The 55742-nt window shown below is 67.8% G+C and carries 51 protein-coding genes, 1 tRNA gene and 1 pseudogene (2 of these 53 only partly in view); 25 read left to right on the forward strand and 28 right to left on the reverse strand.

The features are described from left to right. Positions 1-504, reverse strand: the 5' end (the start) of a protein-coding gene (locus tag BM162_RS11540) for a PA0069 family radical SAM protein (protein WP_245759246.1). Its footprint begins 591 nt before the window's first position; only the first 504 of its 1095 coding nucleotides appear in the window; it begins with the start codon at positions 502-504; its stop codon lies beyond the left edge, outside the window. Between the two features lie 203 nt (positions 505-707). Here BM162_RS11540 and BM162_RS11545 point away from each other — a divergent pair, with 203 nt between their 5' ends. From BM162_RS11545 to BM162_RS11555, 3 genes are read left to right on the forward strand one after another with little or no spacing between them, the layout of a single operon-like run. Next, positions 708-1415, forward strand: a complete 708-nt coding sequence (locus BM162_RS11545) for a corrinoid protein (RefSeq protein WP_093421936.1) — start codon at positions 708-710, stop codon at positions 1413-1415. A gap of 22 nt (positions 1416-1437) precedes the next feature. Beyond that, the gene (locus BM162_RS11550) at positions 1438-1620 is read left to right on the forward strand and encodes a hypothetical protein (RefSeq protein ID WP_093421939.1); all 183 of its coding nucleotides are present in this window, start codon (positions 1438-1440) and stop codon (positions 1618-1620) included. After that, positions 1613-2245 (forward strand): DUF1638 domain-containing protein, encoded by a 633-nt coding sequence (locus tag BM162_RS11555; RefSeq protein ID WP_093421941.1) that lies wholly within the window; start codon positions 1613-1615, stop codon positions 2243-2245. The genes BM162_RS11550 and BM162_RS11555 overlap by 8 nt, the downstream gene beginning before the upstream one ends. On the opposite strand, the gene BM162_RS11560 is transcribed toward BM162_RS11555, so the two are convergent. After that, on the reverse strand, positions 2242-2685 hold the full coding sequence (locus tag BM162_RS11560) for a SufE family protein (RefSeq protein ID WP_093421944.1): 444 nt from the start codon (positions 2683-2685) through the stop codon (positions 2242-2244). The genes BM162_RS11555 and BM162_RS11560 overlap by 4 nt on opposite strands. Before the next feature lie 111 nt (positions 2686-2796). On the opposite strand from BM162_RS11560, the gene BM162_RS11565 reads away from it, so the two are divergent. Then, positions 2797-3255, forward strand: a complete 459-nt coding sequence (locus BM162_RS11565; protein ID WP_093421946.1) for a hypothetical protein — start codon at positions 2797-2799, stop codon at positions 3253-3255. A 20-nt stretch (positions 3256-3275) separates the two neighbouring features. On the opposite strand, the gene rnd is transcribed toward BM162_RS11565, so the two are convergent. The 3 genes from rnd to purM all read right to left on the reverse strand — a co-directional run bounded on the left by rnd (position 3276) and on the right by purM (position 6140). Continuing rightward, the gene (gene rnd / locus BM162_RS11570) at positions 3276-4436 is read right to left on the reverse strand and encodes a ribonuclease D (RefSeq protein WP_093421949.1); all 1161 of its coding nucleotides are present in this window, start codon (positions 4434-4436) and stop codon (positions 3276-3278) included. A 73-nt stretch (positions 4437-4509) separates the two neighbouring features. Continuing rightward, positions 4510-5100, reverse strand: a complete 591-nt coding sequence (gene purN, locus BM162_RS11575) for a phosphoribosylglycinamide formyltransferase (protein WP_093421951.1) — start codon at positions 5098-5100, stop codon at positions 4510-4512. After that, positions 5097-6140 (reverse strand): phosphoribosylformylglycinamidine cyclo-ligase, encoded by a 1044-nt coding sequence (gene purM, locus BM162_RS11580; protein ID WP_093421954.1) that lies wholly within the window; start codon positions 6138-6140, stop codon positions 5097-5099. Before purM ends, purN begins: the two co-directional genes overlap by 4 nt. A 127-nt stretch (positions 6141-6267) precedes the next feature. Here purM and BM162_RS11585 point away from each other — a divergent pair. Beyond that, positions 6268-6344 (forward strand) — tRNA-Ile (locus BM162_RS11585). Positions 6345-6462: 118 nt separating this feature from the next. Here BM162_RS11585 and BM162_RS23620 read toward each other — a convergent pair. The 3 genes and pseudogenes from BM162_RS23620 to BM162_RS11595 form a co-directional block, all read right to left on the reverse strand. Continuing rightward, a pseudogene (locus tag BM162_RS23620) lies at positions 6463-6567 on the reverse strand (transposase domain-containing protein); the annotation flags it as partial. Positions 6568-6661: 94 nt separating this feature from the next. Next, positions 6662-8551 carry a biosynthetic arginine decarboxylase gene (gene speA / locus BM162_RS11590; RefSeq protein WP_093421956.1) on the reverse strand — a complete coding sequence of 630 codons (1890 nt, stop codon included), beginning with the start codon at positions 8549-8551 and terminating at the stop codon, positions 6662-6664. A gap of 286 nt (positions 8552-8837) precedes the next feature. After that, positions 8838-9224, reverse strand: coding sequence for a SpoIIAA family protein (locus BM162_RS11595; RefSeq protein ID WP_177215136.1), 387 nt, complete (start codon positions 9222-9224; stop codon positions 8838-8840). A gap of 132 nt (positions 9225-9356) precedes the next feature. On the opposite strand from BM162_RS11595, the gene BM162_RS11600 reads away from it, so the two are divergent. Then, complete coding sequence (locus BM162_RS11600; RefSeq protein WP_093421962.1) at positions 9357-10583, forward strand: cytochrome P450; 1227 nt, start codon at positions 9357-9359, stop codon at positions 10581-10583. A 37-nt stretch (positions 10584-10620) separates the two neighbouring features. Here the strand turns inward: BM162_RS11600 and gap are convergent, their stop codons facing one another. Together gap and BM162_RS22780 are read right to left on the reverse strand one after the other, a co-directional pair. Then, the gene (gene gap / locus BM162_RS11605; protein ID WP_093421964.1) at positions 10621-11631 is read right to left on the reverse strand and encodes a type I glyceraldehyde-3-phosphate dehydrogenase; all 1011 of its coding nucleotides are present in this window, start codon (positions 11629-11631) and stop codon (positions 10621-10623) included. 102 nt (positions 11632-11733) lie between these two features. Beyond that, complete coding sequence (locus BM162_RS22780; protein ID WP_177215137.1) at positions 11734-11874, reverse strand: hypothetical protein; 141 nt, start codon at positions 11872-11874, stop codon at positions 11734-11736. Between the two features lie 219 nt (positions 11875-12093). On the opposite strand from BM162_RS22780, the gene BM162_RS22785 reads away from it, so the two are divergent. Further along, a complete protein-coding gene (locus BM162_RS22785) occupies positions 12094-12255 on the forward strand; it encodes a hypothetical protein (protein ID WP_177215138.1) in 162 nt (53 codons plus the stop codon). A 111-nt stretch (positions 12256-12366) separates the two neighbouring features. Beyond that, positions 12367-12531, forward strand: a complete 165-nt coding sequence (locus tag BM162_RS22790) for a hypothetical protein (RefSeq protein WP_177215139.1) — start codon at positions 12367-12369, stop codon at positions 12529-12531. A 66-nt stretch (positions 12532-12597) separates the two neighbouring features. Here the strand turns inward: BM162_RS22790 and coaD are convergent, their stop codons facing one another. From coaD to BM162_RS11625, 3 genes are all read right to left on the reverse strand, one after another. Continuing rightward, the gene (gene coaD, locus BM162_RS11615; RefSeq protein WP_093421969.1) at positions 12598-13086 is read right to left on the reverse strand and encodes a pantetheine-phosphate adenylyltransferase; all 489 of its coding nucleotides are present in this window, start codon (positions 13084-13086) and stop codon (positions 12598-12600) included. Positions 13087-13168: 82 nt separating this feature from the next. Beyond that, the gene (locus BM162_RS11620; protein ID WP_093421972.1) at positions 13169-13603 is read right to left on the reverse strand and encodes a CBS domain-containing protein; all 435 of its coding nucleotides are present in this window, start codon (positions 13601-13603) and stop codon (positions 13169-13171) included. A gap of 57 nt (positions 13604-13660) precedes the next feature. After that, positions 13661-14557 (reverse strand): LysR family transcriptional regulator, encoded by an 897-nt coding sequence (locus BM162_RS11625; protein WP_093422096.1) that lies wholly within the window; start codon positions 14555-14557, stop codon positions 13661-13663. Between the two features lie 104 nt (positions 14558-14661). Between BM162_RS11625 and BM162_RS11630 the strand changes: the two genes are divergently transcribed. From BM162_RS11630 to mmsB, 6 genes are all read left to right on the forward strand, one after another. Continuing rightward, a complete protein-coding gene (locus tag BM162_RS11630) occupies positions 14662-16161 on the forward strand; it encodes a CoA-acylating methylmalonate-semialdehyde dehydrogenase (RefSeq protein ID WP_093421974.1) in 1500 nt (499 codons plus the stop codon). Positions 16162-16374: 213 nt separating this feature from the next. Then, on the forward strand, positions 16375-16659 hold the full coding sequence (locus tag BM162_RS11635; RefSeq protein ID WP_093421977.1) for a glycine zipper 2TM domain-containing protein: 285 nt from the start codon (positions 16375-16377) through the stop codon (positions 16657-16659). A 75-nt stretch (positions 16660-16734) separates the two neighbouring features. Further along, the gene (locus BM162_RS11640; protein ID WP_093421980.1) at positions 16735-17862 is read left to right on the forward strand and encodes a carboxylate-amine ligase; all 1128 of its coding nucleotides are present in this window, start codon (positions 16735-16737) and stop codon (positions 17860-17862) included. A 97-nt stretch (positions 17863-17959) separates the two neighbouring features. Further along, positions 17960-18520, forward strand: a complete 561-nt coding sequence (locus tag BM162_RS11645; RefSeq protein WP_093421982.1) for a L,D-transpeptidase — start codon at positions 17960-17962, stop codon at positions 18518-18520. A 152-nt stretch (positions 18521-18672) separates the two neighbouring features. Continuing rightward, positions 18673-19716 (forward strand): enoyl-CoA hydratase/isomerase family protein, encoded by a 1044-nt coding sequence (locus BM162_RS11650; protein WP_093421985.1) that lies wholly within the window; start codon positions 18673-18675, stop codon positions 19714-19716. Beyond that, positions 19713-20585, forward strand: a complete 873-nt coding sequence (mmsB, locus tag BM162_RS11655; protein WP_093421987.1) for a 3-hydroxyisobutyrate dehydrogenase — start codon at positions 19713-19715, stop codon at positions 20583-20585. The genes BM162_RS11650 and mmsB overlap by 4 nt, the downstream gene beginning before the upstream one ends. A 217-nt stretch (positions 20586-20802) precedes the next feature. Here mmsB and BM162_RS11660 read toward each other — a convergent pair whose 3' ends face one another. Next, positions 20803-21264 carry an Lrp/AsnC family transcriptional regulator gene (locus BM162_RS11660; RefSeq protein ID WP_093421990.1) on the reverse strand — a complete coding sequence of 154 codons (462 nt, stop codon included), beginning with the start codon at positions 21262-21264 and terminating at the stop codon, positions 20803-20805. A gap of 136 nt (positions 21265-21400) precedes the next feature. Here BM162_RS11660 and cysG point away from each other — a divergent pair, with 136 nt between their 5' ends. From cysG to BM162_RS11695, 7 genes are all read left to right on the forward strand, one after another. After that, positions 21401-22798, forward strand: coding sequence for a siroheme synthase CysG (cysG, locus tag BM162_RS11665; RefSeq protein ID WP_093421992.1), 1398 nt, complete (start codon positions 21401-21403; stop codon positions 22796-22798). After that, a complete protein-coding gene (locus tag BM162_RS11670) occupies positions 22795-23106 on the forward strand; it encodes a DUF2849 domain-containing protein (protein ID WP_093421995.1) in 312 nt (103 codons plus the stop codon). Before cysG ends, BM162_RS11670 begins: the two co-directional genes overlap by 4 nt. After that, positions 23099-24766, forward strand: coding sequence for a nitrite/sulfite reductase (locus BM162_RS11675; protein WP_093421997.1), 1668 nt, complete (start codon positions 23099-23101; stop codon positions 24764-24766). The genes BM162_RS11670 and BM162_RS11675 overlap by 8 nt, the downstream gene beginning before the upstream one ends. After that, positions 24756-25502, forward strand: coding sequence for a phosphoadenylyl-sulfate reductase (locus BM162_RS11680; protein WP_093422000.1), 747 nt, complete (start codon positions 24756-24758; stop codon positions 25500-25502). Before BM162_RS11675 ends, BM162_RS11680 begins: the two co-directional genes overlap by 11 nt. 63 nt (positions 25503-25565) lie before the next feature. Then, positions 25566-25985, forward strand: coding sequence for a DUF934 domain-containing protein (locus BM162_RS11685; RefSeq protein WP_093422002.1), 420 nt, complete (start codon positions 25566-25568; stop codon positions 25983-25985). A gap of 70 nt (positions 25986-26055) precedes the next feature. Then, a complete protein-coding gene (locus BM162_RS11690; protein WP_093422005.1) occupies positions 26056-26883 on the forward strand; it encodes a ferredoxin--NADP reductase in 828 nt (275 codons plus the stop codon). 205 nt (positions 26884-27088) lie between these two features. After that, complete coding sequence (locus tag BM162_RS11695; protein WP_093422007.1) at positions 27089-27583, forward strand: ferritin-like domain-containing protein; 495 nt, start codon at positions 27089-27091, stop codon at positions 27581-27583. Positions 27584-27625: 42 nt separating this feature from the next. On the opposite strand, the gene guaB is transcribed toward BM162_RS11695, so the two are convergent. Beyond that, on the reverse strand, positions 27626-29074 hold the full coding sequence (guaB, locus tag BM162_RS11700; RefSeq protein ID WP_093422010.1) for an IMP dehydrogenase: 1449 nt from the start codon (positions 29072-29074) through the stop codon (positions 27626-27628). Positions 29075-29223: 149 nt separating this feature from the next. Here guaB and BM162_RS11705 point away from each other — a divergent pair, with 149 nt between their 5' ends. Further along, positions 29224-30576, forward strand: coding sequence for a YihY family inner membrane protein (locus BM162_RS11705; RefSeq protein WP_177215140.1), 1353 nt, complete (start codon positions 29224-29226; stop codon positions 30574-30576). Positions 30577-30666: 90 nt separating this feature from the next. Here the strand turns inward: BM162_RS11705 and BM162_RS11710 are convergent, their stop codons facing one another. The 5 genes from BM162_RS11710 to BM162_RS11730 form a co-directional block, all read right to left on the reverse strand. After that, entirely contained in the window at positions 30667-31758 is a 1092-nt protein-coding gene (locus BM162_RS11710; protein ID WP_093422015.1) for an ABC transporter ATP-binding protein, read from the reverse strand. A 22-nt stretch (positions 31759-31780) separates the two neighbouring features. Beyond that, complete coding sequence (locus BM162_RS11715; RefSeq protein WP_439332833.1) at positions 31781-33448, reverse strand: alpha-glucosidase family protein; 1668 nt, start codon at positions 33446-33448, stop codon at positions 31781-31783. 16 nt (positions 33449-33464) lie between these two features. After that, on the reverse strand, positions 33465-34613 hold the full coding sequence (locus tag BM162_RS11720; RefSeq protein WP_093422018.1) for a carbohydrate ABC transporter permease: 1149 nt from the start codon (positions 34611-34613) through the stop codon (positions 33465-33467). Between the two features lie 13 nt (positions 34614-34626). Beyond that, positions 34627-35604 (reverse strand): carbohydrate ABC transporter permease, encoded by a 978-nt coding sequence (locus BM162_RS11725; RefSeq protein ID WP_093422020.1) that lies wholly within the window; start codon positions 35602-35604, stop codon positions 34627-34629. 92 nt (positions 35605-35696) lie between these two features. Further along, positions 35697-37049: an ABC transporter substrate-binding protein gene (locus tag BM162_RS11730; RefSeq protein WP_093422022.1), complete on the reverse strand. Its 1353-nt coding sequence runs from the start codon at positions 37047-37049 to the stop codon at positions 35697-35699. Between the two features lie 259 nt (positions 37050-37308). Between BM162_RS11730 and BM162_RS11735 the strand changes: the two genes are divergently transcribed. The 3 genes from BM162_RS11735 to BM162_RS11745 are packed head-to-tail and all read left to right on the forward strand — an operon-like array spanning position 37309 to position 40691. Next, positions 37309-38373: a LacI family DNA-binding transcriptional regulator gene (locus tag BM162_RS11735; protein WP_093422024.1), complete on the forward strand. Its 1065-nt coding sequence runs from the start codon at positions 37309-37311 to the stop codon at positions 38371-38373. A 3-nt stretch (positions 38374-38376) separates the two neighbouring features. Further along, the gene (locus BM162_RS11740; protein WP_093422027.1) at positions 38377-39699 is read left to right on the forward strand and encodes a GH1 family beta-glucosidase; all 1323 of its coding nucleotides are present in this window, start codon (positions 38377-38379) and stop codon (positions 39697-39699) included. Between the two features lie 17 nt (positions 39700-39716). After that, a complete protein-coding gene (locus BM162_RS11745; protein WP_093422029.1) occupies positions 39717-40691 on the forward strand; it encodes a glucokinase in 975 nt (324 codons plus the stop codon). A 63-nt stretch (positions 40692-40754) separates the two neighbouring features. Here BM162_RS11745 and gghA read toward each other — a convergent pair whose 3' ends face one another. The 8 genes from gghA to BM162_RS11785 form a co-directional block, all read right to left on the reverse strand. Then, positions 40755-43124 (reverse strand): glucosylglycerol hydrolase, encoded by a 2370-nt coding sequence (gene gghA / locus BM162_RS11750; protein ID WP_093422032.1) that lies wholly within the window; start codon positions 43122-43124, stop codon positions 40755-40757. Positions 43125-43170: 46 nt separating this feature from the next. Beyond that, the gene (locus BM162_RS11755) at positions 43171-44802 is read right to left on the reverse strand and encodes an alpha-D-glucose phosphate-specific phosphoglucomutase (RefSeq protein WP_093422035.1); all 1632 of its coding nucleotides are present in this window, start codon (positions 44800-44802) and stop codon (positions 43171-43173) included. 18 nt (positions 44803-44820) lie between these two features. Then, positions 44821-46707 (reverse strand): 4-alpha-glucanotransferase, encoded by a 1887-nt coding sequence (gene malQ, locus BM162_RS11760; RefSeq protein WP_093422037.1) that lies wholly within the window; start codon positions 46705-46707, stop codon positions 44821-44823. Next, positions 46704-48797, reverse strand: a complete 2094-nt coding sequence (gene glgX, locus BM162_RS11765; RefSeq protein WP_093422039.1) for a glycogen debranching protein GlgX — start codon at positions 48795-48797, stop codon at positions 46704-46706. The genes malQ and glgX overlap by 4 nt, the downstream gene beginning before the upstream one ends. Then, positions 48794-50227, reverse strand: a complete 1434-nt coding sequence (gene glgA, locus BM162_RS11770; RefSeq protein ID WP_093422101.1) for a glycogen synthase GlgA — start codon at positions 50225-50227, stop codon at positions 48794-48796. The genes glgX and glgA overlap by 4 nt, the downstream gene beginning before the upstream one ends. Next, entirely contained in the window at positions 50224-51489 is a 1266-nt protein-coding gene (gene glgC, locus BM162_RS11775; protein WP_093422041.1) for a glucose-1-phosphate adenylyltransferase, read from the reverse strand. Before glgC ends, glgA begins: the two co-directional genes overlap by 4 nt. Before the next feature lie 110 nt (positions 51490-51599). Beyond that, a complete protein-coding gene (gene glgB, locus BM162_RS11780) occupies positions 51600-53810 on the reverse strand; it encodes a 1,4-alpha-glucan branching protein GlgB (RefSeq protein WP_093422044.1) in 2211 nt (736 codons plus the stop codon). A gap of 63 nt (positions 53811-53873) precedes the next feature. Next, positions 53874-55742 carry the 3' portion of a glycogen/starch/alpha-glucan phosphorylase gene (locus BM162_RS11785; protein WP_093422045.1) on the reverse strand. 507 nt of this gene lie beyond the right edge of the window, so only the last 1869 of its 2376 coding nucleotides appear in the window; its start codon lies beyond the right edge, outside the window; its stop codon occupies positions 53874-53876.

Consider the following 55742-nt stretch of genomic DNA (forward strand, 5'->3'; position numbering starts at 1 on the left):
GACGGGGTGGCGGAAGTCGCGCAGCACCTCGAGCACGCTACGCATGATGCGCCGCTCGCGCTCGATGGGTTGATAAGGGTCGGTGTTGGTACCGATGGCGATGGGCCTGGGGACATAGCGCCGCGCCGACAGCTCCTTCGCCAGGCGTTCCGGCGCGCCGGGCCGCGCGATCAGCTTCGTCTCGAAATCCAGCCCCGGCGACAGACCGAGATAGGCGTGCGTGGGCCGCGCGAAGCAATAGATGCAGCCGTGCTCGCACCCCCGGTAGGGGTTCACCGACCGGTCGAAGCCGATGTCGGGCGAGGTGTTTCGCGTCAGGACCTTCTTCGCCGTCTCCTCGCGCACCTCGGTGCGCAGTGGTGGCAGGGGTTCGCCGTCACCGGGCCAGCCGTCGTCCTCCGCCGCGCCGGACAGCCGGTCGTAGCGCACCGCCGGGTTGCTTGCGGCGCCACGGCCCAGGGCGCGGGAACGGGTGGAGGGATGCGGATCCATAGGGTACAACATGGAACATTATAAGAACATCGTCCAGCCCCGCCGCGGGCCATAATCATCATGAAGACTTTTCAGTGTTCCGCGCGTTCCTGCGTGAGGCCGCGACGGATATATGTCGCGTGTGCTCGGGCGCGTGTCGGAAACCGGAAGGTGGGCGCGCCGAAAACAGCTAATCGTCGCCGCAAGGGCCACGGCGCGCGCAGGAGACTGGCAGGATGTCCGACGAAGAAGACGATATCGTTCTGAGCGAACTGGACGACGACGAGCTCGTACAGCAGATGCAGGACGACCTTTACGACGGTCTCCGGGAAGAGATCGAGGAAGGCGTGAACATCCTGCTCGAACGCGGATGGGAGCCCTACCGCGTGCTGACCGAGGCGCTGGTCGGCGGCATGACCATCGTCGGCAACGACTTCCGGGACGGCATCCTTTTCGTGCCCGAGGTGCTGCTGGCCGCCAACGCCATGAAGGGCGGCATGGGCATCCTCAAACCGCTTCTGGCCGAAACCGGAGCGCCCAAGCAGGGCAAGATGGTCATCGGCACCGTGAAGGGCGATATCCACGACATCGGCAAGAATCTGGTGTCGATGATGATGGAGGGCGCGGGCTTCGAGATCGTGGACCTGGGCATCAACAACCCGGTCGAGAACTACATCGAGGCGCTTCAGCGCGAAGAGGCCGACATCCTCGGCATGTCGGCGCTGCTGACCACCACGATGCCCTACATGAAGGTCGTGATCGACACGATGGTCGAACAGGGCATTCGCGATGATTACATCGTGCTCGTTGGCGGCGCCCCGCTGAACGAAGAGTTCGGTCGCGCCATCGGCGCCGACGCTTATTGCCGCGACGCGGCCGTGGCTGTCGAGACCGCGAAACAGTTCGTGTCGCGCAAGCACAACCAGATGGCTGCCGGGGGCTGACCCGGCGGAGGGGAGCATATCGATGCCCATGAGCCGCTACCTGACCATTCTGGGAAGCGTCATCCTCGCCGCCGGGTTGACCGTGTGGCTGGCCGCCGGCGTCTTTGCCGGGGCCGACGTGATGAACGGCCTTCCGCTGGTGGCGATCCCCGCGCTGCTGGTGCTTTACCTTGCCTGGCGGCGCATCAGCGACCACCGTGGCTGACCCCGACGACGCGACACTGGCGCGCGCGGGTCTGCCGGCCACGGGACGGGGCCGCCTGCTGCTGATCGCGTGCGGAGCGCTGGCGCGCGAGATCCTGGCGCTGAAGCGGGCGGGCGGCTGGAACCACATGGACCTCGTCTGCCTGCCCGCGATCCTGCACAACACGCCAGACCGCATTCCGCAGGCTGTGCGCGCGGCAGTGGAGAAGCATCGCGACGCCTACGACTCGATCTTCGTCGTCTACGCCGATTGCGGCACCGGCGGAGCGCTGCGTCGCGTCTGCGACGAGTCGGGCGTGGAGATGGTCGAGGGGCCGCACTGCTACAGCTTTTTCGAAGGCAACGCCGCCTTCGCCGCCCGCGACGAGATCACCGCGTTCTACCTGACCGACTTCCTGGTCCGGCAGTTCGACGCCTTCGTGATCCGGCCCCTCGGGCTCGACCGCCATCCCGAGCTGCGGGACATGTATTTCGGGAACTACGAAACGCTTGTCTACCAGGCGCAAACCGACAACCCCGCGCTCGACGCGCAGGCGCGTGCGGCGGCGGACCGGCTGGGGCTCGCCTATGAGCGGCGGTTCACCGGCTACGGAGAGTTGGCGACGACGCTCGAGCGGCTGGCCTAGCCCGCCGCCACGCCCTGCCCGGCCGCGCGCGAGGCGATCTCTCGGATGCGCTGGACCATGGCGCGCAGGCCGTTCGAGCGTTGCGAGGACAGGTGATCGTTCAGGCCCAGACGTTCCAGTTCGCCCGGCGCGTCGATCTTCAACACCTCGCCCGCCGTGCGCCCGGAATAGAGCGCGCGCAGCACCGCGATCAGGCCCTTCACGATCATCGCGTCGCTGTCGCCGCGGAAGCGGACCACCGCCTGCGCGCCCTCGCCCTCGATCTCGGGGACGAGCCAGACCTGGCTCGCGCAGCCCTCCACCTTGGTGGCGGGCACCTGCAACTCGGGCTCGAGCGGTTCCATCTTCTTGCCGAGTTCGATGACGTAGCGATACCGCTCCTCCCAGTCCTCAAGAAACTCGAAGGTCTCGGCGATCTCTTCGAACGCTTCGCTGGCCATGACGTGTCCTCTCAATCTCGCCCCTGACCTAGGGCTGGGGGGCGTGCTGCACAAGGCTTTTCAAGGCCGCGGCTTTGGGCTAACCGGAAACGGAAAAAGGGGAGAGATTTCATGGGCCGAGGGCTGCTGACCGCCATCGTGATCGTGGGCACCGCCGCCGGATGCGCGCGCGTGGCCGACTCGCGGCTCAACCCGTTCACCTGGTTCGGCGGCTCGTCCGAGGTGGCCGTGACCGAAGAAGCGGCGGTGACGGACGGACGCCCGCTGATGGACCGGGTGGTGGCTCTGACCGTCGATCCGACGCCGGGCGGTGCGGTGGTGCAGGCGACGGGCCTGCCGCCGCAGCAGGGCTACTGGAACGGTGAACTGATCCCCAGCCCGGCGGACGTTCCGGGCGACACGGTGGCCGAGTACCAGTTCCGCGTCGCCCCGCCGTTCGAGCCCACGCGCGTCTCGACCCCGCAATCGCGCGAGGTCGTCGTCGGAACCTACCTGACGCAGGAGCAGCTGGCCGGCATCCGCGAAATTCGTGTGGTCGGTGCCGGGAACGCGCTGGCCGTGCGCCGCTAAAAGCGCACGGCCCCGCGGGGTCAGCTCAGCTCGAACACCTTGACCTGCGCGCCGTTGGCGATCAGGCCGATCTCCCCCCGGCACAGGCGCACGGCGTCCTCACCGAACACCTTGTTGCGCCAGCCGCGAAGCGCCTGAACCTGCCGCTCTCCGGCGGCAATGGCGTCGAGATCGGCGGAGGTCGCGATCAGCTTCTGCGCCACGCCCGTGGCCTCGGATTTGGCCTTGAGCAGAACGCGCAGCAGGTCGGCCAGCGCCGGGTTCACCTGGAGCTTGTCGCGCGACCGGTCGACTTCGGGGAACTGGGCCGGCGGCGTCTCGAGCCCGGTCTTCACGGCCTGCAGGATACCCTCCGCGATGTCGCCCCGCCGCGCCTCGCGCAGAAGCAGGCGCGAGCGGCCCAGCTCTTCCATGCTCTGCGGCTTGGTCGAGGCCAGCTCCAGCAACGCATCGTCCTTGTAAACACGGCTGCGCGGGATGTTGCGCGACTGGGCATAGACCTCGCGGAACTTCGCCAGCTCCTTGACCACCGCCATGAACTTGCCCGAGTTGGTGCGCGTCTTGACGCGCTGCCACGCCTGCTCGGGATCGACGACATAGGTCGCGGGATCCAGCAGCACCGACAGCTCTTCTTCCACCCACTCGGTCCGACCGGTCTTCTCAAGCTCGGCCGACAGCCATTCATAGATCACCCGCAGATGGGTGACGTCGGCGATGGCATAGGCCTTCTGCGCCTCGGTCAGCGGGCGGCGCGACCAGTCGGTGAAGCGCGAGGTTTTGTCCAGCGAGGCCTTCGCCACCTTGCGCACCAGCGTCTCGTAGCCCACCTGCTCGCCGAAGCCGCAGACCATGGCGGCGACCTGCGTGTCGAACAGCGGCTTTGGAAACACCCCGCCCTCGACATAGAAGATCTCGAGATCCTGGCGCGCCGCGTGGAAGACCTTGACCACGCTCTCGTCGCGGAACAGGTCGTAAAGCGGATCGAGCGACAGGCCCGACGCCAGCGGATCGACCAGCACCGCGTCCCCGGCGCCGTCGCCCGAGATGGCGAGCTGCACAAGGCAAAGCTTCGAGTAATACGTCCGCTCTCTGAGGAATTCCGTATCGACGGTGACATACGGGCGGGTACGCGCGCGCTCGCAGAACTCGGCGAGCTCCTTCGTCGTGGTGATCGTGATCATTCGGGCGGTTCTTGTCCTTTGTCGTTCTCCCGCGTGGGCGCGTCTTAGCAAATGACGCGCAAAAGGGAAGCGGTCAGGCGAGATCCAGCCGGCTGCGGTCGCCCTGGGCGAAGCGGCGCAGGACGGCGGGGTAAAGCCGGTGCTCCATCGTCAGCACCCGCGCGGCCAGCGTCCCGGCCGTGTCGTCCGGGCGCACCGGCACCCGCGCCTGCCCGAGGATCGGACCGTCGTCCAGCTCCGCCGTGACCTCGTGCACCGTGCAGCCCGCTTCCGTGTCCCCTGCCTCGAGCGCGCGGGCATGGGTGTGCAACCCGCGGTACTTCGGCAGGAGCGACGGGTGAATGTTCAGCATCCGCCCGGCGTAGCGGTCGATGAAACCGGGCGTGAGGATGCGCATGAAACCCGCGAGGCAGATGATGTCGGGCCCGGCGGCGTCGATGCATTCGGCCAGAGCGGCCTCGAACGCGGCGCGGTCGGTGTCGAAGGGACGGTGATCGACCGCCGCCGTCGGGATGCCCCGCGCCTCGGCCTTCCTCAGTCCGCCGGCCTGCGGATCGTTCGACGCCACCAGCACGGGCCGGGCCGGGTGGTCTCCGGTCATGCTGTCGACCAGCGCCAGCATGTTCGACCCGCCGCCCGAGATCAGGATCGCGACGCGCTTCACGCAAGCGTCCCGTCATAGGACACGCCCTGCCCAGCCACCACCGTGCCCAGCCGGTGCACCGTCTCGCCCTCATCGGCCAATAACGCGGCCAGCGCGTCGGCGCGGTCGGCCGAGACGACGACGACCATCCCGATGCCCGCGTTGAATGTCTTGAGCAGTTCGTCCTGCGCCAGCCCGCCCTGCCCGGCCAGCCATCCGAAAACCGGCGGCAGCGGCCAGGCGCCCAGGTCGATGCGCGCGCCCAGCCCCTCGGGCAGCACGCGCGGCAGGTTCTCGGTCAGCCCGCCGCCGGTGATGTGCGCCAGCGCGTGCACGCCGCCTGCACGCACCGCCGCCAGCACCGGCTTGACGTAAAGCCGCGTCGGCGCCAGCAGCGCCTCGCCCAGCGTGCCGTCGCCGAAGGGGGACGCGTCGCCCCAACCCAGCCCCGACCGCTCGACCACCCGCCGCACCAGGGAATAGCCGTTCGAGTGCACGCCGTCCGAGGCCAGCCCCAGCAGCACGTCGCCCTCGGCCACGCCCTCGGGCAGTGCCGCGCCCCGCTCCATCGCACCCACGGCGAAGCCCGCAAGGTCGAAGTCGCCCGCGGCGTACATGCCCGGCATCTCGGCCGTCTCACCGCCGATCAGCGCGCAGCCCGAGCGCGCGCAGCCCTCGGCAATGCCCGAGACGATGCGTGCGGCGCTGTCGACCTCGAGCTTGCCGGTCGCGAAGTAATCGAGGAAGAACAGCGGCTCCGCGCCTTGGCAGACCAGGTCGTTGACGCACATCGCCACGAGGTCGATGCCGATCGTGTCGACATTGCCGGTGTCGATGGCGATCTTGAGCTTGGTGCCCACGCCGTCGGTCGCGGCCACCAGCACCGGGTCGTCGTAGCCAGCCGCCTTGAGGTCGAACAGCGCCCCGAAGCCGCCAAGCCCGGACATCACGCCGGGCCGCTTGGTTCGTGCCGCCTCGGGCTTGATCCGGTCCACGAGCGCATTGCCCGCATCGATATCGACCCCTGCCTCGGCATAGGTCAGGCCGCTCTTCTCGGTCATCCCGGCATCCCCTCAGATCGCGTTCGCGCGCGCCCCGCGCTTATCCGATCCGCCCGCGCAGGGCAACGCGCCCCGCACCCGAACCGCTTGACCGCCCCGGCGGCTCTGCTAAGCACGGGGTCGGTCAGGGCCTGTAGCTCAATTGGTTAGAGCAGAGCGCTCATAACGCTTTGGTTGGGGGTTCGAGTCCCTCCGGGCCTACCAACAAATCAAGTACTCACGCGAAGCTCCCTAGCCTGCTTGAAGTTCACCCGTGCTCCGACACCGTCGGCATCCGTTGTATTGTGCCGAACTTGGACGGCATGTAGTCGGGAGGTACGGCTATGGTCTGAGCGAGCGGCACCCAGTTCCACGGGAGCAGGTCGTCGAGGCGGTTGATCTTGTGGTCGCCGATCCGGGCGAGGATGTCGGCGAGGCAGGCTTCGGGACTGGCGACCTTGCAGCGGCTGGCCCAGCTAAGCCGCTGAAATCATTCATTGGGGCTCACTCCCTCCCGGCCGACCAGACACGCGCCGCATTCCTCACTCGTAATACGTGTACCCGTTGATGCTGCTGCGGTAGGCTTCGATCAGTTGCCGGCCCTCGGAGGCGTCGAGCTTGCGGTTCGAGATGGCGCGGTCGACGGCGCGGCGGAAGCCGTCCATGCAGTCGCGCGGGTTGTACTCGACGTAGCTGAGCACCTCGCCGATCGTGTCGCCCTCGACCTCCTCGATCAGGTCGAACTCGCCGTTCTCGCGCAGCTCGATCGTGGCGACGTTGGTGTCGCCGAAGAGGTTGTGCAGGTCACCCAGGGTTTCCTGGTACGCGCCGACGAAAAAGGTACCAAAGAGATAGCGCTCGTCGGGCCGGATATCGTGAACGGGCAGCGTGGCCGAGACGCGGTCGGCCAGGATGAAGCGGTCGATCTTGCCGTCCGAGTCGCAGGTGATGTCCGACAGGATCGCGCGCCGGTCCGGCACCTCGTTCAGGCGTTGCAGCGGCACCAGCGGGTGAAGCTGGTCGATCGCCCAGACGTCGGGCAGCGACTGGAAGAGCGAGAAGTTGCAGTGCAGGATGTCCGCCGTGCTTTCGAGCTGCGCGACGAGGTCGGGAGAGCCGCCGGTCTCTTCCGCAAGCCGCCGGATGCGCGACATCAGGCGCAGGTATATTCGTTCGCCCCGCGCCACCTGACGCAGGCCGATGGTGCCGCGGCGAAACAGCGCCCTGAGTTCGTTGCGGTAGTAGCTCGCGTCGTTGACGCACTCCTGCAGCCGCCCCTCGACCACGTAGTCCCCGATCCCGGCGAGGTCCGCGACCAGGTGGTGGTCGTCCGGTTCGGGCGCCGGCGCGGTTTCGACGTCGAACAGCGTCGCCTCGAGCACGTCGAAGACCAGCACCGACGACATCGCCACCACCGCACGGCCGCTCTCCGTAACGAGAGTCGGATGCTCCACGCCGGCTTCGTCCATGGCATAGCGCACCGTTTCGACGATGCTCGCGCAGTACTCCTTAACCGAGTAGTTCACCGAGCTCTCGGTCGCCTTCATCTCGCCGGTATAGTCGACGCCCAGACCGCCGCCGAGATCGAGATGGGTCAGCGGCACCCCTTCGGCCAGAAGCTCGGTGAAGTAGCGGCAGGCCTCGGTTGCGGCGCGGCGCACGTCGTTGACGTCGGGGATCTGCGAGCCGAGGTGCGAGTGCTGAAGCTTGAGGCAATGCAGAAGCCCCGCCTCCTTCAGCCGGTCTACCGATGTCACGAGCTGCTCGCTGTTGAGCCCGAAGGCCGATCGGTCGCCGGAACTGGCGGCCCACGCTCCGCCGATCTGGTTGGTCAGCTTGACCCGGACGCCCAGAAGCGGGTCCACGTCCAGCTCGCCGGCCACGCGGATCGCGATCTCGACCTCGTTGAGGCTTTCCAGGACGATGACAGTGTTGAAGCCCAGCTTGCGCGACAGGATGGCGAGGCGGACGAACTCCTCGTCCTTGGTGCCGTTGCAGACGATGAGCGCGTCGTGCGGCAGCGGCTGGCTGAGCGCGATGACCAGCTCGGGCTTCGAACCGGCCTCGAGCCCGAAGCCGAAGGGTTGCCCGTATTCCACGATGCGCCGGACGATCTGCGCCTGCTGGTTCACCTTGATCGGGAAGACGCCGCGATAGGCGCCGCGATAGCCGGCCTCGGCGATGGCGTCGCCGAAACTTTCGTTCACCCGCCGCACCCCGTGTTCCAGGAACGACGCGACCCGCAGCAGCACGGGCGTCTGCACGCCCCGCGCGCCCAGCGCCTCGACGACCTTCGGCAGGCTTACCGCGTGCGTCGACTCTGACAGCGGGTTGCGGATGCCGATGTCGCCGGTCTCCAACACCTCCACCAATCCCTTGCCCCAGCGCTCCACGCCGTAGACCCGGTGCGGCCCGTCGATCTCGTCCCGCATGTCGTCTCCTCCTTCGCCGTGGGGCTGTGGGTGTCTGTCCAGACCACACTAGAGGGACTGGCGGCGGGGTCCACCCGATCGGCTTTCGGCAGCCGGGCGAAGAGGCCCCAAGCGGCGACCGCTTGTTCCTCGCTCAGCGCCATCGCCGGAACGCGATGTGGATGACGCCCTCCCGAAGCGCAGGCGCCGCCTCACGCGGGCGGATCATGGTAAGGGTGCGCTCGGCCGCGGAACTCTGCTGTCCAAGCCGAACCTGGCCGCTCGAGCCTCGCCGCCGGCCGACCGCTCACACCGGGCGGGCTCCCACGAACGCCCAGGCGGCGTCCTCATCTTCCTGCGGGAACGTCTTCGCATCCACAGGGATGACGCGGCCGAAGCTTTCGATCATCGTCTGCGCGACCTTCGGCCCCCCCACGACGGCGTAACGGTCCACGTTGGTGATCGAGCGCAGGTCGGCCTTCATCGACTGGCTGCCATAGCCGATGGCGGCGTCCCCCAGGTCGAAGTCCTCGAGCAAGAACAGCACGTTGACGCCCTGATGGGTGTCGAAGGCCGCGTTCATTTCGGCGGCCATCTTCTCCATGCCCTCGCGGTTGAGCTGCCCGGTGACGCGGAAGGCATAGACGTCGGGGCGGTCTGTGGCGATGCGGGTGACGCCGGCAGGCAGGTCCATCGGTGCCTCCTCCATTCGGGTGTCTCGCCCGCTCAACACCCGCCGCACCGCCGCCGTTCCGCCCCCTCCACCGGCAACCGAGTGGGCCGCCGCCGCGTTGGCGCGACAGCGCCAGCAGAGACAGGAGCAACCATGTCGCAGATGCCGACCGAGACCGCGCCCGACAGCACCATCCCCTTCCGGGCCGACCCCTACCGGTTCATCTCGAAGCGCTGCGCCGCGCACGGCAGCGACGCCTTCGAGGGGCGGCTACTGCTGGAGAAGACGATCTTCCTGCATGGCCCCGAGGCGGCCGAGCTTTTCTATGACCAGTCCCGCTTCCGCCGAGCCGACGCCTTTCCCTCGCGCATCAAGAAGCTGATGTTCGGGCTCGGCGGCGTGCAGGGGCTTGACGGGGCGGCGCACGTGCACCGAAAGGCGATGCACCTGTCGATCATGACCGAGAACAACATGGACCGGCTCGAACCGCTGCTCGCCGCGCGGCTGCGCGCCCGCGTCCCCGTCTGGCGCGAGGCGGGCGAGGTGGCGCTGCATTCCGAGTTGCTCCAGGTCGCCGCCGAGGCCGCGGCGGAGTGGGCCGGAGTTCCGCCCGAGGCCGACATGAACCTGCGCCGTCGCCAGATGCAGGCCATGTTCGAGCACGCGGGCTCCGTCGGCCCGGTTTACATGCGCGCGCGTCTGCAACGGCGGCGGGCCGATGCCTGGGCGCACGACCTGATCGCCCGCACCCGCGCCGGCGAGATCGCCCCGCGCCAGGGCAGCGCGCTCGACGTCATCGCCGGTTGGCATGACCCCGAGGGGCAGCCCCTGCCCGCCGATGTCGCCGGGGTCGAGCTTCTCAACGTCCTGCGGCCCACCACGGCCGTCGGCGTCTTCCTCGTCTTCGTGGTCCACGCGCTGGCCACGGACGGGGTCCATCCGCGCACCGACGAGGAGGTGCGCCGCTTCGTGCTGGAGATCCGCCGCCACTACCCGTTCTTCCCCGCCGTCGGCGCGCGGACCACGCGCGAGTTCGAGTGGAAGGGCCTGCCGTTCCCCGAGGGCCGGCTGGTCCTGCTCGACATCTGGGGCACGAACCGCGACCCGCGCACATGGTCGGCCCCGGACGATTTTCGCCCCGAGCGGTTCGCCCATCGCAAGCCCGGCCCGTTCGAGATGATCCCGCAGGGCGGCGGCGACCACCCGCACAACCACCGCTGCTCGGGCGAGTGGATCACCGAGCGGATGATGGCCGTGACGACCCGCTTCTTCGTCGAGGAACTGGAATGGGACGCGCCCGAGCAGGACCTGTCGCTGGCCTATGGCGAGCTTCCGGCGCGGCCGCGGGACGACATGCGCATCAGCCTTCACCCCGCGTGAGCGGGGGCCGGGACCTGCCCGGCCCACCGCTGTCGTCTCAGAGCTTGCCCATGGCCACGGCGGTGTCGGCCATGCGGTTCGAGAAGCCCCATTCGTTGTCGTACCACGACAGGACGCGGCACATCGTGCCCTCCATCACCTTCGTCTGGTCGGTGTGGAAGACCGAGGAGTGCGAGTCGTGGTTGAAGTCCGAGCTGACGAGCTTTTCGTCGGTGAAGCCCAGGATGCCCTTGAGCTCGCCGTTCGCGGCGGCGCGCACGGCCTCGTTGATCTCCTCGACGCTGGTCTGGCGCGCGGCGGTGAAGGTCAGGTCGACGACCGACACGTTCGGCGTCGGCACGCGGATGGCCACGCCGTCGAGCTTGCCTTCGAGCTGCGGCATCACCTTGCTGACCGCGCGGGCGGCGCCGGTCGAGGTCGGGATCATCGACATCGCCGCGGCGCGGGCGCGGTAGAGGTCCTTGTGCATGGTGTCCAGCGTCGGCTGGTCGCCGGTGTACGAGTGGATCGTGGTCATGAAACCGCGCTCGATGCCGATGGCGTCGTGCAGCACCTTGGCGACCGGCGCCAGGCAGTTCGTCGTGCACGAGGCGTTCGAGACGACCTTGTGCTGCGGCTTCAGGCTGTCGTGGTTCACGCCGTAGACGATGGTGGGCACGTCACCCTCGACCGTGCCCGAGACCGGGGCCGAGACCAGCACGCGGGTCGAGCCGTTCTCGAGGTGCAGCGCGGCCTTCTCTGCGGCGGTAAAGATGCCCGTGCACTCCAGCGCCACGTCCACGTCCTGCCAGGGCAGTTCCTTGGGATCCTTGATGGCGGTAACCTTGATCGGCCCGCGGCCCACGTCGATGCTGTCCTCCCCGACCTTCACCTCGCCGGGAAAGCGGCCATGCACGCTGTCATAGCGCAGCAGGTGGGCGTTGGTCTCGACCGGGCCGAGGTCGTTGATGGCGATCACCTCGATGTCGGTGCGGCCCGACTCGACGATTGCCCTCAGCACGTTGCGGCCGATGCGGCCGAAGCCGTTGATGGCGACTTTGACTGCCATGATCTCTCTCCTCGTGTCCGGCCCGGCGCGGGCGGCTCATCCGCCCCGCGGGGACTTGGTCGCTACTCTGTTACTTTTGTCTCCGAGGTCAACCGGATGGCGCTAACGCCAGAAGGCGATCGCGTTGGTCAGGTCCACGAACCTGCGGGCGAGGAAGATGTGCGCGTCGAGCCCCAGCCAGAAGTTGAGCGCGAGCGCCGCCAGGATCAGCGCCCCCAGCCCGGCGGCGACGGAATTTGTCATGTCGTATCCCCGTGTTGCGCCCCGACCATGCCAGAGCGCGCGCCGCCGCGCCAGAACGGGCGGCGGCACGAGGGCGGCGAGCACGCGCGGAAGACCGCCGGAAACCATGCTTTCGCTGCATAGCAGCATGGCGAAAATGGGCGTTGTTGCGCGCTAACACCGTCGCCAACTTACGGGTCGAGGAGGACGACACACACCCCCTGCAAGGGACCGACGACGATGACCTTCCTGCAAGAGTACAAAGCCCGCGCCCGCAAGCGCGCCGCCTATCGCCGCACCGTGGCCGAGATCCGCTCGATGCCGCTCGACGTGGCGCTGGACCTCAACATCTATCCCGGCGACGCGCACCGCATCGCGCGGCAGGCCGTCTACGGCGCCTGACCGCGCCCTGCGGGCACCGCATACCAGCCAGACATCCGCGCCGCGTGTGAGTTGGGCCACGGCCCCTACCTCGGCGACGCAACACCGCCAGACCCGAAGGGAGACGGCAGCATGAAGACCATGATCCACAGCCTCCGCGCCGCCGCAGCGCGCCGCGCCGCATATAAGCGCACCCGCCGCGAGATCGCGTCGATGCCGCTGGGCGTCGCCCACGACCTCGACATCGATCCGACGCAAAGCAGCGTCATCGCGCGGAACGTCGTCTATGGCCGGTAACTCCGGCCCGACGGACAACACCGACGACTGAGACGGGCGTGCCGCATGGGCGCGCCCGTCGCCGTTTCAGCGGAACTTCTGTTGGAGCGCGGCGCGCACGGGCGGCGTGACGAACTTCGACACGTCGCCGTTGAGCCGCGCGATTTCCTTCACCAGCTTCGACGCGATCGCCTGGTGCTGCGCGTCGGCCATCAGGAACACCGTCTCAACGCTGTCGTCGAGCGCGCGGTTCATGCCCACCATCTGGTACTCGTACTCGAAATCCGAGACCGCGCGCAGGCCGCGGACGATCAGGCTCGCGCCCACGTCGCGCGCCGCGTCGATCAGCAGGTTCTCGAACGGGTGGACGACGATCTCGGTCCCGTGCTTCTGAAGACCCGCGCAGGCCGTCTGGATCATGTCGACCCGCTCCTCCAGCGAAAACAGCGGGCCCTTGTCCCGGTTTATCGCGACGCCGATCACCAGCCGGTCCACCATCGCGCAGGCGCGACCAATGATGTCGAGATGCCCCAGCGTGACCGGGTCGAACGTCCCCGGATAAAGGCCGATGCGCATGTGCCGCCCCCTCTCTCGTGCCCGCGCGCACGCAACTATATTGCGCCCTGGCGCGCAAGGGGTGAATCGGCAGCCGGACCGCTCAGTGGCCCATTACCATGTCCTGAAGCGCGTCGCGCTCCATCGACAGCTCGGACAGGCGCGCCTTGACCACGTCCCCGATCGAGATCAAGCCCACCATTTCGCTGCCGTCCATCACCGGGATGTGGCGGAACCGGCCCTCGGTCATCTTCGCCAGTACGGCGTCGGCGGTCTCGTCCCGCGTGCAGCCCACGAGCTCCCGCGTCATCATCTCGTCCACCGTGTCGCCCAGGCAGGTCGGGCCGCGGCGGCCCAGCTCGCGCACGATGTCACGCTCGGACAGGATCCCCTCGGGGTGCGTGCCGTCCTTCGAGATGACGACTGCGCCGATCCGCCGCTCGGCCAGGAGCGCGGCGGCGTCCGACACGCTGGTGCCCGGCGCGAGCGTGACCACGCCCGTGTCCGACTTCGACTTCAGGATCTGGTGAACCAGCATCGCGGCCTCTCCTCGCTTTGACCTCAAGTGAAGCGTCCTCCGCTGCGCCCCGCGCTGTCAAGTCAACGCTTCCAGCCGGGCAATCTCGGCACGAAGCCCCTCCCCCAACGCGGCGGCGAAGCGGTTGAGCCGCTCGACCCGGCGGTCGTCGCTGTGCCGGATCAGCCAGAACGTGCGGGTCAGGGACACCTCGTCGGGCAGCACCTTCACCACGCCCGGCGCCTGCGGCAGCGCGAAGTCGTGCACCACGCCGACGCCCGCGCCCTGCCGGATCAGGCCGAGTTGCACCGAGACCGAGTTCGACGACAGCGCCACCCGCTCGACCCCCGTCTCGCCCAGATAGTCGAGTTCCTTGTCGAAGATCATGTCGGGGATGTAACCGATCACTGAATGGTTCTTCAGGTCGTCCCGCCCGGTCACCGGATGTCGGTCCAGATAATCCCGCGCGGCGGCCAGATGCAGGCGGTAATCGGCGACCTTCTGCACGGTGAGCCGTCCCGCCGTTGGGCGCGAGACGCCGATGGCCATGTCCACCTCCCGGCGCGACAGGTTGAGAAGCCGCGGCAGCGCCACGATCTGCACCTCGAGCCCCGGGTTCCCGGCGGCGATCCGGGCGCAGACCTGCGGCAGCAGGAAGTTGGCGCAGCCGTCCGGCGCGCCGACCCGCACGACACCCGACAGCCCCGCCTGGTCGCCGCGCAACTCCTCGACCGCGCCGGTCATCGCCTGCTCGGCCACCTCGGCATGCGTCAGAAGCCGCTGGCCGGCGCCGGTCAGGCCGTAGCCCTGCGGCGACTTGGCGAACAGCGGCGTGCCCAGGCCCTCCTCCAGCCGCGCCACCCGCCTGCCCACCGTGGCGGGGTCGAGCTTCAGCACCCGGCCCGCGCCCGACAGGCTTTCGGCCCGCGCCACGGACAGGAATATCCGCATATCATCCCACTGGAGTCCCTGCATCGCACCCGCATCCACGCAAAACCCTTTTGGGAAACTGCCGCTTCCTGCCGCATCGGCGCAAGCCTATTCTGGCCCGCGAAACACAGACCTTCAGGGAGGCTCCGATGCAGGAACTCAGCCACTGGATCGACGGCGATCACGTCAAGGGCGGGTCGGGCCGCATGGCCGACGTCTTCAACCCCGCCACGGGCGAAGTGCAGGCCAGGGTGCCGCTCGCCTCGAAGGACGAGGTCGACGCCGCCATCGCCCGCGCCGCCGAAGCGCAGCCGAAATGGGGCGCCACCAACCCGCAGCGCCGCGCCCGCGTGCTGATGGAGTTCGTCCGCCTGCTCAACCGCGATATGGACAAGCTCGCCGAGGCGCTGAGCCGCGAGCACGGCAAGACCTTCCCGGACGCCAAGGGCGACGTCCAGCGCGGGCTCGAGGTGATCGAGTTCTGCATCGGCGCGCCGCACCTGCTGAAGGGCGACTTCTCGGACAGCGCGGGGCCCGGCATCGACATGTACTCGATGCGCCAGCCGCTGGGCGTCGTGGCCGGGATCACCCCGTTCAACTTCCCCGCCATGATCCCGATGTGGAAGATGGGCCCGGCGCTGGCCTGCGGGAACGCCTTCATCCTCAAGCCGTCCGAACGTGACCCCTCGGTCCCGCTGATGCTCGCGGAACTGCTGAAGGAGGCCGGCCTGCCCGACGGCATCCTGCAGGTCGTCAACGGCGACAAGGAAGCGGTGGACGCCATCCTCGACAACGAGACGATCCAGGCGGTGGGCTTCGTCGGCTCGACCCCGATCGCGCAGTACATCTATGCCCGCGGCTGCGCCAACGGCAAGCGCGTGCAGTGCTTCGGCGGCGCGAAGAATCACATGATTGTCATGCCCGACGCCGACATGGACCAAGCCGCCGACGCGCTCGTCGGTGCGGGCTACGGTGCTGCCGGCGAACGCTGCATGGCGATTTCGGTCGCGGTGCCCGTGGGCGACAAGACCGCCGACGCGCTGATCGAGAAGCTGGTGCCGCGCATCGAGAAGCTGAAGGTCGGCCCCTACACCGCCGGCGACGACGTCGATTACGGCCCGCTGGTGACGGCGCAGGCGAAGAAGCGCGTGCTCGGCCTGGTGAACTCCGGCGTCGAGCAGGGCGCGGAGCTTGTCGTCGACGGGCGTGACTTCAAGCTCCAGGGCTATGAAAACGGCTTCTTCGTGGGCCCACACCTCTTCGACCGGGTGACCACCGACATGGATATCTACACGCAGGAGATCTTCGGCCCCGTCCTCTCGACCGTGCGCGCTGGCAGCTATGAAGAGGCGCTGAAGACCGCGATGGACAACGAGTACGGCAACGGCACCGCCATCTTCACCCGCGACGGCGACACTGCCCGCGACTTCGCCAGCCGCATCAACATCGGCATGGTCGGCGTGAACGTCCCGATCCCCGTGCCGCTGGCCTATCACACCTTCGGCGGCTGGAAGAAATCGGGCTTCGGCGACCTCAACCAGCACGGCCCCGACAGCTTCAAGTTCTATACCCGCACCAAGACCGTCACGGCCCGCTGGCCCAGCGGCCTGAAGGAGGGCGGCGAGTTCCATTTCAAGCAGATGGACTGATCCGGCGGAGCGGCTGCCGCCGCACGCCATTTGCGTCCAGCCTCACCGCGCCGCCCCGCTTCTGGCGGCGCGCGTGTGTCAGGCGGCAGGATCGCCTCCGGCGGGAGTATTTCCGGCAAGAGGATGCCCATTTCGGCAAGGTCCCGCGCACCGCAGGAACCACCACCTGCCGCTTCGTCTTGTTCTGGCGGAGAACGCAAGGAGGAGAGAGACATGCGCGCGAAGATTTTCGGCCTAGTGAGCGCCGCCGCCCTGACGCTGGCGGGCTGCGAGAACCTGACGGACGACCAGCAGATGTTCGTGGGCGGCCTGGGCGGCGCGACCGCCGGCCTGATCACCGCGGAAGTGCTGGACGCCGACGACGACTGGCGGCTGATCGCGGCGCTGGCCGGCGCCACGGCGGGCACGCTGGTGGCCCGCAACAACGACACCGGCATGTGCGCCTATGCCCGCGGCGACGGCACCTATTATCGCGCCGCCTGCCCGCGAAACTATTGACGGCGGCGGCGCCGCGGCCATTGCCGCGGCGCCCCGCCTCTGCTTTCCTGGGCGCCGGACCTGACGGGGTGCGGCATGGGAACGCCTGACTTCACCATCGGCATCGAAGAGGAGTATCTGCTCGCCGATGCCACGACGCTGGACCTTGCCGACGCGCCCGAGGCGCTGATCGCGACCTGCAAGGAACGGCTCGAGGACCGCGTCAGCCCGGAATTCCTGCAATGCCAGGTCGAGGTCGGCACCAGCGTCTGCCGCACGGTGGCCGAGGCGCGCGAGGACCTCGCCCACCTGCGCCGCACGGTGGCCGAGGTGGCGGGCGACCACGGGCTGGTCCCGCTGGCCGTCTCCTGCCACCCGTGGGGCGACTGGAAGGCGCAGCACCACCGGGACCGCGAACGGTACAACGACCTGCGGCGCGACCTGGGCGGCGTCGCGCGACGCATGCTGATCTGCGGCATGCACGTGCATGTCGGGCTGAACGACGACGAGCTGCGGCTCGACCTGATGAACCAGCTCACCTATTTCCTGCCGCACCTTCTGGCGCTGAGTTGCTCGTCGCCCTTCTGGCAGGGCGAGGATACGGGGCTGGAAAGCTATCGCCTGGCGGTCTTCGACAACCTGCCGCGCACCGGCCTGCCCCCGCGCTTCGCGAGCTGGGCGGAGTACCAGCGCTCGGTGCAGCTTCTCATCGACACCAAGCTGATCGAGGACAGCACCAAGATCTGGTGGGACCTGCGCCCGTCGCACACGTTCCCCACGCTCGAGACGCGGATCTGCGACGTCTCGCCCCGGCTGGATCACGCCGCCTCGATCGCCGCGCTGATCCAGTGCGTGACGCGGACGCTGTGGCGGCTGCGCGGCCAGAACCTGCGCTGGCGCATCTACGAACGCTTCCTGCTGGGCGAGAACCGCTGGCGGGCGCAGCGGTACGGGCCGTCGGAGGGGCTGATCGACTTCGGCCGGGGCGAGATCGTGCCCTTCGCCGACCTGCTCGAGGAGTTCATCGCGCTGGTCCACGAGGACGCGATGGAGCTGGGCTGCGTGCGCGAGGTGGACGCCGCGCGCGACATCCTCGTCACCGGCACCAGCGCCGCCCGGCAGCGCGCGGTCTTCGCCGAGGCGACCGGGGCAGGCGCCGAACCGCGCGAAGCCCTGCGCGAGGTTGCGCGGCACCTTTCCGCCGAATACCACCACGGGCTTTAATTCAATCACGCGCATGTGACCTTGCGCCCACTGGATTTCACGTCCCGCTCACGCGAGGGTGCGGCCGAGGTCGCAGATCGAGCAGAAAGGCCCGGACATGCACGAAAAATTCACCCGCCGCGCGGCACTGGCCATGGGCGCTGCCGCGCTTGCCACGCCGTCCATCCTGCGCGCCGAAGCGAGCGCCGACTGGGCGCGCCGCAACGCGTCGAGCTTCCGCACGCAGAACTGGCAGGACCATTTCGACGCTCTGGACCGCGTCACGCTGCTGGCCGACACCCGGTCGCGCGCCCTGCACTACTGGTCGGCCGACGGATCGGATTACCGGCTCTATCCCACCTCGGTCCCGATGAGCGAGGAGCTGACCAAGCGCGGCTACACCGAGGTGGTGCGCAAGAAGGAAGGCCCCGACTGGACCCCGACGCAGGACATGATCGCCCGCGATCCGGACCTGCCGCGCTACATGCCGCCGGGGCCGGGCAACCCGCTGGGCACCCATGCGCTCTATCTGTCATGGCCGGCCTACCTGATCCACGGCACCCACGACACGCGCAAGATCGGGCGGCGCTCGTCCTCGGGCTGCATCGGCCTGTTCAACGAGAAGATCGCCGAGCTGTTCGAGCTGGTGCCGGTGGGTGCGCAGGTCCGCGTCATCTGAGCCGGCGGGCTTGCCAGCCCGGCTTCGATGCGGGACATTTCTTCCGGCGTGACCGCGCCGGGAGGAGACATGCAAAAAGCACCACGCCACGACCGGGCGGCGGCCGCCGCCCGTCCGGGCCCCGAAGGCTCACCGCGCCCGGCGGTGACACCGTGAGCGATATCCACATCCGCCGCGAGGGTTGTGCCGGCCGCATCACGCTGGCCCGGCCCCGGGCGCTGAACGCGCTGACGCACCGGATGTGCCGACAGATCGACGCCGCACTGGCCGACTGGGCGCAGGACGATGCCGTGTCCCTCGTGATCTTCGACGCCGAGGGCGATCGCGCCTTCTGCGCCGGCGGCGACATCTCCCACGTCTACCGCGATGCCGTGCGCGGCGATTTCGGCTCGGCTCAGGCCTTCTGGCGTGACGAGTACCGGATGAACCGGCGCATCTTCCGCTTCGCCAAGCCGGTGGTGTCCTTCCTGCACGGTTTCGTCATGGGCGGCGGCGTCGGCATCGGCTGCCATGCCGCGCACCGGGTCGTGGACACGGGGGCGCAGATCGCCATGCCCGAGGTCGGCATCGGCCTCGTCCCTGACGTCGGCGGCTCGCTCCTTCTCGCCCGTGCGCCGGGGCGGCTGGGCGAGTATCTGAGCACGACCGGCACGCGGATGAGCGCCGCCGATTCCATCTTCGCGGGCTTCGCCGACCTCCACGTCCCGCGCGACGCCTGGCCCGGACTGATCGCGCGCCTGAGCGAGGACGGCGATCGCGCGCCCCTCGCCGACGCCGCGACGCCGGCCGGCGACAGCACCCTCGCCCGCCAGCAGCCAGACATCGACCGCCTGTTCGACGTCGACACGCTCCCCGGCATCGTCGCCGCGCTCGAGGCGGATGACAGCGACCTGGCGCACGCCGCGCTCGGACGGCTCGAAGCGGCCTCGCCCCTCTCGGCGGCTTGCGCGCTGGAACTTGTCCGCCGCGTGCGCCGCGCCGACACGATCGAGGATGCGCTGCGCCACGAATACCGCTTCACCCACCGCGCGATGGAGCAGGCCGACCTGCTGGAGGGAATCCGCGCGAAGGTCATCGACAAGGACGGCGCCCCGCGCTGGAGACACGGCGGCGCCGACGACGTGACCGAGGCGGAGGTCGCGGCGCTCCTCGCCCCGCTCGACCCGGACCCCCTCGACCTCGGAGACGCGACATGAAGATCGGTTTCATCGGCCTGGGCAACATGGGCCGTCCCATGGCGGAGAACCTGGCCAAGGCCGGGCACGACGTGCGGGGCTTCGATACCGTACAGGTTCAGCCCGAAAATGTACGGATGGTACGCTCCGCAGCCGAGGCGGCCACCGACGCCGAGGTGGCGATCACCATGCTTCCGAACGGCGAGGTCCTGCGCGCCGTCGCCGACGAGGTCGTCCCGGCCATGGGGCGGGAAGCGGTGTTCCTCGACTGCTCCACCGTCGACGTCGACAGCGCCCGCGCGGTCGCAGCCCAGGCCGAGGCCGCCGGCCTCCTCCCCCTCGACGCCCCGGTCTCGGGCGGCGTCGGCGGCGCGCAGGCGGGTACGCTGACCTTCATGGTCGGGGGCTCCGAAGACGGCTTCGGGAAAGTCGCACAACTCTTTGAGGTGATGGGGCAAAAAGCCGTCCATTGCGGCCCCTCCGGCAACGGCCAGGCGGCGAAGATCTGCAACAACATGATCCTCGGCATCACCATGATCGGCACCTGCGAGGCCTTCGCGCTGGCCGACAGGCTGGGGCTCGACCGGCAGGCGATGTACGACGTCGTCTCCACTTCCTCCGGCCAGTCCTGGAGCCTGACGACCTATTGCCCCGCCCCCGGCGTCGGCCCCGCCTCGCCCGCCGACAACGACTACGCACCCGGCTTCGCCGCCGAGCTGATGCTCAAGGACCTCCGCCTTGCCCAGCTCGCCGCTGCCAGCGCCGGCGCCGACACGCCGCTTGGCCGCGCCGCCCGCGACCTCTACGAAACCTTCGTGGAACAGGAAGACGGCGCCCGGCGCGACTTCTCGGCCATGCTCCCCCGCTTCGAGAAGCGCCACCGAAGCTGACGGGTGGTGCCGCCGGGGCGTGAGCGTCGAAAGGTGCGGGCGGTCCGGTGAGGTAAGCGCCGGTGTCATCCCTGCGAAAGCAGAGACTTCTTACCGTTAGCGCTTTGGTCGAACGGCGGAGTCAGCGGCGCGAGGCCCCGCCTGCGCGGGGGTGACAGGTGCTGCGCCGCGGCCCGAGGCCCCCGCCTGCGCGTGGGTGACAGCCGCCCCCGCCATCTCACAACGGCAGCATCGTCGTCGACTTGATCTCCTCCATCGACAGCAGCGCCGTGACGTTGTGGATTTTCACCTCGGAGATCAGCGCCTGGTAGAAGGCGTCGTAGGCGCGGGCGTTCTTCACGCGGACCTTGAGGATGTAGTCGATGTCGCCGGCCAGGCGGTGCGCCTCCTGCACCTCGGGGCGGGCGCGGAGCGCGTGGAGGAACCTGTTCTGCCACTCGGCCTCGTGCTCGGAGGTGCGGATCAGAACGAAGAAGCAGGCCTCGAACCCCAACGCCTCGGCATCCAGGATCACGGTCTGCTGGCCGACGATCCCCGCCTCGCGCATCTTGCGGATGCGGTTCCAAACGGGCGTCTTCGACGACCCCACTTCGCGCGCGATGTCGTCGAGCGACTGCGACGCGTCGCGCTGCAACTGCGCGAGGATTTTCCGGTCCATCTCGTCCAGCCGGATCGTCATTCCTGTGATCCCCTTCTGCCCGTGCCGATCGTTTCGATCTCACGCCTGATAGAAACACCCGTCCTTATTGGCAAGCCCCGGTAGGCAGAAACCGGGACGATGTTCTAAATAGAGAGCAACAGGCAGAGGGTGCACGATGAAGCATTTTCCGATCTTCCTGTCGGTCGAGGGCCGGCGGATCGTGGTTTCGGGCGGCGGCGACGCGGCGCTCGCCAAGCTGCGTCTGCTGATGAAGACCGAGGGCCGCATCACCGTCTTCGCCGAGCATCCGGCGGAGGAGATCGCCGGATGGGCGGCCGAGGGGCGCCTGACTCTGGTGCGCCGCGCTTTCGGGCCGGGCGACGCCGTATGCGCCGCGCTGTTCTATGCTGCAAACGAGGACGACGCCGAGGATGCGCGCGTGGCCGGTCTCGCGCGGGCCGACGGCGCGCTGGTCAACATCGTCGACAACCTAGAGGACAGCGCCTTCATCACCCCGGCCATCGTGGACCGCGACCCGGTGACCGTCGCCATCGGGACCGAGGGCGCGGCCCCCGTGCTGGCGCGAGCAATCAAGAAGGACCTGGAAGAGCGCCTGCCGTCCTCGCTGGGCCTGCTCGCCCGCGTGGGCAAGGCGTTCCGCCCGATGGTCGACGCCCTGCCCTTCGGCCGCAAGCGCCGCGACTTCTGGTCCGACTACTACTTCAACGCCGGTCCCCGCGCCGCCGCCGAGGGCGAGGACGCGATCCGGGACACGCTGGACAGCCTGCTCGACGCGCACAGGACCCGCGCCGCGCGCGAGGGGCACGTGGCCTTCGTCGGTGCAGGTCCGGGCGATCCGGAACTGCTGACGCTCAAGGCCCGCCGGGCGCTGCACGAGGCCGACGTGGTGATCCACGACCGACTCGTGACGCCCGAGGTTCTGGAACTCGCGCGCCGCGAGGCGACGATCGTCGCCGCCGGGAAGGAAGGCTTCGGCCCCTCGGTGAGCCAGGAGGACATCAACGCGCTGATCGTCGAGCACACCCGCAAGGGCGCGCAGGTGGTGCGGCTGAAGTCCGGCGATCCGACCGTGTTCGGCCGGCTGGACGAAGAAATCGACGCCTGCGAGGCCGCGGGGCTGTCGTGGTCCATCGTGCCCGGCATCACCGCCGCCTCGGCCGCGGTCGCGGGTCTGGGGCAAAGCCTCACGAAGCGCCAGCGCAACTCGTCGGTGCGGTTCATGACCGGCCACGACATGAAGGGCTTCGCCGACCACGACTGGCGCGCACTGGCGCGTCCGGGCGAGGTCGCGGCGATCTACATGGGCAAGCGCGCCGCGCGGTTCGTGCAGGGCCGGCTGATGATGCACGGGGCCGATCCCGCGACTCCGGTGACGGTGATCGAGGACGCGTCGCGCCCCACGCAGCGCATCCTGTCGACCACGCTGGCCGAGTTGGAGCCCGCCCTGACGGAGGCCGCGATGACCGGCCCCGCCCTCACCCTCTATGGCCTCGCCCCGCGCGCCGCGCTGGCCGTGGCCGACCGCCCCGATCTGAAGGAGGCCGTGCAATGAGCCGCCGTTTCACCCCGAAAGTGGTCACCGCCAATGCGCTTCTCGAAGGCGACAACGTGTGGCTGACCGAAGACGACCGCTGGAGCCGCGACATGGCCGAGGCCGAGTTCATCGAGGACGAGGCGCACGGACAAATCCGCCTGCTCTTCGCGCAATCGCAGGCCTCGGTCGTGGTAGGCGCCTATCTCGCCGACGCGAAGATGGGCCAGTGCGGCCCCGAGCCCACGCACTTCCGCGAGACGTTCCGCACGCGCGGCCCGTCCAACTATCACCACGGCAAGCAGGCCGAGGAGTCGACCCATGTATAAGTACAACGAGTTCGACGAAGCCTTCGTTCGCGAGCGCGTGGCGCAGTTCCGCCAACAGGTCGAGCGCCGCATCGACGGTTCACTGACCGAGGACGAGTTCAAGCCGCTGCGCCTGATGAACGGGCTCTACCTTCAGCTTCACGCCTACATGCTGCGCGTGGCGATTCCCTATGGCACACTGGACAGCCGCAAGATGCGCCAGCTCGCCATGATCGCCGAGCGGTGGGACAAGGGCTATGGCCACTTCACCACGCGCCAGAACATCCAGTACAACTGGCCGAAGCTGCCGGACGTGCCCGACATGCTCGAGGCGCTGGCCGACGTCGAGATGCACGCGATCCAGACCTCGGGCAACACGATCCGGAACGTGACCGCCGACCACTTCGCCGGCGCCGCCGCGGACGAGATCGCGGACCCGCGCCCGGTGGCCGAACTGCTGCGCCAGTGGTCCACCGATCACCCGGAGTTCCAGTTCCTGCCGCGCAAGTTCAAGATCGCCGTCACCGGCTCGCCCAACGACCGGGCGGTGACGAAGTCGCACGACATCGGCATCCGCATGGTCGAGAAGGACCGCCAGCCAGGGTACGAGATCATCGTGGGCGGCGGCCTGGGCCGGACGCCGTTGATCGGCAAGGTGATCCGCGACTTCCTGCCGGCGCAGGACCTGCTGCCCTATGTCGAGGCGATCGTCAGCGTCTATAACCTGTTGGGCCGCCGCGACAACAAGTATAAGGCGCGCGTCAAGATCACCGTGCACGAGCACGGCATCGACACGATCCGCGACCTGGTGGAAGAGCGCTTCGCGCAACTGCGCCCCGAGTTCGGCGGCGGCGATCAGGAGCTTCTGGCCGAGATCGAGGCCGCCTTCGCGCCACCGGCTTTCCGCGACGCCGCGACGGACACCTACGAGGCCGCCTATGACAGCGACCCGGTGTTCCGTTCGTGGGCCGACACAAACCTGACGGCACACCGCAACGCGCAGTACGCGATCGTCTCGATCTCGCTCAAGGCGCACGGCAAGACGCCGGGCGATGCCACCGCCGAGCAGATGCGCGTGATGGCCGACCTCGCCGAGCGCTACGGTCACGACGAGCTGCGCATCAGCCACGAGCAGAACGTGATCCTGCCGCACGTTCACAAGTCCGACCTGCCGGCGGTCCACGCCGCGCTGAAGGACGCGGGGCTGGCGACGGCGAACATCGGGCTGATCTCGGACATCATCGCTTGCCCGGGGATGGATTACTGCGCGCTGGCGACGGCCCGCTCGATCCCCATCGCGCAGGAGATCGCGACGCGGTTCGACGAACTGAAGCTCGAGCACGACATCGGGCAGCTGAAGATCAAGATTTCGGGCTGCATCAACGCCTGCGGCCATCACCACGTTGGCCACATCGGCATCCTCGGGCTCGACCGGGCGGGGGTGGAGAATTACCAGATCACGCTCGGCGGCGACGGGACCGAGAACGCGGCCATCGGCACGCGCACCGGCCCCGGCTTCCCGGCGGACGAGATCGTGCCGGCCATCGAGCGGATCGTCTACGCCTACCTCGAGCATCGCGAAAGCGAGGAGGAGACGTTCCTCCAGACGTATCGCCGGCTGGGGATGGCGCCGTTCAAGGCGGCGCTCTACCCGGCGGAGGAGCGGGCCGATGCCGCTTGAGCAACCCCTTTCCCCGGTCGCCGAGCGCGCCGCGGACCTGAACCGCCGTTACGCCCACCACGGCGCAACGGCGGTGCTGGACCACGCGCTGCGCGACCCGCAGGTGGGCCGCACGGCGCTGGTGTCCTCCTTCGGGGCCGAGTCCGTGGTGCTGCTGCACATGGTCTCGGTCGTGGACCGCACGACGCCGGTGATCTTCCTCGACACCGAGATGCTGTTCGAGGAGACGCTGGCCTATCAGGTCGAGGTCTCCCGCAAGCTGGGCCTGACCGACGTGCGCGTGATCCGGCCGGACCGGACGCAGACCTTCCTGCGCGACCCGGACGGGCTTTTGCACAAGCAGGACCCGGATGCCTGCTGCGCCCTGCGCAAGACCGAGCCGCTGGCCCGCGCGCTGGACGGCTTCGACGCATGGATCACCGGTCGGAAACGGTTTCAGGGCGCGACCCGCGCGGCGCTCCAGTTCTTCGAGGTCGAGGACGACACGGGCCGCATCAAGGTCAACCCGCTGGCGCACTGGGCCAAGCAGGACGTGCAGGACTACATCGTCAACAACCGCCTGCCCCGGCACCCGCTGGTGGGAAAGGGCTATCCCTCCATCGGCTGCGCGCCCTGCACCAGCCGAGTGAAGGACGGCGAGGACGAGCGCGCCGGCCGCTGGCGCGGGCGCGACAAGGAAGAATGCGGCATCCACTTCGTGAACGGCCGCGTGGTGCGCGGCCCGGTGGCGAACTGAGCCCGGACACCTTAACTGGACCTTGAGCGACGGGGGCAACTGCTCCCGGGAAAGCGGATGACAATGAGCGTGATCGTGACCGACAGGGGCTTCGAGCCCGAGGACTGGACCGGCGGTTTCGTCGAGTTCGAGATGCTGGGCGAAAGCCCGGCGGTGCCCGACCTTGCGGTGGACCTGCCCTCCGACCAGGACCCGGCGGCGCTGGCCGACCGGCTGGAGGACATCGTGATGATCCGGGTGGACTTCCCCAGCTTCGCCGACGGGCGCGGCTTCACCATCGCCCGCCGGCTGCGGCTGATGGGCTTTCAGGGCCGCCTGCGCGCCAAGGGCCACGTCATCGCCGACCAGTACGCCATGGCCCGCCGCTCGGGCTTCGACGAGGTCGAGATCTCGGACGAACTGGCGCAGCGCCAGCCCGAGGATCAGTGGCAGCGCCGCGCGAACTGGCGCGCGCATGACTATCAGTCGCGCCTGCGCGCCTGATTGCCGCCTTTCCCCCCAGGACCGACACCGTTAGAGAGAGGGCGGGCCGACCGGGCCCGCATTGCGTGAGATGACCGAGCAGAAACCCGTGACCCAATCCGCCGCCACCGCCGTCAAGGCGCTTCCCGACGCCCAGACCGTGACGCAGGTCCAGCACTGGACCGACCGGCTGTTCTCGTTCCGCGTAACGCGGCCGCAAACGTTGCGCTTCCGCTCGGGCGAGTTCGTGATGATCGGGCTCATGGGCGACAACGGCAAGCCGCTGCTGCGCGCCTATTCCATCGCCTCGCCGTCCTGGGACGACGAGCTCGAGTTCTACTCGATCAAGGTGCAGGACGGGCCGCTGACCTCGAAGCTGCAGCACATCCAGGAAGGCGACCAGATCATCCTGCGGCCCAAGCCCGTGGGCACGCTGGTGCATGACGCGCTCCTGCCCGGCAAACGGATCTGGTTCTTCGCCACCGGCACCGGCATCGCGCCCTTCGCCTCGCTCATCCGCGACCCGGAGACCTACGAGAACTACGACGAGGTCATCCTGACCCACACCTGCCGCGACGTGGCCGAGCTGGAATACGGCCGCCGGCTGGTCGAGAGCGTGAAGAACGACGAGATGCTGCGCGAGTTGATCGGCGACGGGCTGGACAAGCTGCGCTACTACCCGACCACGACGCGCGAAGAGAGCCCGAAGATGGGCCGGATCACCGAACTTCTGAAAGACGGCACCGTGTTCCGCGACCTCGGGATCGAAGGCATGTCGCCCGAGACCGACCGGGCGATGGTCTGCGGATCGCTGGCGTTCAACCACGACCTGAAGGACATCCTCGAAGGCTTCGGCCTGCGTGAGGGCGCGAACAGCGATCCGAAGGAATACGTGGTCGAAAAGGCCTTCGTTGGCTGACACCGCCCACATCCCGACGTTCACAGACGCCGCGCCGGACCCTCCGGCGCGGCGTTTTCCGTTCCGGCCGGTCCCGGTCCTGCATGTTCGCACAGACGCCCTGCCCCGGTGCACGCCTCGGACGGGATGCCGCAGGTGCGGCCGGAACGACAGGTGCCGCTCAACGTTGCGCTGCTGACGAACACCAACGCATGGAGAAGCCGAGATGAAAGGTCCCGAAGTTTCCCTCAAGCACCTGCAACGTGCGCTCACGATGGAGCTGACGACGGTCAACACCTACTTCTACCAAGAGCGTCAGCTCGATGACTGGGGCGTCGACCGCCTGGCCGAGCGCATGCGCGAGGAGATCGAGGAAGAGCGTGGCCACGCCCAGGCGTTCCTGACGCGCATCCTGTTCCTCGACGGCAAGGCCGACGTGCAGACGCTCGACGACATCGAGAAGCCCGAGAGCGTGCGCGGCATCTTCGACACCCAGCTGCGCATGGAAAAGGAGGCTCGCGAGTACTACGACAAGGCCGCCAACGAGTGCCGCGAGGCCGGCGACCTGGGATCGTTCGAGCTGTTCATGAACATCCTCAAGGACGAGGAGGACCACATCGACTTCGTGGAAGAGCAGTTCGACCTGATGGAGCTGATGGGTGACCAGCTTTACGTCGCACGCCAGGTCTCCTCGGTGAGCAAGGACGACGACGATATCTGAGGCGCCGCACCGGCGGCACAATGATGCCGTCGGCCGCCCACGTCAGCCAATACGATAGTTCGGCGACTCTCGCGTGATCGCCACATCGTGCACGTGGCTTTCGCGCAGGCCGGCATTGGTGATGCGCACGAAGTTGCAGCCGCCGCGCATCTGGTCGATTGTGGCGCAGCCGGTATAGCCCATCGCCGCGCGCAGGCCGCCGACGAGTTGGTGAACCACCGCGCCCGCCGCGCCCTTGTAGGGCACCTGCCCCTCGATCCCTTCCGGCACCAGCTTGTCCGAGGCCGCGTCCTTCTGGAAGTAGCGGTCGGCCGAGCCGCGTGCCATGGCGCCCAGGCTGCCCATGCCGCGATAGCTTTTGAAGCTGCGCCCCTGGTACAGGATGATCTCGCCCGGGCTTTCGTCCGTGCCGGCCAGCATCGAACCCACCATCGCGCAGGACGCGCCCGCCGCGATGGCCTTGGCGAAGTCGCCCGAGAACTTGATGCCGCCGTCCGCGATGATCGGCACGTCGCCCGCACCCGCCACGCTGTCCATGATGGCGGTCAGTTGCGGCACGCCCACGCCCGCGACCATCCGCGTCGTACAGATCGAGCCGGGGCCGATCCCGACCTTCACCGCGTCGGCGCCGGCATCGATCAGCGCACGTGCGCCGTCGCCGGTGGCGACATTGCCGGCGATGACCTGCACGTTGTTCGACAACTCCTTGGCGCGCCGCACGGCGGCCGCAACGCCCTCGGAATGGCCGTGGGCGGTGTCGATGACGATGATGTCGCAGCCCGCGTCAACCAGCGCCTCGGACCGCTCGAAGCCCGAGTCGCCCACCGTGGTCGCCGCCGCCACGTGCAGCCGGCCCAGCCGGTCCTTGCACGCCTGCGGGTTCAGCACGGCCTGCTCGGTGTCGCGCAGGGTCAGAAGGCCGGTCAGCTTGCCGGTGCCGTCGGTGACCAGCAGCTTCTCGATCCGGCGGGCCTTCATCAGGCTTTTCGCCTCGTCCAGTTCGAACGGCTCGGTGAGCATCGCCAGGTCGTCCGAGGTCATCATGACGCGCACCGGAGTCGCGTCGTCGCTGGCGAAGCGCATGTCGCGGTTGGTAACGATCCCCAGCACGCGCCCATCCTCGGACACGACCGGGAAGCCGGTGACGCGGTAGCGCTCCTGCAGCGCCTTGGCGTCGGCCAGCGTCTGGTCGGGGCGCAGCGTGATCGGGTTGTAGACGACGCCGCTTTCGAAGCGTTTGACGCGCCGGACCTCGTTTGCCTGCTCTTCCACGCCGAGGTTGCGGTGGATCACGCCGATGCCGCCGGCCTGCGCCATGGCGATGGCCATGCGGCTTTCGGTCACCGTGTCCATGGCCGAGCTGAGGACCGGGATGTTCATCGCGATCTCGCGCGTGACCTTCGTTCGGGTGTCCGCCGTCGAGGGCAGCACCGAGGACGCTGCGGGAACAAGAAGGACGTCATCGAAGGTGAGCGCCTCGCGAATCTCCATGGGATGTCTCCAATGCGGGAGTCTTCGTTTGGCGCTTCCCTATTTCACGGCCCGTGACGAAAGGGAAGCCCCCTCTCCCGCTGGACATGAGCCCCGCATGCGCCACGTGCAACCGCGACACCCGGCGCGGCGTTTGTTATGAACGAGCCATGAACACCAAATTCATCCAGTCCGCCCGGCGGAGCATCGTCGGCATCCCCACCTTCCTGCGAGAGCTGGCAAGCTTCGTCGCCTTCGCGGTGCGGCGCTTCTATGGCGACCAGCTGGGCCAGTCGGCGGGGGCGCTGACGTATTCGACCCTTCTGGCGCTGGTGCCGCTGATGGTGCTGACGCTGGCGATCCTGTCGGGTTTTCCCGCCTTCGACGCGGTGCGCGACCGGATGGAAGAGCTGTTTTTCACCGCCGTCGTCCCGGAGGTCGGGATCGAGATACAACAGTACCTCACGCGGTTCTCGGCCAATGCCAGCAACCTGACGGCCGTGGGCATCGCCGCGCTCGCCGTGGCCGCGGTGCTGCTTTTGTGGACCATCGAGGCGACGCTGAACCAGGTCTGGCGGGTGGAGCGGCCCCGCCCCATCGGCGTGCGGCTGCTGATCTACTGGACCGTGCTGACGCTGGGCCCGCTGCTTCTGGCCATCGGCTTTGCGCCGACCAACGGGGTGCTGGCAACGGCGATACGCTATGCCGAGACCGGAGTGGGCACAGATACCCTCGACGTGCCGAGCAGCGCGCTGCACGTGATCTTCCCGCTGCTCGGGCAGTCGCTGACCTTCATGCTGCTCTACAAGCTCGTTCCCGCGCGTCCCGTGCGACTGCAGCACGCGGCGCTCGGCGGGGCCATTGCGGGTATCGCGTTCCAGATCCTGCGCTGGGGGTTCAACAGCTTTCTGACCAGCGGATCGACCTACGAAACGATCTATGGCGCGCTGGCGGTGCTGCCGATCTTCCTGGTCTGGGTCTATTCGTCTTGGACGGTGATCATCTTCGGCGCGGTCTTCGCCGCGTCCTTCCCCGACTGGTGGCAGACGCGCGACCCGGACCCCGGCCGAGACCTGACGCCGGCAGGGCGGCTTGAGGTGGCTGTGGTCGTGCTGGGCGTGCTGTTCCGCCACTCCGAGAAGGGCGGCACCGTGGCGCTGTCCGAGGTGCAGGATGCCGCGCCCATCGACCTGCGCGACCCGATCATCGAGTGCCTCGTCGACCGCGGCTACATCGTGACGACCGAGACGAGCTGCCTGAGCCTGTCGCGTGACCTTTACCGCGCGACGGTGGCGGACCTTGCGCGGGACTTGGAACTCTCGCTGGGCGCCCTGCCGCCGGAAACTGTGCCCGGCGCGCACGAGGACCGCGCCATGGCCCGCATCGCAGGCAGTTCCGGCAGCCTGCCCGACTTGCTCAAGCAGCTGTTCCAGGCCGAGAACACGATCCTCGCCCGCCCCTTGGCCGAAGTGATCCAGGCGCGCGCGGTGGAGGCCACGCCGCTCGCCCGGTCGAGCGCCTGAGCGCCGGCGGCCGGTCCGCTCCGACAGGACATCACCTCCCTCACCGACCTGTCGGGCCGATGAGGAGAGAACGGTGCCGGGCGGCGCCGCTTAACGGTAGAGCAGCGACTTGCCGTCGAGGAAGACGTGCACCTTCGACGGATCGGCGTTCAGCATCACGTCGCGCCCGCGCAACTCCTTGTGGATGCCGGGAAGCTTGGCGATCACCTGGTGGCCGCTGTCGCCTTCCTGGTGGAAGTATAGGATCGTGACCTCGCCGAGCGCCTCGGTGATATCCACGGTGTTGCGGTACAGGTACTCCGGCCCCGGCGTCTCGATCAGGTCCTCGGGCCGCACGCCCACGTTCACCTTCGCGCCCATGTCGCTTTGCTGCGAGGGATAATGCGACACCGCGGTGCCGCCGCCCTTCAGCTTGACGACGGTGCGCTCTCCGGTCTCGACGATCTCGCCGGGTAGCAGGTTCATGGCAGGCGAGCCGATGAACTGGGCCACGAACTCGTTCTGTGGCTTCTCGTATAGCTCGAGCGGCGTGCCGACCTGGCTGATGCCGCCGCCCGCGAGCACGACGATGCGGCTGGCCAGCGTCATCGCCTCGACCTGGTCGTGCGTGACGTAGATCATCGTCGACTCCGGCATCGCCTCTTTGAGCTGCGCGATCTCGATCCGGGTCGCCACGCGCAGGGCGGCGTCGAGGTTCGAAAGCGGCTCGTCGAACAGGTATACCTTGGGGTCGCGCACGATCGACCGTCCGATCGCCACCCGCTGCCGCTGACCGCCCGACAGCGCCTTGGGCAAGCGGTCGAGATAGGGTTCAAGCTGAAGGATGCGGGCGGCGTTTGCGATGGCGGCGTCGATCTCCTCTTTCGACTTCTTCGCGATCTTCAGCGCGAAGGCCATGTTGTCGCGCACCGTCATGTGCGGGTAGAGCGCGTAGGACTGGAACACCATCGCGATGCCCCGCTGCGCCGGCGGCATGTTGTTGACCACGACACCGTCGATCTTGAGTTCGCCGCCCGAGATCTTCTCGAGCCCTGCGATCATCCGCAAGAGCGTGGACTTGCCACAGCCGGATGGTCCGACGAAGACGACGAGCTCGCCCTTGTCGATGTGCAGGTTGATGTCCGACAGGACAGTGACGTTTCCGTAGGCCTTCTTGACGTCCGTCAGCGTGAGTTCCGCCATGGTTTCCCTCCCCTCGATCCAGTCAGCGCGCCACCGCGAAGTAAGCCTGCCACGGTGGCAGCCGGATTTCTCCCTTGTCTTGCTCCTGCGCAGAAAACGGCGCGCCGAGGTCCTGTTGCCAGTCGCCCCCGGGCAGCTCCGCCACCTGCCCTGCGTCGGTCAGATTGAAGACGCAGAGCACCCGCGTGCCGTCGTGCTCGCGGATAAGGCTGAGCACGTCATCGTCAGCGCGCAGGACCGTCAGCGTTCCCTTTGCGAGCGCCGGGTGTGCGCGCCGGAACGCGATGAAGTCGCGATAGAAGTTGAGCGTCGAGTCCGGGTCGGCATCCTGCACGCCCACTGCGCGATCGAGATGCTCGACCGCCACCGGCAGCCAGGGCTTCGCGTCGCTGAAGCCGCCATGCGCGCCCTCGCGCGTCCACGGGATCGGCGTACGGCAGCCGTCGCGGCCCTTGAACTTGGGCCAGAAGCGCTTGCCGTAGGGGTCGTGCAGATCCTCGTAGGGGACATACGCCTCTGACAGGCCCAGCTCTTCGCCCTGATAGATGCACACGGTCCCCTTCATGCACAGCAGGACGGCGGCATGCAGCCGCACGGACGCCTCGCTCAGATTCCAGCGGGTGCGGTGGCGCACGACGTCGTGGTTCGAGAACGCCCAGCAGGCCCAGCCCTCGGTCACGATGCGGTCGAAACGCTCGAGGATGGCCTTGATGCGGCTGCCCGAGGGGTACTGGCTCGACAGGAAGTCGAAGTCGTAGGCCATGTGCAGCAAATCGTCGCCGGCGGTATAGTCGCGCTGCGTCTCCATGCCCCGCTGGCTTTCCCCGACCTCGCCGACGCTGGTGATCGCCGGATACTCGTCCATCACAGCGCGCAGGCGGCGCAGGAACTCCAGGTTCTCGGGCCGGGTCTTGTCGTAGAGATGATCCTGGAAGTTGTAGGGATTCACCGACGGCGCGGTGTTGTCGTTGCGATGCTCGGGGTCGAGCGGCGGGTTGTCGCGCAACTCCTTGTCGTGGACGTAGAAGTTGACGGTATCCAGCCGGAATCCGTCAACGCCACGGTCGAGCCAGAAGCGCGCGACGTTCAGAAGCTCGTCCTGCACCTCGGCGCAGTGGAAGTTCAGGTCCGGCTGCTCGGTCAGGAAGTTGTGCATGTAGTACTGCATGCGCTCGCCGTCCCACTCCCACGCCGAGCCGCCGAAGATCGACAGCCAGTTGTTGGGCGGCGTGCCATCGGGCTTGGCGTCTGCCCAGACGTACCAGTCGGCGCGCGCGTTAGTGCGACTGGCACGGCTTTCGCGGAACCACGGGTGCTGTTCGGAGGTGTGGGACAGAACGAGGTCGATCAGAACCTTGATACCCAGCCCGTGCGCGCACTCCACCAGCGCATCGAAGTCACCCAGCGAGCCGAAGATCGGGTCGACGTCGCGGTAGTCCGACACGTCATAGCCGTAGTCCAGCATGGGCGAGCGGAAGAACGGCGATATCCAGATCGCGTCCACGCCAAGCGAGGCGACGTGTGGCATTCGGTGGATGATGCCCGACAGATCGCCGATGCCGTCGTCGTTGCTGTCCTGGAACGAGCGCGGATAGATCTGGTAGATCACCGCGCCCCGCCACCAGTCGGGGTCGGGCACGTCGCCGCGCGCCTGGCCGCGAAGTTCCACCTGGGGGTCTGCGAAGCTCACCAAGCCTCCTTCGTCGTCACTTCACCGAGCCGGCCAAAAGGCCGCGGACCAGGTATTTCTGCATCGCGAAGAAGACCACAAGCGGCACCGCGATGGACACGAAGGCCGCCGTGGCGAGAATGCCCCAGTCGCCCCCGCGCGAACCAAGCAGGTCGTCGGCAATCTTCACGGTCATGACCTTGGCCTCGTCGGCCGATGGCAGGAATACCTTGGCCACCAGCAGGTCGTTCCAGGTCCACAGGAACTGAAAGATCGCGAATGCCGCCAAGGCCGGGAACGACAGCGGCAGCACGATGCGCACGAAAAGCTGGAAGTCCGTCGCACCGTCCACCTTGGCGCTTTCGATGATGTCACGCGGCAGGCCCACCATGTAGTTTCGCAGCAGGTACACCGCGAGCGGCAGGCCGAAGCCGGTATGCGCCAGCCAGATGCCAAGGAAGCTCTGCCCGATGCCGATGGCCTGGTGCAGCTTGAGAAGCGGCACCAGCGCAAGCTGAAGCGGAACCACCAGCAGGCCCACCACCGCCGCGATCAGAAGCCCCCGCCCCGGGAAGTCCATCCATGCCAGCGCGTAGGCCGCGAAGGCGGCGATCAGGATCGGGATGATCGTCGCCGGGATCGTCACGGTCATCGTGTTGATGAAAGCGCGGTCCATGTTGTCGGCCGTCAGCACCGTCCGATAGTTGTCGAGCGTAAATTCCGGTGGCGTCTCGGCCTCGAAATAGATGCGCGGCGGGCGGCGCGGCTCTTCCGGCAGGACATAGCGGTAATCGCCGTTGGGCTGGACGGTCAGGATCTCTCCGTCGCCCAGGTCGGCCTGGCCCCCCGCCGGAAACTCGGCCGGGTTGCGGCCGGTGTCGCCGAAGGCCGAGATCGTGCTTTCGCCCGCGGCAAAGCTCGCGGCCACCTCGTCGGTGGCGAAGATGTTGCCCTCGATGATGTACGCGCCCTCGTCCGTCACCACCGGGTCCGAGGCGCGGGTGGCATAGGTCAGCTCGACCGAGAACGGCGCCTGCCACCAGCCCGAGGCCGAGATCTGGTCGCGGTCGCGGAAGGACGAGACCAGAAGCCCCACTGTCGGGATCAGCCACAGGAGCACCATGACGATGACCGAGATGTTGACGGCCCAGGTCAGGCCCGACTTCTTTCCGGCGATGTTGTCCATGTCGTCCCCTCCCTCAGCGCAATTCCTTGCGGGCCTGTCGGATGTTCCAGATCATCACCGGCAGCACCACGATCATGATGACGAAGGCCACGGCGGTCGCGCGCCCGTCGTCGCGGAACATGAAACTCATCATGTAGCTGGGCAGGATGTCGGTGCCGAAATTGCCCCCCGTCATCGTGTAGACGATATCGAACACCTTGAGCACGAGCACCGTGATGGTCGTCCAGACCACGACGATCGTACCCATGATCTGCGGCACCATGATCTTGAAGAACAGCTGGAACGGGTTCGCCCCGTCGATGATCGCGGCCTCAATGGTCTCCTCGGGGATACCTCGCAGCGCGGCCGAGAGGATCACCATGGCGAAGCCCGTCTGGATCCAGATCAGGATCACCATCAGGAAGAAGTTGTTCCAGAACGGGATCTGGAGGACGTCCAGCGGCTCCATCCCGAAACTGTCTCGCACCGCGTTGATCAGGCCGATATCCTCGTCCACGGCGTAGACGAACTTCCATATCAGCGAGGCGCCGACGAACGAAATCGCCATCGGCATGAAGATCAGCGACTTGGCGATGTTGCCCCAGCGCAGCTTGTCGGTCAGCTGCGCCGCCAGCAGCCCCAGGAAGGTTGAGGCGGCGGGCACGAAGAGGATCCACAGGATGTTGTTGAAGAACGCCGTCTGGAATTCATCGCTGGCGAACAGGTTGGCGTAGTTGCCGAAGCCGATGAACTCGTCCCCCGAGCGGTTGTAGAGCGACCGCCAGAACGAGCCCACGACCGGGTAGGCCAGGTACAACCCCAGCGCGAAGACGGCGGGGAACATGAACAGCCATGGGCGTACCTGATTGGCCCGGTTGATGTTCTTCCCCGGATCCTTGCCCTTGGCCGGGAAGATGAACCGGTCGAGGATGAAATTTGATAAGTAGAAATAGGCGATACAGCCGCCCACGCCGATGACGATCGTCAGAACACCCTGGAAGATCGGGTTCATGGCGCGCCTCCCCCGCTGCCTTTTTTATGTGGGCGCCGGCGGGATCGCCGGCGCCCGTGTCGTCAGCCTAGCACGTCAGGTGCACCGCAGCGTCACTGGATCTGTTCCCAGCGGTCCTGGATCTGCCCGGTCACGTCCTCGGCCCCGGCACCGGTCTGGTAGTCGACCATCCCGGTCCAGAAGGCGCCCGCGCCGATTTCACCCGGCATCAGGTCCGAGGCGTCGAAGCGGAAGGTCGTGGCTTCGGTCAGGATCTGGTTGAGGTTGCGCTGCACGTCCGACGGGAACACAGCCGGGTTGGCGTCGGCATAGGGCGTCAGGAAGCCCGACTGCGCCATCCAGATCTCGTGCGCGATGGGTGTCTTGAGGAACTCGACGAACGCCTGCGCCGCTTCGCTGTCGTTCGTGATGGCGAACATCGTGCCCGCGCCCAGCACCGGACGGCCGAGGTCCTGTTCCTCGTAGGCTGGGAAGTAGAAGAAGTCGACGTCGAGGCCCACTTCGGTGCCCTCGGGGAAGAAGGTCGGGATGAACGTCGCCTGCTTGTGCATGTAGCACTCGGGCGGGAACTGGAAGAGCCCGCTAGGCGCGTCGCGGAAATCGGTGCTGGCCACCGCCTCGGCGCCGCCGCTGACGAAATCGTCGTTGCGGGAGAACCAGCCGTATTCCTCGATCGCGTTCACCACCGCCGGGTCGTCGAACGGAATCTCGTTGGTCACCCACTGGTCATAGACCTCGGGCGGCTGCGTGCGCAGCATCATGTCCTCGACCCAGTCGGTCGCCGGCCAGCCGGTCGCCGCGCCCGAACCCAAGCCGATGCACCACGGCGTGCCGCCATCATCCACGATTTGCTGGGTGAGGTCCTTGAGCTCCTCCATCGTCTCGGGGATCTCGTAACCCATTTCCTCGAAGGCCTCGGGCACGTACCAGACGATGGATTTCACGTCGATCTTGTACGGAAAGACGTAAAGCTGCTCTTCCCCGTCCGGGCCCGCGAAAGTGGCGAGGTCCACCCAGCTGTCGCCGGCGGCATAATTCTCGCGAATCCAGTCTGCCGTTTCCTCTCCAAGCGGCGTCAGTTCACCTCGAGAAGCGAGGTCCGAAGCCAGGCCCGGCTGCGGGAACACGGCGATGTTCGGGGCCGAGTCCGCCTCGGTCGAGATGACGATGTCCTGCTCGAAGCTGTCGGAGCCGGAATAGTTGACGGTGGCGCCCGTCGCCTCCTCGAAGTAGGCGGTCACGCTGGTGAACAGGTCGCTGTCGAGCCCGGTCCAGGGGCCGGTAATTTCGATCGACTGGCCGCTGAGGTCGTACTGCCCGGCGAACTGATCGAAGCTGTCCCAGTTGAATTCGCCGCTGCCCGGCTCGAACTCGAGGTTCTGCGCCACGGCCATCCCGGTGCCGAGGGCCAGCGTCGCGGCCCCCGCGAAAAGCATTGTCTTCATTGCAAATCCTCCCGATTTTACACGGTTCGGCCGCCGCCACACAACGGTGCGCCCCGCATGTTCTGTCAAAGCGCTTTGGACGATACGACCGTCACGCACTAGTGATAGAGCCTCATCTTCACGCTTGGCAAGGTTAAGCAAACGCAGGGTTTTGCGTCGGCAGTCATGCCGCGGCGCGGCGGCGGCGGGGCTTTGACCTCGTGTCCTGCCGCCGGTACGCTCGGTCGCGTCTGCAAGCGCTTTGGATGCCCGCCCCCACATGAACCTGCGTGAGTTGTCGAAGACACTTGGCCTGTCCCAGACCACGGTAAGCCGGGCGCTCAACGGCTATCCCGAGGTCAGCGAGGCGACGCGCAAGCGCGTCGAGGCGGCGGCGCTGCGCCATGACTACCGTCCCAACACCCGCGCCAAGAGCCTGGCGACCGGCCGCACGATGACCATCGCGCACGTCATCCCGATGTCGACCAAGCACGAGATGGTAAACCCCGTCTTCGCCGACTTCATCGCCGGCGCGGGCGAGACGTACCAGAAGGCGGGCTACGACATGCTGCTGTCGGTGGTCAGCGACCCCGAAGAGGCGAACGCGTATCGCGGGCTCGCCGCGCGCAACACGGTGGACGGGATGATCGTGCACGCCCCGCGCGCGGAAGACCCGCGACTGGCGCTGCTCAGGAAGCTGGACGTGCCTTTCGTCGTGCACGGCCGCTTTCCCGGCGTGGACGAGGGCGACGGCTATTCCTGGCTCGACACCAACAACCGCCGCGGGTTCGAGCGGGCGACGAGCTTCCTGATCGACCTCGGCCACCGGCGCATCGCGCTGATCAACGGCCTGCCCGAGCTCGACTTCGCCATCCGGCGCGAGGACGGCTATCGCCGCGCGCTCGACGCGGCCGGCCTCCCCTTCGACCCGGCGCTGGTGCGCGGGGACGAGATGACCGAGTTCTACGGCCACGACGCCGCCGCCGAGATGCTGGACGCGCCCGACCCACCGACCGCCTTCCTCACCTCGTCTATGATCGTCGCGATGGGCGTGCGGCGGGCGATCCAGGATCGCGGGCTTGCCTTGGGGCGCGACGTGTCGGTGATCACGCACGACGACGACCTGTCCTACTTCCGCACCTCGACGCCGGAACCCACCTTCACCGCGCTGCATTCCTCCGTGCGGGATCACGGGAGGAAATGCGCGCAGATGCTGATCGACCTCATCGCCGATCGCACGCGCGCGCCGATGCGTGAACTGCTCGAGGCCGATTTCCTGGTCGGGCGCTCCACGGGCCCGGCCCCCGCCGCCGACTGGCGGATCACCGCAACGCAACGGGACTGACGCATGAGACACAGCCGCACCGATTTCCCCGAAGGCTTCCTCTTCGGGGCGGCCACATCCAGCTACCAGATCGAGGGGCACGCCCAAGGGGGCGCCGGCCGCACCCACTGGGACACCTTCGCCGCCACGCCCGGCAACGTCGTGCGGGCCGAAGACGGGGCGCGCGCCTGCGATCACTACAACCGCTGGGAAGAAGACCTCGACCTCCTGCGCGACGCGAGCTTCGACGTCTACCGCTTCTCGACCTCGTGGGCGCGCGTGATGCCCGAGGGGCGCGGCCAGCCGAACGCCCGCGGGCTCGACTTCTATGACCGGCTGGTGGACGGGATGCTGGAACGCGGGCTGAAACCGGCCGCGACCCTCTATCACTGGGAACTGCCCTCGACGCTGGCGGACATGGGCGGCTGGGCGAATGCGGACATTCCGAAGTGGTTCGGCGACTTCACGCAGGTGATCATGGAGCGGATCGGCGATCGCGTCTGGTCGGCCGCGCCGATCAATGAACCGTGGTGCGTGTCTTGGCTCAGCCACTTCCTAGGGCTGCAGGCGCCAGGCCTGCGCGACATCCGTGCCACCGCCCGCGCCATGCACCACGTCCTGCTGGCCCACGGCCGGTCGATCGAGGTGATGCGCGGACTGGGCATGAAGAACCTGGGCGCGGTCTGTAATTTCGAGTACGCCGTGCCCGCCGACGACAGCCCCGCCGCGCAGAAGGCCGCGCGGCTCTACGACGGCTATTACAACCGCTTTTTCCTGTCGGGCATCTTCAACCGCTCGTACCCCGAGGACGTGCTCGAGGGGCTGGGCCCGCACTTGCCCAAGGGCTGGGAGAACGACTTCGACCTGATCGGTCAGCCGGTCGACTGGTGCGGAATGAACTATTACACCCGCAAGCTCATCGCGCCCGACAACGGGCCCTGGCCATCGCATCACGAGGTCGAGGGCCCATTGCCCAAGACCGAGATGGGGTGGGAGATCTTCCCCGACGGGCTCTACAACCTGCTGACCCGCGTCCACGGCGCCTATACCCGCGACGTGCCCCTCTATGTCACCGAGAACGGCATGGCCAACGCCGACCGGCTGGTGAACGGCGAGGTGAAGGACCAGGCGCGGATCGACTACATCGACGCGCACCTGGAGCGGGTGAAGCGCGCCATCGACGACGGCGTGCCGGTGAAGGGCTACTTCACGTGGTCGCTTCTGGACAACTACGAGTGGGCGCTGGGGTACGACAAGCGCTTCGGGCTGGTGCACGTCGACTTCGACAGCTTGAAGCGCACCCCGAAAGCATCCTACCACGAACTCGCCCGCGCACTGGCGCGGTGAGGCAACCCGAGGTCCTGATGGCGCGCGAGCCCGATATCTTCACCCTCGTCGCCGATATCGGCGGCACGAACACGCGTTGCGCCCTGGCGCGCGGACGCACGATCCTGCCCGAGACGGTGCGGCGCTACCGCAACGCCGATTATCCGGGGCTGGAAAGCGTGCTGCGCGCCTTCATCGCCGAGGAGGACGACGTGGACTGCGCCGGCGCCTGCGTGGCGGCGGCGGGCCCCGTGCACGAGGGCCGCGCCACGATGACCAACCTCGACTGGACCATCGATCGCGACACGCTGATCCGCGCCACGCGCGCCGAGCGGGTGTCGATCCTGAACGATCTGCAGGCGCAGGGCCACGCGCTCGACCACATCGCGGCCGAGAACCTCCAGACGGTCATACCCGGCCCCGCCCCGGCCCCGGGCGCGGCGAAGCTGGTGATCGGCATCGGCACCGGCTTCAACGCGGCGCCGGTCTACGACACCGGGGCCGGCCGCTATGTCCCGCCGGCCGAGGCGGGCCACGCAAACCTGCCCATCCGGACCGAGGCCGAGCTGCGATTGTGCAAGTTCGTCGAAACCGCGCACGGCTTCCCGGCGGTCGAGGACGTGCTGTCCGGCCGCGGGCTCGAGCGCGTCTATCGCTGGCTGGGGCACGAGGCGGGCGACCCGCGCGAGCTGAGCGGGCGCGCGATCATCGCCGCGCTGACCGAGGGCAGCGATCCCCGGGCGGAAGAGGCGGTGCGTGTCTTCATCCGCATGCTGGGCACCGTGGCGGGCAACCTCGCGCTCCAGACCCTTCCCTTCGGCGGCGTGTACCTGATCGGTGGCATGGCCCGCGCGATCTCGCTCTGGTACAAGCCGTTCGACTTCGACGAGTCCTTCCGCGAGAAAGGCCGGTTCGCCGGCTTCATGTCGAACTTCGCGGTCCACGTTGTCGAGGACGACTATGCCGCCCTCGTCGGCTGCGCGGCTCACCTGGCGGCACTGGCCGAGCAGTAAGGGCCAGCAAGCACGGTCCGGCGTCATCGGCCCCGCAGCCGACGACGCCTGCCGCGACACTGCCTATTCGTCCCGAACGAAGACCAGCCCCATGCTGTCGCGCAGGATGATCGGGCCGCCGACATACTCGTCCCCGATATTCGGCGTCTTCAGCGCGAGCTTCCAGTTGGCGCCCTGCAGGCCCGGGATCTTCAGGCGCAGGGGATCGAACTCACCGCTGTCGCCGCCTTCCATGTGCGTGATGGTATAGACCTGCCGGCCCTCCGGGGACTTGCGGTAGCTGGTGAACAGTACGCGACCGTCCACGGGACGCAGGTAGTCGAAGTGATCCTCGGGCCCGAGATTGTGGCGCAGCCACGCGTTCTCACGCCGGAAGTTGCGCAGGGAAAGCATGAACCCCGTCTGCCGCGAGTCGAGCTGCGAGACGGAGTTTGAAACATTGCAATACTCGTGCATATCGTCCATCCAGGCCCGCGCGATGGTCTTGAGTTCGGGGACCGTGAAGCGGTCCGGCCCGGCGAGCGGCGGCTCGACCTCGTTGAGAAGCTTGGCGATGTGATCGAGGTCGTAGTCCGTGACCTCCACCAGCGCCGGAAGGAAGTCGAAGAACCGCGCCAAGTCCTCGCGCGTCTCGTATCCCAGCGCCTTGAGCCGCTTGAAGTTGTTGGGGATCGAGTAGCTGTACTCGTCCACCTGCCACTTGAGCGAGATCGCCTCCTCGGCCACGACCTTCACGCCGTACTTGTCGTCCTGGTTGCGGATGAAGCCCCAGTTGGCCCGCGCGGTGGCGTTGAGGAAATCCATGGGCACGCCCGGGAACGCGGCATAGGTCAGCATCGCCACGGCCGGGTTGTCGTAGGCCTTCTCGAGGATCTCCATCTTCGTGTCGCCGAGGCGCGTGTTGATGTTCAGCTTCGGGTTCACCTGCGTGCCCCGGCGCAGCGTGTCGTGGTTCGCCGTGCCGCTGATCCAGTTCTCGCCCACCTCCAGCATCTCGCGGATGCGCCAGAACTTAGACAGCCAGAACCCGTAGATGAACGGCGTGTTATGGGCGAAGGTCAGCGGGCCCCACTGGAACACGTCCGGGTCGATCTGCCCCTCGATCACCGCGCGGTAGGTCGAGGAGAGCTCCCAGTCCTCCTGCGGCCAGGGGCGGCCATCCTCGAACACGAACCAGGGGCGGAACTCGGTGCCGGCGACCTCCTGCACGATGTCGGACATCGATTGCAGGTAATCGTCGTCGTGCTTGAGCTCTTGTGCGGTGTAGTCCCACCACTTGAAGTCCTGCGCCCCGTCCACGCGCACGCCGTCGGCGCCGAAATCCACCTTGCGACGCTGCATCTCGAGCAGGATCGCCCGCACCGCCGGGTTCTTGTAGTCGAGGTTCTGCCCATACATGTTCGGACCCGCGAAGAAGTGCGAGTTCAGCGCGTTCAGGCCTTGGTTGTCCGAGTGGCCGAACACCACGTCGAGCACCAGCATCTTGGGCCGCGTGGGGAAGTTGTGCAGCGCAGCGGCGAAATCCACCAGCTCGTCCGGGCGACCCGACTCCAGCAGCACCGGGTTCACCGTGCCCATGCCCGAGATGACGATGTCGTAGCCCCAGTTCGTCGTGTCGGGCCGCGTCAGCGTCACCGACACGGCGTCCGCATCGCCGCCCGTTTCCTCCCAGAAGCCCGGCCCCGTCTCGTAAACGGTCGTCGGCTCGACCGGCAGCAACTGCACCGCGTCGTAGCCCAGGTAGATCTCGTCCAGCGGGTCAGGGGGCAGGTCGTTTCTCAGCCGCTCGGCCAGGCGCTCGAACTGGCGGGTCAGGCTGGCGAGCGTGCCGCCGGCAGTGGCGGTGGGCACGTGGATCTGAAGGATGTTGGTGGGCGGCGCGAACTTGTACGGCTCGTCGCGCTTGAGCTCCTGGAAGTACGCCTTGTCGCGTCGCGCCGCCTGCATCGCGCCAACGTCGTACAACTCGGCCGGGGCGAAGGCACCGAAGGGCAGAGACATCGCCAGTGGGTCGAGGATGCGGTGCCATTCGTCGTTGGCGTCGCGCCAGACCAGCGTATAGAAGTCGCCGCCCTGATCGCGCCGCCCGGCGCGGACGCCGTGGGCGGCGGCGAAGGTGTGCGACTCGTACCGCGCGACCGGCAGGTACACACGCTCGAACCGCACCTCCTGGTGCGCGCGCGTCAGGTCCAGCGGGTCGAGCGGCGACAGCAGCTCCAGGAACACGTCGCCGTCGGGGATGCGGTGGTCGAGAAGCTCGGGCGTCCAGAAGCCGAAGGTCGCGGTCTCGCCGTCGACCTGGCCGCCCAGGATGCGCGCGATCTGCTGGTGCGCCTCGAACGCGCTGGGTGACTCGGTCAGAAGCTGCCGACAGCGGTCGGCCAGCCCCTCGGCGGTGTCTCGGTCTGCGGTCACGCGGGTCTTGAGCGACATGCGGATGGCCCCCTGTCGTTCTTGTCTGTGGCTGGCTCGGCCTTGTTCAGGTGCGCACGTCGGGCGCGTCGCGGCCCGTATGCTCCCTGATCCCGGCGATCTCGTCCGCCGCGACGGCGATGTCGGACAGCGCCTTCTGCGTGTCCTCGCCAAAGCGCGCCGGGTCGTCCATCTCGTCCTCGAGGTACACGCGCAGCGTCGCGCCGACGGTGCCCGTGCCTGAAAGGCGGAAGACGACGCGGCCGCCGCCCTCGAACATCACGCGGATGCCCTGCCCACTGGCGCGCGAGCCGTCGACCGGGTCCTCGTACGAGAACTCGTCCGCCGCCTCGACCGTGCGTCCGGCGAAGCTTTGGCCCGGCAGCGTGTCGAGCCGCGTGCGCAGCGTCTCCATCAGGGCGGCGGCGCGGTCGGCGTCGACGCCTTCGTAGTCGTGGCGGGAATAGACGTTGCGACCGAAGGATTCCCAGTGATCGTGCATGATCTGCTGCACCGACTTGCCCGTGGCGGCGAGGATATTGAGCCACAGCAGCACCGCCCACAGGCCGTCCTTCTCGCGCACGTGGTCGCTGCCCGTCCCGGCGCTTTCCTCGCCGCAGAGCGTGGCGCGTCCGGCATCGAGGAGGTTGCCGAAGAACTTCCAGCCCGTGGGCGTCTCGTAGCAGTCGAGGCCCATCTTCGACGCGACGCGGTCCACGGCGCGCGAGGTCGGCATCGAGCGCGCCACGCCCTTCAGCCCGTCCTTGTAGCCCGGCGCGAGATGGGCGTTGGCGGCGAGGACGGCCAGGCTGTCCGAGGGCGTGACATAGATGCCGCGGCCGAGGATCATGTTGCGGTCGCCATCCCCGTCCGAGGCCGCGCCGAAGTCGGGTGCCTCGGGCTCCATCATCAGGTCCACGAGGCCTTTCGCCCAGATCGGGTTCGGGTCGGGATGCCCGCCGCCGAAGTTGGGGCTGGGGACCGAGTTCACGACGGTGCCGCCCGGCGCGCCAAGCGTCCCTTCGAGGATCGCGCAGGCATAGGGGCCGGTGATCGCGTGCATGGCGTCGAACCGCATGGTGAAGCCCGAGGCGAAGAGCTTCGCGATCGCGTCGAAGTCGAACAGGCTTCGCATCAACTCGGCGTAGTCGGCGACGGGATCGACGACCTCGACCTCCATGTCGCCAAGGGTCTTGTTGCCGAGGATGGCGAGATCGACGTCGTGCGCCTCGAGGATTTCGTAGGTTTCGATCGTCTTGGTGGCCTCGAAGATCCGGTTGGTCACCTCCTCCGGCGCGGGGCCGCCGTTGGGGGTGTTGAACTTCACGCCGAAATCCTCCTCGGGACCGCCGGGGTTGTGGCTGGCCGACATGATGATGCCGCCGTCGGTCTGCCGCTTGCGGATCAGGTTGGACGCGGCGGGCGTGGACAGCAGCGCCCCCTGCCCCACGATCACCTTCTTCGCGCCCGAGGCCGCGGCCATGCGCAGGATCACCTGCGCGGCGCGGTCGTTGAAGTAGCGACCGTCGCCGCCCAGGACCAGCGTCTTGCCCTCGACGCCGCCGATGCCCGTCCAGATCGACTGGACGAAATTCTCGAGATAGTGCGGCTCCATGAAGGTGTGCGTCTTTTTCCGCAGGCCGCTCGTGCCGGGCTTCTGGCCCTCGATCGGCCGGGTCTTCACGGTCAGGCGTTCCATTGGCTGTCCCCTTCGTCTTTAGCGTCCTGCATCCCGCATCAGCGCCGCCGTCGCGCGAAGCGCATCCACGTCGCCCAGCGCTCCGGCACGCATGGGAAGACGGCGCCGCCAGTTCGGATGCTCGTAGACGGTGCCGGGCAGGTTCGGTTGTTCCGTTGCCCCAAGGATATCCTCGATCTGCACGGCGACAAGCCGAGACGGCGTGCGCGCCAGAAGGCCGTGGATCGCCTGCACGTCCTCGCCGTCGCCGGTCAGGTGGTCGAGCGCAGCCACCTCTTCGCGCCGGCGCACGCGCATCTCGTCCGCGCTTTCCGACGTGATCGTGCCGATGTCCTGGCGCCAGTCGATGTCGCGCTCGGCCCGCCAGCCCTTCCACGTCGGCAGGTCGTGGGTCGAAAACGAGGTGAGCACGTGGGCGTCGTAGTGATCGGCGGGCTTGAAGGTCGGTTGCGGCGCGTCCCATTCCTGTTCGAACATGGCGACCCGGCAGCCGAAGATGCCCGCGCCTTCCAGGTCGCGGTGCAGGCCCTCGGGGATGTTGCCCAAGTCCTCGCCGATGATGGCGGCGCCCACGCGCGTCGCCTCGATCCGCGCCACCGCCAGCAGCGCCTCTTTCGGCATCGCGACATAACCGCCGGGCACGTCGCCGTCCGGCACCCAGAACGTCCGCTCGAAACCCAGGATGTGGTCGATCCGAAGAAGCCGCGCGAACTTGAGCTGCGCGCGCAGGATCTCGGCCAGCGGGCGGAAGCCCTGCTCGGCCAACGCGCGCGGCTGAAGCGGCGCGAGCCCCCAGGCCTGCCCGCCGGGCGAAAAGGCGTCGGGCGGCGCACCCAGCGACACGTCATGGGCAAACAGGTCCCGCTCGGCCCACGTCTCGGCCCCGCCGGGATGGGTGCCGACGGCGAGGTCGAGGTAGAGACCGAAGGTCATTCCCTGCTGCGCGGCGGCGTCGCGCACCTGCGACAGCTGCTGTTCGGCTGTCCATTGCAGCCAGGCGTGAAAGGTCACGCGGTCGGAATGCGCCTGGGCGAAGGCCGACACGTCCGGGTGCGACGGGTCGCGGAATGGCGCGGGCCAGTCGGGCCAGTGAGGGCCGTGCACCTCGGCCAGCGCCTGGTGCAGCGCGAAGCGGCGCAGCGGCGTGCCCTCGGCTTCGCGCCACTCATCGAAGGCGGGGGCCGGGTCGCGGTTGGCGAAGGCATGCTCCAGCGCGGAAAGCTGCGCCGGGATCGCGTGGGCATAATCGATCAGCTCGCCCGCCTCCGCGTTCGCCGCAGCGTCGATGTGGAGCGTCGAGAAGCGCCGGCGGCTTGACGGCGCGTAGGGGCTGAAGCCCCCGGGATCGGTGGGAAAGCCAGCATGGATCGGGTTGAGGCCCACGAAATCCGCCCCCGCCGCGCCCAGCGACGCGACCGCGTGCCTGAGGTCGGCGTAGGTCCCGACGCCGCCTTCCTCGGCCGTGCGCAGGCCATAGAGCGGCAGAGTGACGCCCCAACCGCGCTCGGGCTCGGGCAGGCGCGCGGGCGCGGACAGAAGCCAGCCGTACTGGTCGCTCACCCACAGCCGGTGGATGCCCAGCGGCAGCGCCCCGATCTCGGGACCGCGCCCTTCGCGTAGGGTGCCGTCCTCGAGCTCCAAACGCCACTCGACCTCGCCGCCGATCGCATCGAGCCGCAGCGGCGCGTCGGTTTCGACCACCTGCCACAGCGGAACGGTCCGCGCGGCGTCCTCCGCATCCAGCGCGTCGAGCGTTTCGGCGGCGCGGGCGGGGTCGATGCCCATGGCGCGCAGCAACGCCTCCTGCGTCTCGGGCGACAGCGGGCGCATCTCGCCGCTGACATCCCGGTACTCGGGCAGGATACCCAGCCGGTGGGCCAGGGTCTCGAGCGCGGCGTCGGTCATGGCTGAACCTCCGTGACGAAGACGGCGACGGCATCGGCGGGCATCTGAACCGTGGCGCCGCAGCAGGCGCCCGGCAGCGCATCGGGCCGGGTCGTGTCGACTTCCCACACCCAGCGCATGCCCTCGGGCACCTCGGGCAGCGTGATGCGCTCGGCCTCGCCCGCGTTGAACACGGCAAAGATCGCGGTCTCGGTCGCGCCGTAAAGCGGCGTGCCCGACGCGGTGCGCAGCTCGACGCACAGGCACGACAGCGCCGGATCCTCCCAGTCGGACGAGGACATGGGCTGGCCGTCGGTGCGCCGCCAGAACAGGTCCTCGAGCCCGTCGATGGCACGCTCGCGCGAGTGCAGGAACAGCTTTTGCCGCAGGATCGGGTGCGCCTTGCGGAAGGCGATCATGCGGCGGGTGAAGTCGAGGAAGGCGTCGTCGGCCTGGGACCAGTCGATCCAGCTGATCTCGTTGTCCTGGCAATAGGCGTTGTTGTTGCCCTTCTGCGTGTTGCCCAGCTCGTCGCCCGCCAGGATCATCGGCGTGCCTTGGCTGAGCAGGAGCGTCGCCATCATGTTGCGCTTGCGTTGCGCCCGCGCGCGCAGGATCGACACGTCGTCGGTCGGCCCCTCGACCCCGAGATTGTGCGAGAAGTTCTCGCCATGGCCGTCCATCCCGTCTTCGCCGTTGGCCTCGTTATGCTTGCGGTCGTAGGACACGACGTCCTGCAGCGTAAACCCGTCGTGCGCGGTCAGCAGGTTGACCGAGGCCGTGGCCGGACGGCCCGAGTGGTCGAACTGCGTGGCCGAGCCGGTCAGCCGGTCGGCAAGCCCCGGCGCGGTGCCGGGATCGTTGCGCCAGAAGCGGCGCACGGTGTCGCGGAAGCGGTCGTTCCACTCCATGAACGGCGGCGGGAAGGCCCCGAGCTGGTAGCCGCCCGGCCCGATGTCCCACGGCTCGGCGATCAGCTTGACCTGCGTGAGCACCGGGTCCTGCCGAATGGCGTCGAAGAAGGCTGCGCCGCGGTCGAAGCCACCCTCGCCCACGCGGCCCAGCGTCGAGCACAGGTCGAAGCGGAACCCGTCGACGTGCATCACCTCCACCCAATACCGCAGGCTGTCCATGATCATGCGCAGGACCATGGGATGGTCCACGTTCACCGTGTTCCCGGTGCCGGTGTCGTTCACGTAGTAGCGCGGGTCCGGCATCAGCCGGTAATAGCTCGCGTTGTCGAGGCCCCGGAACGCGAGCGTCGGGCCCATCTCGTTGCCCTCGCCGGTGTGGTTGTAGACCACGTCCATCAAGACCTCGATCCCGGCGGTGTGCAGCCGCGCCACCATCTGCTGGAATTCCGCGATCCGCCCCCGATCCAGATAGCGCGGCTCGGGCGCGAAGAAACCGAGCGTCTGATAGCCCCAGTAGTTCGTCAGCCCCCTGTCCACGAGGAACCGGTCGTTCAGGAACGCCTGCGCCGGCAGAAGCTCGACGGCCGTGATCCCCAACTTGGTGTAGTGCTCGAGCATAGCGTCCGAGGCGAGGCCGAGGAAGGTGCCGGGCGCATCCACCCCGGGATGTGTCCACGTCAGGCCCTTCACATGCGCCTCGTAGACGATCGTGTCCTTCGCCGGGGTGCGCGGCGCGATGTCCTCGCCCCACGAGAAAGCCGGGTCCTCGACCACGCAGCGCGGCATGAAGGGCGCGCTGTCGCGGGTGTCGAAGGTCAGGTCGGCGCGGCTCGAATCCGCGCGGTAGCCCATCAGTGCGTCGTTCCAAACCGGATGGCCGGTCAGCCGCTTGGCGTAGGGGTCGATCAACAGCTTGTGCGGGTTGAACCTGTGGCCCTCGTCGGGGCGGTAGGGTCCGTGGGCGCGCAGGCCGTACTTCTGTCCCGGCCTGAGGCCCGAGATGTAGCCGTGCCAAACGTCGCCGTCGCGCTCGGGCAGGTCAAGGCGGGCGATCTCGTCCTTGCCGTCGTCCGAGAAGAGGCAGACGACCATGCGGCGCGCGTGCTCCGAGAAGACGGCGAAGTTCACGCCGTCGCCGTCGAACGTCGCGCCCAGGGGCGCCGGGCGCCCCGCGCTCATCGTGAAAGTCGGGCTCATGTATGGGTTCCGAGTCTGTCGTAAAGCGCGGCATACTCGGCGGCAGAGACGTCCCAGCCCACCGGATGCTTCATCGCGTTGCGTTGAAGCTTTTCCCAGAGCTTGTCCTGCGCGTAAAGCTCGCACAGACGCCCCAGCGCGTCGGCCAGCGCATCTGACGTAACGGGAGCGAACTGCACTCCGGTGGCGACGCCGCGCCTGAGGCTGGCGTCGTTGGCGGGAATGACCGTATCGGCCAGCCCGCCGGTCAGCGCCACGACCGGCACGGTGCCATAGCGCAAGCCGTAGAGCTGCGTCAGGCCGCAGGGCTCGAACCGCGAGGGCACGATGATGGCGTCGCCGCCCGCGATCATGCGGTGCGACAGCGTCTCGTCGTAGCCGATGCGGACCGAAAGCCCCTCGTAGCTGTCGGAGGCCGCGCGCCACGCCGCCTCGAACGCGCGGTTGCCCGAGCCCAGAAGCGCAAGGCGTCCGCCCTGCCCCAGGAACGGCGGCAGCACGTCGAGCAATAGGTCGAGACCCTTCTGCTCGGTCAGGCGCGAGATCACCACGGCGAGGGGGCCGTCGCCGTCCGGCAGGCCGAACTCGTCGAGCAGCGCGCGCCGGTTCTTCGCCTTTCCTCGCGGCTGGCGGTATGGAACGATGGCCGAGTCTGCCGCCGGGTCCCACGCCTCGACATCGATGCCGTTGAGGATGCCGCAGAGGTCCGCGTGCCGGGCGCGCAGGACCCCGTCCAGCCCCATACCGAACTCGGGCCGCATGAGTTCGCGCGCATAGGTCGGGCTGACCGTGGTCAGCCGGTCGGCATAGACCAGCCCGGCCTTGAGCGCCGAAATCTGCCCCCAGTATTCCAGCCCGTCGGGGTGCCACGCCCAGCGCGGCAGGCGCAGGCGATCCAGCCGGTCGGCGGGCGCAAGGCCCTGGAAGGCGACGTTGTGGACGGTGATGACCGTCTTCACCCGTCCGGCCGCACCCATGGCGTGCAGGTAGACCGGCGCCAGCCCTGCCTGCCAGTCGTGGCAATGCACCACCTGCGGCGCCCAGTCGCCGTGCCCCTCGGCCCCCAGCCGCGCCGCGATCCACGACAAGGCCGCGAAGCGCTCCGGGTTGTCCGGCCAGTCCTCGCCGTCCGGCCCGAGATAGATCGAGCCTTCGCGGTCGAAGAGGTGCGGCGCGTCGAGCAGGTAGAGGTCGAGCGCCCCCAAACGCGCCCGCCGCAGTTCGGCGCGGCCGCCGAACAGGTCGTCCTCGACCAGCACCGTCTCGCCCATCTCGACCTGCTTGCGGATCTGCGGATAGGCCGGCAGCAGCGTGCGCATGTCGACGCCCTGCGTTCGCAGGGCGGCGGGCAGCGCGCCGGTCACGTCGGCCAGTCCGCCGGTCTTGACCAGCGGCGCGCATTCCGAGGCGACCGACAGCACGGGCTTCATTGCGCGGCGTTCCACCGGTCGATCATGTCATGGGTGATCAGCGTCACGCCGCCGTCGGTCACGCGGAACCACTTGGCGTCCTCCTCCGGATCCTCTCCCACCACGAGCCCCTCGGGGATCTGAACGCCCGCGTCCACCACCGCCTTCGTCAGCCGCGCATGCCGCGCGACGTTGACGTATGGCAGCAGAACCGAGTGATCGAGGGCCGAATACGAGTTGGTGTGCACCTGCGTGAAAAGCAGCGAATTCCGTACCTCGGTCCCTGAGATGATGCAGCCGCCCGAGACCAGCGACGACACGGCGCTGCCGCGGCGGTTCTCCTCGTCGTGGATGAACTTCGCGGGCGGGACGCTTTCGGAATAGGTCCAGATGGGCCAGTTCTTGTCCCAGAGGTCCAGGTCCGGCGTGAAGTTCGTCAGGTCGATATTGGCCTTCCAATACGCGTCGACCGTCCCCACGTCGCGCCAGTAGGCAGGTGTGTCTGCGCTCTGCTTCACGCAACTGTCGGTGTAGCGGTGCGCCTGCGCCCGCCCGTTGCGCACGATGTACGGGATGATGTCGCCGCCGAAGTCGTGCTTGCTGTCGCCGTCGTCGGCGTCGTGCAGCAGCAATTCGCGCAGATACGACCACTTGAAGACGTAGATGCCCATCGACGCCAGCGCATGGTCGGGATCGCCGGGGATGCCCGGCGGATCGGCGGGCTTTTCCAGGAAGGACGTGATGCGCAGATCTTCGTCCACATCCATCACGCCGAAGGCCGTGGCCTCTTCCCGAGGGACCGTCAGGCACCCCACGGTCACGTCGGCATTGGTGTCGACGTGCTCCTGGATCATCACCTCGTAGTCCATCTTGTAGATGTGGTCGCCCGCGAGGATCAGGATGTACTCGATGCCGTAGCTGTCGACGATGTCGATGTTCTGCGCCACGGCGTCTGCCGTGCCGATGTACCACTTGTCCTCGGCCACCCGCTGCGAAGCGGGCAGGATGTCGAGGTATTCGTTCCGCTCGGCGCGGAAGAAGTTCCACCCACGCTGGCAGTGGCGGATCAGGCTGTGCGCCTTGTACTGCGTGGCGATCGCCATCTTCCGGATGCCCGAGTTCAGCGCGTTCGACAGCGCGAAGTCGATGATCCGGGTCTTGCCGCCGAAATAGACGGCGGGCTTTGCCCGGTTGTCGGTCAGTTCCTTCAGCCGGCTTCCCCGGCCCCCGGCCAGCACGAAGGCCATGCTCCGGCTGGACAGGCGTGCGTTCGGTCTCGCCATCTTCACTCCCTCCCTTTTGTAACAAGCCTAGCCCGCCGGGAGGCCTTTGAAACAGGCTTTTGTTACCGACGGGGGCATCGCGGAGGCATTCGCTCCGCCGCGACGCGGGCTCAGGTTTCGCGCACGAAGACGAGGGTCGAGAGCGGCGGGATCGTGACCAGCGCCGAGGCGGGCTGCCCCTGCGAGCCGACCTCCTCGGCGTCGATGCCGCCCATGTTGCCCCGGTCGCCGCCGCCATAGATCGCCGCGTCGGTGTTCATCACCTCGCGCCAGCGGCCCGTGTGCGGCAGACCGATCCGGTAGCCAGACCGCTCCACCGGCGTGAAGTTGCAGACGACCATCGCCTCGGCATCGTCCTTCCCGCCCCTGCGCAGCCAGGCATAGACCGAGTGCGCGCTGTCGTTCGCCTCGACCCATTGAAAGCCTTCGGGCTCGCAATCCTTGGCGTGCAATGCCCGGTACTGGCGGTAGACCGTGTTCAGATCGCGCACCAGCCGCTGGATGCCGGCATGCTCCGGACGCTCGAGAACCGCCCAGTCCAGTTCGGCGCTGTGGTTCCACTCGGCCGGCTGCGCGAACTCGCAGCCCATGAACAGCAGCTTCTTGCCCGGGTGGCCGAACATGAAGCCGTAATAGGCGCGCAGGTTCGCGAACCGCTCCCAGCCGTCGCCGGGCATCCGCTGAAGCATCGAGCCCTTCCCGTGCACGACCTCGTCGTGGCTGATCGGCAGGATGAAGTTCTCGGAGAAGGCATAGTGGATGCCGAACGTCATCTGATGGTGATGGTGCTGGCGATAGAGCGGGTCACGCTTTATGTAGTCGAGCGTGTCGTTCATCCAGCCCATGTTCCACTTGTAGCCAAAGCCCAACCCGCCGTTGTCCACCGGCTGCGAGACGCCGGGGAACGACGTTGACTCCTCGGCCACCGTCATCACGCCCTCTTCCTCGCCGTAGACGACGGTGTTCACCTTCTGGAGCATCTCGATGGCTTCGTAGTTCTCGCGCCCGCCATGGACGTTCGGAACCCACTCCCCCTCTTTCCGCGAGTAGTCGCGGTACAGCATTGAGGCCACGGCATCCACGCGCAGGCCGTCGACGTGGTATTCCTCGAGCCAGTAAAGCGCGTTCGAGACGAGGAAGTTGCGCACCTCGGTCCGGCCGAAGTTGTAGATCAGGGTGTTCCAGTCCTGGTGGAAGCCCTCACGCGGGTCCTGGTGTTCGTAGAGGTGCGTGCCGTCGAACGTCGCCAGCCCGTGTGCGTCAGTCGGGAAGTGCCCCGGCACCCAGTCCAGCAGCACGCCGATGTTCTTCTCATGCGCCGCCTCGACCAGATCGCGGAATTCGTGCGGGGGACCGTGCCGGATCGTCGGCGCGAACAGGCCCACCGGTTGATAACCCCACGAGCCGTCGAACGGGTGTTCGCTGATCGGCAGAAGCTCGATATGGGTGAAGCCCATGTCGTGGACGTAATCGATCAGCTCGGCCGCGGCCTCCTTGTAGGACAGCGGGCGGCCGCCCTCGTTCCAGCGGCGGCGCCACGATCCCAGGTGAACCTCGTAGACCGAGATCGGGGCGGTGCGAGCGTTGCGGTCCTCCCGCGTGGACATCCAGTCGTCGTCGCGCCAGCCATAGCCGCGGATGTCGCGCACGACGCTCGAATTCTCGGGCGGGTGCTGGCTGCCGAAGCCGACCGGATCGGCCTTCAGCGGCTGGAGCGCGCCGTCGGGACCGACGATCTCGTACTTGTAAACCTCGCCCTCGACGATGCCGGGCACGAAGATTTCCCAGACGCCGGTCATACCACGTTTGCGCATCACATGGCGGCGCCCGTCCCAGTGATTGAAGCCGCCCACGACCGACACGCGCTGTGCGTTGGGCGCCCAGACGGCGAAATGCGTGCCTTCGCAGCCCTCGTGCTCGCGCACGTGCGCGCCCAGCACCTGCCAGATGCGCTGATGCGTGCCTTCGCCCAGATAGTATTCGTCCTGTTCGCCGATGACGGGGCCGAAACGATAGGCGTCCTCGTAGTCCCAGGCCTTGTCGTCGGCGCCGTAGCCGCGCAGGTGATACGGCTTGCCGCCGGGCACTTTGCCGGTGAACACCCCGACGCCATCGGTGACGCGCTCGAGCGGGTGTTCCTTGTTGCCGATCACCGCGGCCATGCGCACCGCGCCCGGATCGAACGCGGTGACATAGGTGGCACGCCCCCGCTTGTGCGGGCCAAGGATCGAGAACGGGTCGGGGTGGCGGCCGTCCTGGATGCGCCGGGCGTCGGCCTCGGGCACGATGTCGGTCGCCTGCCCCTGTTCAGCTTCGGTCATGTCGCGTCCCCCTTCGTCGGTTCCGGTTTTCCAACCAGCGCGCGCGGCGGGGGTTCCCGACCGTCAGGCCGGGACTGCGGAGGCTCCCCAGATGTCGCCCATGTAGCCCCGGATCGTACGGTCCGAGGAGAACCACCCCGAGCGCGCGGTATTCAGCACCGCCATTCTGGTCCATGACGTAGAGTCGCGATAGGCCCTGTCGACCTCACGGCTGGCCCGCCAGAAGTCGGTGAAGTCCGACGAGACCAGGAAGTAGTCGTGGCCCGACACGTTGTCGGTGATCGAACGGAAGCGCTCTCCATCCCCGTCCGAGAAGGTGCCGGCGCGGATTTCGTCCAGTGCGCGCGCCAGCCTCGGGTCGGCCGCGATGGCCTTGGCGGCATGCTCGTGCACCTTGCGCCGCTCCACGACTTCGGACGCGGTCATGCCGAACAGGAAGAAGTTGTCGGCGCCCACAAGCTCGCGGATCTCGACGTTCGCGCCGTCGAGCGTGCCGATGGTCAGCGCGCCGTTCAGGGCGAACTTCATGTTGCCGGTGCCCGACGCCTCCTTGCCCGCGGTCGAGATCTGCTGGGACAGCTCGGCCGCCGGGATCAGCTTCTCGGCCAGCGTGACGTTGTAGTTCGGCGGATAGACGACCTTGAGGAACTTCGAGGTCACCGGGTCGGCGTTGAGCACCTTGGCGACCGAGTTGATGAGATAGATGATCTCTTTCGCGAAGACGTAGCCCGGCGCGGCCTTGCCGCCGAAGATCTTGACCCGCGGCGTCCAGTCGCCGTTCGGGTTGTCGCGGATCTCCTGCCAGAGCGCGATCGCCTCGAGGATGTTGAGGTGCTGGCGCTTGTACTCGTGGATGCGTTTGATCTGCACGTCGAACATCGCGTCGGGATCCAGCGCCACGTCGTGCGTGTCGCGGAACCACTGCGACAGCTCGGCCTTGTTGGCGCGCTTGGCATCGCGATACGCCTTGCGGAAGGCCGAGTCCTCGGCCAGCGGCTCGAGCCGCGCCAGCTGCTCCAAGTCGTCTACCCAGTCCATGCCGATCTCGCCCGCGATCAGGTTCGACAGGCGCGGGTTGGCCGACAGCAGCCAGCGGCGCGGGGTGACGCCGTTCGTCTGGTTCACGATCTTGTCGGGGTACTGCGCGTGCAGGTCCTCGAACACCGTCTGCTTCATCAGCTCGGTGTGCAGGGCCGACACGCCATTCACGCGGTTGGCCATGACGAAGGACAGCTCGCCCATCTTCACGTCGCCATTCTCGATCAGGCGCACCTTGCGGTTCGGCTTTTCCTGGGCGTGATGCTCGTCGATGCGCTGGATCAGCGTCATGTGACGCGGCAGCAGGTCGCTCATCAGCTCTTCCGACCACTTCTCGAGCGCCTCGGGCAGCAGCGTGTGGTTGGTGTAGTTCAGCGTGGCGCGTGCGGTCTCGATCGCGCGGTCGATCTCCATCCCCTTCTCGTCGTGCAGGATGCGGACAAGCTCGGGCCCCGCGATGGCCGGGTGCGTGTCGTTGAGCTGGATCGCCACCTTCTGCGGCAGCCACGCCGGGTCGTCGTATTCGCTGTCGAAGCGGCGCACGATGTCGCGCAGCGACGCGGCGGTGAAGAAATACTCCTGCTGCAGGCGCAGGCGCTTGCCCTGATAGGTCGTGTCGTCGGGATAGAGCACGCGGCTGATGGTGCGCGCCGACGCCTCGGCCTCGGCCGCGGCAGCGAACTCGCCGCGGTTGAAGCGGTCGAGGTCGAAGATGTCTACCGGCTTGGCTTCCCACAGGCGCAAGGTGTTCGCCCACCGGCCCTGCCAGCCGATGATCGGGGTGTCGTGGGCGCTGGCCAGCACGGCTTCGCTGGGCTCCCAAACCGGTTTGCCGTCCCGCTCGGCCACGCGACCATTGAAACCGATGCGGAAAGACGCCTCGGGCCGGGGGAA

Source organism: Tranquillimonas alkanivorans, assembly GCF_900115595.1.
Taxonomy (GTDB): Bacteria; Pseudomonadota; Alphaproteobacteria; order Rhodobacterales; family Rhodobacteraceae; genus Tranquillimonas; species Tranquillimonas alkanivorans.

Excerpts from the sequence above, each read along its gene's own strand:
- BM162_RS11680 (WP_093422000.1), top strand. The coding sequence starts at position 24,756 with ATGCCGCTTGAGCAACCCCTTTCCCCGGTCGCCGAGCGCGCCGCGGAC.
- coaD (WP_093421969.1), bottom strand. The coding sequence starts at position 13,086 with ATGCGCATCGGCCTTTATCCGGGGACGTTCGACCCGGTCACGCTGGGG.
- BM162_RS11730 (WP_093422022.1), bottom strand. The coding sequence starts at position 37,049 with ATGAAGACAATGCTTTTCGCGGGGGCCGCGACGCTGGCCCTCGGCACC.
- BM162_RS11710 (WP_093422015.1), bottom strand. The coding sequence starts at position 31,758 with ATGGCGGAACTCACGCTGACGGACGTCAAGAAGGCCTACGGAAACGTC.
- BM162_RS11675 (WP_093421997.1), top strand. The coding sequence starts at position 23,099 with ATGTATAAGTACAACGAGTTCGACGAAGCCTTCGTTCGCGAGCGCGTG.
- BM162_RS11550 (WP_093421939.1), top strand. The coding sequence starts at position 1,438 with ATGCCCATGAGCCGCTACCTGACCATTCTGGGAAGCGTCATCCTCGCC.
- guaB (WP_093422010.1), bottom strand. The coding sequence starts at position 29,074 with ATGGAGATTCGCGAGGCGCTCACCTTCGATGACGTCCTTCTTGTTCCC.
- BM162_RS11690 (WP_093422005.1), top strand. The coding sequence starts at position 26,056 with ATGACCGAGCAGAAACCCGTGACCCAATCCGCCGCCACCGCCGTCAAG.
- BM162_RS11645 (WP_093421982.1), top strand. The coding sequence starts at position 17,960 with ATGCACGAAAAATTCACCCGCCGCGCGGCACTGGCCATGGGCGCTGCC.
- BM162_RS11600 (WP_093421962.1), top strand. The coding sequence starts at position 9,357 with ATGTCGCAGATGCCGACCGAGACCGCGCCCGACAGCACCATCCCCTTC.
- BM162_RS11740 (WP_093422027.1), top strand. The coding sequence starts at position 38,377 with ATGAGACACAGCCGCACCGATTTCCCCGAAGGCTTCCTCTTCGGGGCG.
- rnd (WP_093421949.1), bottom strand. The coding sequence starts at position 4,436 with ATGATCACGATCACCACGACGAAGGAGCTCGCCGAGTTCTGCGAGCGC.
- glgX (WP_093422039.1), bottom strand. The coding sequence starts at position 48,797 with ATGAGCCCGACTTTCACGATGAGCGCGGGGCGCCCGGCGCCCCTGGGC.
- BM162_RS11545 (WP_093421936.1), top strand. The coding sequence starts at position 708 with ATGTCCGACGAAGAAGACGATATCGTTCTGAGCGAACTGGACGACGAC.
- BM162_RS11565 (WP_093421946.1), top strand. The coding sequence starts at position 2,797 with ATGGGCCGAGGGCTGCTGACCGCCATCGTGATCGTGGGCACCGCCGCC.
- BM162_RS11695 (WP_093422007.1), top strand. The coding sequence starts at position 27,089 with ATGAAAGGTCCCGAAGTTTCCCTCAAGCACCTGCAACGTGCGCTCACG.
- BM162_RS11720 (WP_093422018.1), bottom strand. The coding sequence starts at position 34,613 with ATGGACAACATCGCCGGAAAGAAGTCGGGCCTGACCTGGGCCGTCAAC.
- BM162_RS22785 (WP_177215138.1), top strand. The coding sequence starts at position 12,094 with ATGACCTTCCTGCAAGAGTACAAAGCCCGCGCCCGCAAGCGCGCCGCC.
- glgB (WP_093422044.1), bottom strand. The coding sequence starts at position 53,810 with ATGACCGAAGCTGAACAGGGGCAGGCGACCGACATCGTGCCCGAGGCC.
- BM162_RS11620 (WP_093421972.1), bottom strand. The coding sequence starts at position 13,603 with ATGCTGGTTCACCAGATCCTGAAGTCGAAGTCGGACACGGGCGTGGTC.
- BM162_RS22780 (WP_177215137.1), bottom strand. The coding sequence starts at position 11,874 with ATGACAAATTCCGTCGCCGCCGGGCTGGGGGCGCTGATCCTGGCGGCG.
- BM162_RS11670 (WP_093421995.1), top strand. The coding sequence starts at position 22,795 with ATGAGCCGCCGTTTCACCCCGAAAGTGGTCACCGCCAATGCGCTTCTC.
- purM (WP_093421954.1), bottom strand. The coding sequence starts at position 6,140 with ATGACCGAGAAGAGCGGCCTGACCTATGCCGAGGCAGGGGTCGATATC.
- cysG (WP_093421992.1), top strand. The coding sequence starts at position 21,401 with ATGAAGCATTTTCCGATCTTCCTGTCGGTCGAGGGCCGGCGGATCGTG.
- BM162_RS11630 (WP_093421974.1), top strand. The coding sequence starts at position 14,662 with ATGCAGGAACTCAGCCACTGGATCGACGGCGATCACGTCAAGGGCGGG.
- malQ (WP_093422037.1), bottom strand. The coding sequence starts at position 46,707 with ATGACCGACGCCGCGCTCGAGACCCTGGCCCACCGGCTGGGTATCCTG.
- gghA (WP_093422032.1), bottom strand. The coding sequence starts at position 43,124 with ATGTCGCTCAAGACCCGCGTGACCGCAGACCGAGACACCGCCGAGGGG.
- BM162_RS11660 (WP_093421990.1), bottom strand. The coding sequence starts at position 21,264 with ATGACGATCCGGCTGGACGAGATGGACCGGAAAATCCTCGCGCAGTTG.
- BM162_RS11685 (WP_093422002.1), top strand. The coding sequence starts at position 25,566 with ATGAGCGTGATCGTGACCGACAGGGGCTTCGAGCCCGAGGACTGGACC.
- BM162_RS11735 (WP_093422024.1), top strand. The coding sequence starts at position 37,309 with ATGAACCTGCGTGAGTTGTCGAAGACACTTGGCCTGTCCCAGACCACG.
- gap (WP_093421964.1), bottom strand. The coding sequence starts at position 11,631 with ATGGCAGTCAAAGTCGCCATCAACGGCTTCGGCCGCATCGGCCGCAAC.
- BM162_RS11635 (WP_093421977.1), top strand. The coding sequence starts at position 16,375 with ATGCGCGCGAAGATTTTCGGCCTAGTGAGCGCCGCCGCCCTGACGCTG.
- speA (WP_093421956.1), bottom strand. The coding sequence starts at position 8,551 with ATGCGGGACGAGATCGACGGGCCGCACCGGGTCTACGGCGTGGAGCGC.
- BM162_RS11725 (WP_093422020.1), bottom strand. The coding sequence starts at position 35,604 with ATGAACCCGATCTTCCAGGGTGTTCTGACGATCGTCATCGGCGTGGGC.
- BM162_RS11640 (WP_093421980.1), top strand. The coding sequence starts at position 16,735 with ATGGGAACGCCTGACTTCACCATCGGCATCGAAGAGGAGTATCTGCTC.
- BM162_RS11745 (WP_093422029.1), top strand. The coding sequence starts at position 39,717 with ATGGCGCGCGAGCCCGATATCTTCACCCTCGTCGCCGATATCGGCGGC.
- BM162_RS11595 (WP_177215136.1), bottom strand. The coding sequence starts at position 9,224 with ATGGACCTGCCTGCCGGCGTCACCCGCATCGCCACAGACCGCCCCGAC.
- BM162_RS11705 (WP_177215140.1), top strand. The coding sequence starts at position 29,224 with ATGAACACCAAATTCATCCAGTCCGCCCGGCGGAGCATCGTCGGCATC.
- glgC (WP_093422041.1), bottom strand. The coding sequence starts at position 51,489 with ATGGCGAGACCGAACGCACGCCTGTCCAGCCGGAGCATGGCCTTCGTG.
- BM162_RS11560 (WP_093421944.1), bottom strand. The coding sequence starts at position 2,685 with ATGGCCAGCGAAGCGTTCGAAGAGATCGCCGAGACCTTCGAGTTTCTT.
- BM162_RS11625 (WP_093422096.1), bottom strand. The coding sequence starts at position 14,557 with ATGCAGGGACTCCAGTGGGATGATATGCGGATATTCCTGTCCGTGGCG.
- glgA (WP_093422101.1), bottom strand. The coding sequence starts at position 50,227 with ATGAAGCCCGTGCTGTCGGTCGCCTCGGAATGCGCGCCGCTGGTCAAG.
- BM162_RS22790 (WP_177215139.1), top strand. The coding sequence starts at position 12,367 with ATGAAGACCATGATCCACAGCCTCCGCGCCGCCGCAGCGCGCCGCGCC.
- BM162_RS11755 (WP_093422035.1), bottom strand. The coding sequence starts at position 44,802 with ATGGAACGCCTGACCGTGAAGACCCGGCCGATCGAGGGCCAGAAGCCC.
- mmsB (WP_093421987.1), top strand. The coding sequence starts at position 19,713 with ATGAAGATCGGTTTCATCGGCCTGGGCAACATGGGCCGTCCCATGGCG.